The organism is Sediminicola sp. 1XM1-17, from assembly GCF_037203765.1.
GTDB lineage: Bacteria > Bacteroidota > Bacteroidia > Flavobacteriales > Flavobacteriaceae > Sediminicola.
Window position 1 is genome coordinate 1 of sequence record NZ_JBBCAS010000012.1, and the last position, 57,671, is coordinate 57,671.

At 40.0% G+C, this 57,671-nt stretch carries 53 protein-coding genes (1 of these 53 running past the window's edge); 37 read left to right on the plus strand and 16 right to left on the minus strand.

The window, feature by feature from the left end:
- From WAA86_RS14520 to WAA86_RS14575, 12 genes are all read left to right on the plus strand, one after another.
- On the plus strand, positions 1-572 hold a 572-nt coding region (locus tag WAA86_RS14520), incomplete at its 5' end, for an IS3 family transposase (protein ID WP_337301743.1).
- A 52-nt stretch (positions 573-624) separates the two neighbouring features.
- Entirely contained in the window at positions 625-1,266 is a 642-nt protein-coding gene (locus tag WAA86_RS14525) for a DNA alkylation repair protein (RefSeq protein WP_337301744.1), read from the plus strand.
- 245 nt (positions 1,267-1,511) lie between these two features.
- Positions 1,512-2,594, plus strand: coding sequence for a Fic family protein (locus WAA86_RS14530; RefSeq protein ID WP_337301745.1), 1,083 nt, complete (start codon positions 1,512-1,514; stop codon positions 2,592-2,594).
- Positions 2,595-2,703: 109 nt separating this feature from the next.
- Entirely contained in the window at positions 2,704-3,120 is a 417-nt protein-coding gene (locus tag WAA86_RS14535) for a VOC family protein (protein ID WP_337301746.1), read from the plus strand.
- A 95-nt stretch (positions 3,121-3,215) separates the two neighbouring features.
- Entirely contained in the window at positions 3,216-4,643 is a 1,428-nt protein-coding gene (locus WAA86_RS14540; protein WP_337301747.1) for a hypothetical protein, read from the plus strand.
- A gap of 168 nt (positions 4,644-4,811) precedes the next feature.
- Positions 4,812-5,207: a VOC family protein gene (locus WAA86_RS14545; RefSeq protein ID WP_337301748.1), complete on the plus strand. Its 396-nt coding sequence runs from the start codon at positions 4,812-4,814 to the stop codon at positions 5,205-5,207.
- A gap of 286 nt (positions 5,208-5,493) precedes the next feature.
- Positions 5,494-6,444, plus strand: a complete 951-nt coding sequence (locus WAA86_RS14550; protein WP_337301749.1) for an SDR family oxidoreductase — start codon at positions 5,494-5,496, stop codon at positions 6,442-6,444.
- Between the two features lie 124 nt (positions 6,445-6,568).
- Positions 6,569-7,138, plus strand: a complete 570-nt coding sequence (locus WAA86_RS14555) for an epimerase (protein WP_337301750.1) — start codon at positions 6,569-6,571, stop codon at positions 7,136-7,138.
- Positions 7,132-8,244 (plus strand): MBL fold metallo-hydrolase, encoded by a 1,113-nt coding sequence (locus WAA86_RS14560; RefSeq protein ID WP_337301751.1) that lies wholly within the window; start codon positions 7,132-7,134, stop codon positions 8,242-8,244. Before WAA86_RS14555 ends, WAA86_RS14560 begins: the two co-directional genes overlap by 7 nt.
- A 5-nt stretch (positions 8,245-8,249) precedes the next feature.
- Entirely contained in the window at positions 8,250-9,161 is a 912-nt protein-coding gene (locus WAA86_RS14565; protein ID WP_337301752.1) for a helix-turn-helix domain-containing protein, read from the plus strand.
- 13 nt (positions 9,162-9,174) lie between these two features.
- Positions 9,175-9,690 (plus strand): hypothetical protein, encoded by a 516-nt coding sequence (locus WAA86_RS14570; RefSeq protein WP_337301753.1) that lies wholly within the window; start codon positions 9,175-9,177, stop codon positions 9,688-9,690.
- Between the two features lie 225 nt (positions 9,691-9,915).
- The gene (locus tag WAA86_RS14575; RefSeq protein WP_337301754.1) at positions 9,916-10,122 is read left to right on the plus strand and encodes a hypothetical protein; all 207 of its coding nucleotides are present in this window, start codon (positions 9,916-9,918) and stop codon (positions 10,120-10,122) included.
- A gap of 56 nt (positions 10,123-10,178) precedes the next feature.
- Here WAA86_RS14575 and WAA86_RS14580 read toward each other — a convergent pair whose 3' ends face one another.
- Positions 10,179-14,669: an excinuclease ABC subunit A gene (locus WAA86_RS14580; RefSeq protein ID WP_337301755.1), complete on the minus strand. Its 4,491-nt coding sequence runs from the start codon at positions 14,667-14,669 to the stop codon at positions 10,179-10,181.
- Positions 14,670-14,922: 253 nt separating this feature from the next.
- Complete coding sequence (locus WAA86_RS14585; RefSeq protein WP_337301756.1) at positions 14,923-15,402, minus strand: cupin domain-containing protein; 480 nt, start codon at positions 15,400-15,402, stop codon at positions 14,923-14,925.
- A 306-nt stretch (positions 15,403-15,708) separates the two neighbouring features.
- Between WAA86_RS14585 and WAA86_RS14590 the strand changes: the two genes are divergently transcribed.
- Together WAA86_RS14590 and WAA86_RS14595 are read left to right on the plus strand one after the other, a co-directional pair.
- On the plus strand, positions 15,709-16,146 hold the full coding sequence (locus WAA86_RS14590) for a hypothetical protein (protein ID WP_337301757.1): 438 nt from the start codon (positions 15,709-15,711) through the stop codon (positions 16,144-16,146).
- A gap of 213 nt (positions 16,147-16,359) precedes the next feature.
- Positions 16,360-16,512 (plus strand): hypothetical protein, encoded by a 153-nt coding sequence (locus WAA86_RS14595; RefSeq protein ID WP_337301758.1) that lies wholly within the window; start codon positions 16,360-16,362, stop codon positions 16,510-16,512.
- Between the two features lie 143 nt (positions 16,513-16,655).
- Here WAA86_RS14595 and WAA86_RS14600 read toward each other — a convergent pair whose 3' ends face one another.
- Complete coding sequence (locus WAA86_RS14600) at positions 16,656-17,438, minus strand: DUF1206 domain-containing protein (protein WP_337301759.1); 783 nt, start codon at positions 17,436-17,438, stop codon at positions 16,656-16,658.
- Positions 17,439-18,079: 641 nt separating this feature from the next.
- On the opposite strand from WAA86_RS14600, the gene WAA86_RS14605 reads away from it, so the two are divergent.
- Entirely contained in the window at positions 18,080-19,018 is a 939-nt protein-coding gene (locus tag WAA86_RS14605; protein WP_337301760.1) for an endonuclease/exonuclease/phosphatase family protein, read from the plus strand.
- A gap of 145 nt (positions 19,019-19,163) precedes the next feature.
- Here the strand turns inward: WAA86_RS14605 and WAA86_RS14610 are convergent, their stop codons facing one another.
- Complete coding sequence (locus WAA86_RS14610; RefSeq protein WP_337301761.1) at positions 19,164-19,943, minus strand: TIGR03915 family putative DNA repair protein; 780 nt, start codon at positions 19,941-19,943, stop codon at positions 19,164-19,166.
- Positions 19,944-21,206 carry a putative DNA modification/repair radical SAM protein gene (locus WAA86_RS14615; RefSeq protein ID WP_337301800.1) on the minus strand — a complete coding sequence of 421 codons (1,263 nt, stop codon included), beginning with the start codon at positions 21,204-21,206 and terminating at the stop codon, positions 19,944-19,946.
- Positions 21,207-21,634: 428 nt separating this feature from the next.
- On the opposite strand from WAA86_RS14615, the gene WAA86_RS14620 reads away from it, so the two are divergent.
- Both WAA86_RS14620 and WAA86_RS14625 read left to right on the plus strand, forming a co-directional pair.
- Positions 21,635-22,618 carry an NADP-dependent oxidoreductase gene (locus tag WAA86_RS14620; protein WP_337301762.1) on the plus strand — a complete coding sequence of 328 codons (984 nt, stop codon included), beginning with the start codon at positions 21,635-21,637 and terminating at the stop codon, positions 22,616-22,618.
- A 186-nt stretch (positions 22,619-22,804) separates the two neighbouring features.
- Positions 22,805-23,164, plus strand: a complete 360-nt coding sequence (locus WAA86_RS14625; protein ID WP_337301763.1) for a nuclear transport factor 2 family protein — start codon at positions 22,805-22,807, stop codon at positions 23,162-23,164.
- Between the two features lie 444 nt (positions 23,165-23,608).
- Here WAA86_RS14625 and WAA86_RS14630 read toward each other — a convergent pair whose 3' ends face one another.
- From WAA86_RS14630 to WAA86_RS14645, 4 genes are all read right to left on the minus strand, one after another.
- On the minus strand, positions 23,609-24,571 hold the full coding sequence (locus WAA86_RS14630) for a lipid A deacylase LpxR family protein (RefSeq protein WP_337301764.1): 963 nt from the start codon (positions 24,569-24,571) through the stop codon (positions 23,609-23,611).
- Positions 24,572-24,689: 118 nt separating this feature from the next.
- The gene (locus WAA86_RS14635; RefSeq protein WP_337301765.1) at positions 24,690-25,961 is read right to left on the minus strand and encodes a cation:proton antiporter; all 1,272 of its coding nucleotides are present in this window, start codon (positions 25,959-25,961) and stop codon (positions 24,690-24,692) included.
- A gap of 187 nt (positions 25,962-26,148) precedes the next feature.
- Positions 26,149-26,973 (minus strand): universal stress protein, encoded by an 825-nt coding sequence (locus WAA86_RS14640; RefSeq protein ID WP_337301766.1) that lies wholly within the window; start codon positions 26,971-26,973, stop codon positions 26,149-26,151.
- An 80-nt stretch (positions 26,974-27,053) separates the two neighbouring features.
- Positions 27,054-27,893, minus strand: a complete 840-nt coding sequence (locus WAA86_RS14645) for a universal stress protein (RefSeq protein ID WP_337301767.1) — start codon at positions 27,891-27,893, stop codon at positions 27,054-27,056.
- 491 nt (positions 27,894-28,384) lie between these two features.
- Between WAA86_RS14645 and WAA86_RS14650 the strand changes: the two genes are divergently transcribed.
- From WAA86_RS14650 to WAA86_RS14665, 4 genes are all read left to right on the plus strand, one after another.
- Positions 28,385-28,822: a response regulator gene (locus WAA86_RS14650; protein ID WP_337301768.1), complete on the plus strand. Its 438-nt coding sequence runs from the start codon at positions 28,385-28,387 to the stop codon at positions 28,820-28,822.
- Between the two features lie 12 nt (positions 28,823-28,834).
- Positions 28,835-32,041, plus strand: coding sequence for a PAS domain-containing sensor histidine kinase (locus tag WAA86_RS14655; RefSeq protein ID WP_337301769.1), 3,207 nt, complete (start codon positions 28,835-28,837; stop codon positions 32,039-32,041).
- Positions 32,042-32,311: 270 nt separating this feature from the next.
- Complete coding sequence (locus WAA86_RS14660; RefSeq protein ID WP_337301770.1) at positions 32,312-32,947, plus strand: intradiol ring-cleavage dioxygenase; 636 nt, start codon at positions 32,312-32,314, stop codon at positions 32,945-32,947.
- A gap of 20 nt (positions 32,948-32,967) precedes the next feature.
- A complete protein-coding gene (locus tag WAA86_RS14665) occupies positions 32,968-33,336 on the plus strand; it encodes a DUF2200 domain-containing protein (protein WP_337301771.1) in 369 nt (122 codons plus the stop codon).
- A gap of 214 nt (positions 33,337-33,550) precedes the next feature.
- Here the strand turns inward: WAA86_RS14665 and WAA86_RS14670 are convergent, their stop codons facing one another.
- The 4 genes from WAA86_RS14670 to WAA86_RS14685 all read right to left on the minus strand — a co-directional run bounded on the left by WAA86_RS14670 (position 33,551) and on the right by WAA86_RS14685 (position 38,236).
- Positions 33,551-34,408, minus strand: coding sequence for a universal stress protein (locus WAA86_RS14670; RefSeq protein ID WP_337301772.1), 858 nt, complete (start codon positions 34,406-34,408; stop codon positions 33,551-33,553).
- A complete protein-coding gene (locus WAA86_RS14675) occupies positions 34,405-36,042 on the minus strand; it encodes a BCCT family transporter (RefSeq protein WP_337301773.1) in 1,638 nt (545 codons plus the stop codon). Before WAA86_RS14675 ends, WAA86_RS14670 begins: the two co-directional genes overlap by 4 nt.
- Before the next feature lie 66 nt (positions 36,043-36,108).
- Positions 36,109-37,179 (minus strand): hypothetical protein, encoded by a 1,071-nt coding sequence (locus WAA86_RS14680; RefSeq protein ID WP_337301774.1) that lies wholly within the window; start codon positions 37,177-37,179, stop codon positions 36,109-36,111.
- A gap of 361 nt (positions 37,180-37,540) precedes the next feature.
- A complete protein-coding gene (locus WAA86_RS14685) occupies positions 37,541-38,236 on the minus strand; it encodes a class I SAM-dependent methyltransferase (RefSeq protein WP_337301775.1) in 696 nt (231 codons plus the stop codon).
- Positions 38,237-38,560: 324 nt separating this feature from the next.
- Here WAA86_RS14685 and WAA86_RS14690 point away from each other — a divergent pair, with 324 nt between their 5' ends.
- Both WAA86_RS14690 and WAA86_RS14695 read left to right on the plus strand, forming a co-directional pair.
- Positions 38,561-39,796 (plus strand): porin, encoded by a 1,236-nt coding sequence (locus WAA86_RS14690; RefSeq protein ID WP_337301776.1) that lies wholly within the window; start codon positions 38,561-38,563, stop codon positions 39,794-39,796.
- Positions 39,797-39,859: 63 nt separating this feature from the next.
- Positions 39,860-40,303: a hypothetical protein gene (locus WAA86_RS14695; protein WP_337301777.1), complete on the plus strand. Its 444-nt coding sequence runs from the start codon at positions 39,860-39,862 to the stop codon at positions 40,301-40,303.
- A gap of 223 nt (positions 40,304-40,526) precedes the next feature.
- On the opposite strand, the gene WAA86_RS14700 is transcribed toward WAA86_RS14695, so the two are convergent.
- Positions 40,527-41,756 (minus strand): APC family permease, encoded by a 1,230-nt coding sequence (locus tag WAA86_RS14700; protein ID WP_337301778.1) that lies wholly within the window; start codon positions 41,754-41,756, stop codon positions 40,527-40,529.
- Positions 41,757-42,016: 260 nt separating this feature from the next.
- On the opposite strand from WAA86_RS14700, the gene WAA86_RS14705 reads away from it, so the two are divergent.
- The 4 genes from WAA86_RS14705 to WAA86_RS14720 all read left to right on the plus strand — a co-directional run bounded on the left by WAA86_RS14705 (position 42,017) and on the right by WAA86_RS14720 (position 44,989).
- Complete coding sequence (locus tag WAA86_RS14705; RefSeq protein WP_337301779.1) at positions 42,017-43,420, plus strand: hypothetical protein; 1,404 nt, start codon at positions 42,017-42,019, stop codon at positions 43,418-43,420.
- Between the two features lie 98 nt (positions 43,421-43,518).
- A complete protein-coding gene (locus WAA86_RS14710) occupies positions 43,519-44,136 on the plus strand; it encodes a dihydrofolate reductase family protein (RefSeq protein WP_337301780.1) in 618 nt (205 codons plus the stop codon).
- Between the two features lie 109 nt (positions 44,137-44,245).
- Positions 44,246-44,452 (plus strand): DNA alkylation repair protein, encoded by a 207-nt coding sequence (locus WAA86_RS14715; RefSeq protein WP_337301781.1) that lies wholly within the window; start codon positions 44,246-44,248, stop codon positions 44,450-44,452.
- A 21-nt stretch (positions 44,453-44,473) separates the two neighbouring features.
- Positions 44,474-44,989, plus strand: coding sequence for a hypothetical protein (locus WAA86_RS14720; RefSeq protein WP_337301782.1), 516 nt, complete (start codon positions 44,474-44,476; stop codon positions 44,987-44,989).
- 52 nt (positions 44,990-45,041) lie between these two features.
- Here WAA86_RS14720 and WAA86_RS14725 read toward each other — a convergent pair whose 3' ends face one another.
- The gene (locus WAA86_RS14725) at positions 45,042-46,346 is read right to left on the minus strand and encodes a serine hydrolase domain-containing protein (RefSeq protein ID WP_337301783.1); all 1,305 of its coding nucleotides are present in this window, start codon (positions 46,344-46,346) and stop codon (positions 45,042-45,044) included.
- Between the two features lie 220 nt (positions 46,347-46,566).
- On the opposite strand from WAA86_RS14725, the gene WAA86_RS14730 reads away from it, so the two are divergent.
- Both WAA86_RS14730 and WAA86_RS14735 read left to right on the plus strand, forming a co-directional pair.
- Positions 46,567-47,829 (plus strand): aminotransferase class V-fold PLP-dependent enzyme, encoded by a 1,263-nt coding sequence (locus WAA86_RS14730; protein WP_337301784.1) that lies wholly within the window; start codon positions 46,567-46,569, stop codon positions 47,827-47,829.
- 45 nt (positions 47,830-47,874) lie between these two features.
- Complete coding sequence (locus tag WAA86_RS14735) at positions 47,875-48,438, plus strand: DUF4256 domain-containing protein (RefSeq protein WP_337301785.1); 564 nt, start codon at positions 47,875-47,877, stop codon at positions 48,436-48,438.
- Positions 48,439-48,462: 24 nt separating this feature from the next.
- On the opposite strand, the gene WAA86_RS14740 is transcribed toward WAA86_RS14735, so the two are convergent.
- Positions 48,463-48,786, minus strand: coding sequence for a winged helix-turn-helix transcriptional regulator (locus WAA86_RS14740; RefSeq protein WP_337301786.1), 324 nt, complete (start codon positions 48,784-48,786; stop codon positions 48,463-48,465).
- 119 nt (positions 48,787-48,905) lie between these two features.
- Here WAA86_RS14740 and WAA86_RS14745 point away from each other — a divergent pair, with 119 nt between their 5' ends.
- The 8 genes from WAA86_RS14745 to WAA86_RS14780 all read left to right on the plus strand — a co-directional run.
- A complete protein-coding gene (locus WAA86_RS14745; protein WP_337301787.1) occupies positions 48,906-49,418 on the plus strand; it encodes a lactoylglutathione lyase family protein in 513 nt (170 codons plus the stop codon).
- Positions 49,419-49,548: 130 nt separating this feature from the next.
- Positions 49,549-50,127 (plus strand): GNAT family N-acetyltransferase, encoded by a 579-nt coding sequence (locus tag WAA86_RS14750; protein WP_337301788.1) that lies wholly within the window; start codon positions 49,549-49,551, stop codon positions 50,125-50,127.
- A gap of 49 nt (positions 50,128-50,176) precedes the next feature.
- Entirely contained in the window at positions 50,177-51,331 is a 1,155-nt protein-coding gene (locus tag WAA86_RS14755) for a serine hydrolase domain-containing protein (RefSeq protein WP_337301789.1), read from the plus strand.
- 35 nt (positions 51,332-51,366) lie between these two features.
- Complete coding sequence (locus tag WAA86_RS14760) at positions 51,367-51,552, plus strand: hypothetical protein (RefSeq protein ID WP_337301790.1); 186 nt, start codon at positions 51,367-51,369, stop codon at positions 51,550-51,552.
- A 141-nt stretch (positions 51,553-51,693) separates the two neighbouring features.
- Positions 51,694-54,816, plus strand: a complete 3,123-nt coding sequence (locus WAA86_RS14765; RefSeq protein ID WP_337301791.1) for a VPS10 domain-containing protein — start codon at positions 51,694-51,696, stop codon at positions 54,814-54,816.
- Positions 54,817-54,854: 38 nt separating this feature from the next.
- On the plus strand, positions 54,855-55,643 hold the full coding sequence (locus tag WAA86_RS14770) for a PhzF family phenazine biosynthesis protein (RefSeq protein ID WP_337301792.1): 789 nt from the start codon (positions 54,855-54,857) through the stop codon (positions 55,641-55,643).
- Between the two features lie 59 nt (positions 55,644-55,702).
- Positions 55,703-57,436, plus strand: a complete 1,734-nt coding sequence (locus tag WAA86_RS14775; protein ID WP_337301793.1) for a glycoside hydrolase family 13 protein — start codon at positions 55,703-55,705, stop codon at positions 57,434-57,436.
- Between the two features lie 182 nt (positions 57,437-57,618).
- A protein-coding gene (locus tag WAA86_RS14780) for a B12-binding domain-containing radical SAM protein (RefSeq protein WP_337301794.1) crosses the window boundary here: on the plus strand, positions 57,619-57,671 show its start. The gene runs 2,146 nt beyond the window's last position; 53 of the gene's 2,199 nt are visible here — the first part of the coding sequence; it begins with the start codon at positions 57,619-57,621; the stop codon falls past the right edge of the window.

Below are 57,671 nucleotides of genomic sequence, written 5' to 3' on the forward strand. Positions count from 1 at the left end.
TAAAAAGGAAAAAGTATTCCTCCAGAACAACCAATTCATATCACCGGTTCTACAAGTATGACAACATCATAAAAGACCTCAAAATCAATAGACCCGATCAGGTCTGGGCTTCCGACATTACCTATATCAGGACCATTAACGGATTCTGTTACCTTGCATTGATTACCGACATGTATTCCAGAAAAATAGTCGGGTACGATCTGAGCGACAGCCTGGAACTCAATGGATGCATCAGGGCGCTTCAAAAAGCAATTTACCATACCAAGGTAACCAAAGGGTTAATTCACCATTCTGACAGAGGTATACAGTATTGTAGCAATCAATACACCCAGATCCTTAAAAGAAAGAAGATGGAAATCAGTATGACCGAAAAAAACCATTGTTATAAAAATGCCCTCGCCGAAAGGGTAAACGGAATCCTAAAAGACGAATTTTATCTCGATCAGACCTTTGCCAGTGTGGAGCAAGCAAAAAGAGCAACCAAAAATGCAATCAAATTGTACAACTCTAAAAGATTGCATTTATCTTTAGACTATAAAACACCTAATTACGTGCACCAATATGCCGCTTAAAACTAATTATTAATCTGTAGCCGTATTTTAGGACGTGACATTAAAAAGCGAAATGGAACTTTCTTCTAAGGCGAAAAATATTTACTCTCATATCAACCAAGATACCAAGCTTGGGGATCTTCGGAAGATTGCTAAAGAGGTAAATAAGGATCATGAGACGGCTATAGAACTTTGGTCAACTGGTGAATTTCTACCTAGACAATTGGCTATTCTAATTATGGACAAGAAGCAACTGAACCAACAATCAATTGACAAACTCGACCAAGACATTCAGGAGCACGAATTTGAAGAACAGAATCATTTAATGGATTGGTTAATGGCCAATCAACTGACTAAAGACAAAAAAATAATTGGATTAATTGAGTCTTGGGAACAAAGTCCGTCACCACTCCAAAGAAGAGTGTTTTGGTACTATCAAGCAAGATTACGTTGGATGGGAAATACGAATCATTCAAACACTGAGTATTTGCTTTCTGAAATTGAAAAAAATATGATTAATGAACGGCCTGAGGTTCAGTGGGCAATGAATTACACTGCGGGCCAAATCGGAAAATGGCAAGAAGAATATCGTGACAGATGTATTTCCATAGGTGAAACAACAGGTCTTTACAAAGATGAAATTGTTGCCAAGAATTGTACTCCAAGTTACTTGCCTGAATTCATAAGAATTGAAGTTGAAAAATTGAATAAATAAAAACTACGCACAACAAGGGCTATAATTCATTGTGGCATCATGCAAAAAACAATAATAGAAACCACCAAACGGCCTGACTTCATAAGTGGAAAAGTCTACGACGTTTTCCACAACGGATCCTTAGCCTAAACGTTGTGCCTCATGCTGAAAAACGAGTGTAAAGATTACCTTTCAAAATAAAACAAGAGTAATTATTTATTATTTTTACCTTCGAAAAGCATTCAAGTGTATAAGTTACCCTCATTATGAAAAGCTTCAATAAATCTCAACCGTACAATGATCTACCTCTGCTTCCTCCTAAAGCAGACTTAGAAACTAAAGAGATTCTAACAAAAACAATTAAGGCTAGTAGAGCTTTGGCTCAGCTCAATGGTGCGCTAAGGAACCTTCCAAATCCTAGTTTATTCCTTGATACACTTCACCTACAAGAAGCAAAAGCTAGTTCTGAAATAGAGAACATTATCACCACAAATGACGACCTGTATCAAGCTGTTGTAGCAGATAAAAAATTCGCTAATCCTGCTACCAAGGAAGTAATTAGCTATAAAGAAGCTATTTGGTTGGGGTTTAATCGACTTGAGAAAAAACCTTTCATAACAACTAATCTTTGTGTAGAGCTTGTACAGTGCATTAAACAAAACGCTGCGGGAATTAGAACTACACCTGGCACTATTCTATCCAATGTACATGGAGAAGTGATCTACACTCCTCCTTCAGGAGAACAAGTTATTAGAGAAAAAATGGCCAATCTCGAAACTTTTATCAATGAAAATGTTTCAATAGACCCTCTGATAAAAATGGCTATATCACACTACCAGTTTGAAGCTATACATCCATTTTCAGATGGTAATGGAAGAACAGGTCGCATTCTTCTTTTACTTCAATTAAAAATCGAGCAACTACTTGATATTCCTGCTCTTTTTTTAAGTGATTACATTATTGAACATAAGGACAAATATTACGAAGGATTAAGAAAAGTTACAGAAAAGAATGACTGGTCCAAATTCATACTCTTTATGCTCGATATGGTTGAAACAACAGCCATTAAAGGATTAGATAGACTAGAATCAATAATACAGCTCATGGAAACTACTGGACAAGAAATAAAAGAAAAGCTCCCGAAAGTATATTCCAAAGATTTAGTTGAAGTCATTTTCAAACTTCCTTACACCAAAAGACAAAACTTGATTGACATAGACTTAGGAACCCCTAAAACAGTTGGAAACTACCTCATTGCTTTAGAAGAAGAAGGGTTCCTAAAATCCATAAGAGTTGGAAAAGAAAAATTATATCTGAACCAGAAATTAATGGACATACTAGAAAAATAAAAGCACGAAGGCACAACAAGGTGTATAGTATATGGCACCCTTCGGGATGCTACAACGCCATACACGGAACGTTGTATGTAAGTTAAGAACAACAACAAATTGAATTAAAATGAAACAAAACGGATCTGTTATAATTCCAGCAATTCGATACAAAGACGCTCCAAAGGCGATTGAGTGGCTATGTAAGGCTTTTGGGTTTAAAAAACATTTAGTAGTTCCAGGAGAAAATGGAACCATTGCGCATGCCCAGTTGAGTTATGGCAATGCTATGATTATGTTAGGGTCTGAAAATGATAATGAATATGATAAATTGTTAAGGACACCTAAAGATCTTAATGGATTTAATACACAAGCCCTATACATTATTGTTGAAGCAGTAGATGAACATTACCGAGGAGCAATTGCAGCTGGAGCAGAAATAGTATTAGATATAAAGGATGAGGACTATGGTGGACGAGGATATAGTTGTCAAGATCCAGAAGGGTACTTATGGAATTTTGGTTCATACAATCCATGGACACAATGAAATTAAAGCCTACACACAACAATTTGTTTACCGCATTAAAGCGCGGCATATACTAAACCGTAAAGCATTTAAATAAACACTACCAATTTAGGCACATGAGAAAACTGTTGACATTATACCTTCTTTCAATTAACTTAATAGGTTGTAGCTCAAATAGTGACTCTGAGGTAATCAATGATGATAATAATGACAACAATAATTCAGTAACGTTGTCTACATCGATTGTGGGAATTAACCAAATCACCTCCAATCAAGCAACTATTTCTGCAACAGTTTCAGCAGAAGGAACCTCCATTACAGAACGTGGAATTTGCTGGGACACTTCTCAAAATCCTACAATATCGAATAACAGTTCTTCTAGTGGATCAAGTCCAGGGAATTATGTTATTACTCTTAATGATTTGAATGAAAACACGAATTATCATGTTAGATCATATGTAATTACAAGTAATGGAATCAATTACAGTAACAATGAACAATTTACCACTCTTAAGGAACAAACCAGTAATGTTCATGACGGTCATATCGATTTAAACACACAAGCTGAAGTACATAGTTTTGGATCAAATAATTATACAGAAATCACTGGCTCTTTATATATTAGAAACAGTATTGATATTACTGATTTATCACCTCTAAGTTCATTGGAAACTATAGGTAATGAGCTTAGTATAACAGAAAATGATAATTTGGCAAGCCTAGATGGACTCAATAACATTGCTACTGTCGGATCCTCAGCTACCATTCGTGATAATCCACTATTGGTTGACCTCCATGGCTTAAATGGACTTACTTCTATAAATTCTCAACTTACGCTCGGAGACAACAATAAATTGACAAATTTGGATGGTCTAAATAGCTTGCAATCAACAGGGGGATTATTCATTTATGAAAATCCTGTGTTACTAAATATTGCCGGACTATCCAATCTCACTACCGCAAATGGAACAGTTACGATAAAATCAAATCCCAATCTAACTGCACTGAATGGACTTCAACAATTGGAAATAATTGGCTCTTCATTGCAAATTGACAACAATGACTCTTTAGAAAATTTATCAGAATTTATAGCTCTCAAAACCATTGGAGGCCAATTAACCATAGTAGATAATGATCAACTTACCAATATTTTAGGACTGGATAATTTAGTTTCTATAAAAGTGGATCTTAGAATTAATGGTAATATCTTAACAGCAATAGATGGATTTTCAAACCTCGAATCTATTGGTGGAAGACTTTTTATTAGTAATGAAGAGATCACACATATTGATGGTTTTGACTCTATACATCATATTGGTAAAATTGAGTTATCTGCAAATGCCTCATTATTGCATTTAAATGGATTTGAAACATTATTGACTGTTGACTCTGATCTCAGGATAGAGGCGCATGACGCCCTTACTGATTTTTGCGGCTTGATGGCTCTCTTGGAAAACAATGGTTTAGGTGCTTCTTATATTGTTGAAGGCAATAGTTTTAACCCAACTTTTGATGATATTGTGAATGGAAATTGTAGGAAATAGTGATGGAAACATATTACAACAAAGTGTATAATGCATTGATTGGTATGTTGCTACTCGTAAAATCCTACAGACCTCACCAACGTTAGGCATCCTTTTACTAAATTAGTTGCCAACTAATCGCAACCTACCATCCACAAAACGTTGGCAGTACTATAAAAATCAGAAAAAATGAAAGTAACACTTATTAGCATTCCCGTTCGTGACCAAGAAAAAGCTCTAAAATTCTACACAGAAAAGTTGGGCTTTTTAAAGAAGAAGGACTTACCATTGGGAGGTGGCAACAGATGGTTGACCCTAGTTTCACCAGAGTGGAAGGATGGACCAGAATTATTATTGGAACCTGGTCCACTTCACTTCGAGCCTTGTAAAGTCTATCAAGACGCATTGATGGAAGCAGGATATCCATACACTCAATTTGATGTTGACAATGTTGATGCTGAATATGAAAGACTCACAAAACTTGGAGTTAATTTTAGCGTAAAACCAACGGAAATGGGAACTGTAAAATATGCAGTCTTTAATGACACCTGTGGAAACAATATCCAAATTGTAGAGAACTTATAAATTAAAAACTGTGGCTAACCTTGGCTCTAAGGAATTGCTTGGTATCGCCTACTTCTAAATCCCGATCCCGATAGCTCTCTGGATCGGGATCGGGATTCGCAGATTTTTGGTATGCTGCTTACTTGTGAAGTTAAGCGCAATACCTCGCAACTTATCATAACCAAACACATTGTCCGTACTTAAAACCAACCAAAAAGTATACAACATTCGAAATTCCGTATAAGGAAACTAGACGCTCTCTACCCGACCTTTGTCTTATAATTTTTACCATTAAAAAATAGACAAAATGGATACAAATCAATTTGGGAAAAGAGGTTGGACTCCTGATAGAATCGGAAATTTGAACGGCCAAATATATGTCATAACAGGAACTACAAGTGGTACAGGTTTTGAAGCAGCGAAAATATTGCTTTCCAAAGGTGCAAAGGTGATAATGCTTAATAGAAACCAAAAAAAAGCAGAAGACACCGTTAAAACTTTGAAACAGGAACTTGGGAACCACATAGACGTTATAGCAATAAAAATGGATTTGGCAGAACAAGCTTCCGTAAAAAAAGCAGGGGAAGAAGTTTTAAAAACAGTTCCTCATATTGATGCCCTTATCTGCAATGCGGCAATTGCCCAAGTACCTAAACAAACACTAACTGTAGATGGATGGGAGAGTCAAATGGGAACAAATTACTATGGAAATTTCACACTTCAAGCTTTATTGTTCCCTCTCATTGAAAAATCTAAAGGACGAATTGTTACTGTAGGAAGTCTGGGATATGATATGGGAATTAAAACCATCAAATTTGATGATTTGAATTGGGATAAGGATTACTCACCCAATAATGCGTATAGTCAAAGTAAACTGGCACAGATCATGACTATCTATCAACTACAGAATAAATTGAAAGAAGCAGGTAAAACAGATGTAAAAGCATATGCTTGTCATCCAGGTGCTTCCCGAACATCACTTATTAAAACGAGTGGAAGTTTAATGACTCGCTTTGTTTGGCAACTAATGAAATTATCCCCTTTAACACAGTCTGCTGAAAAAGGTGCTTATCCGCAATTGATGTGTGCTACAGAACCAAGTTTAGACCAAAGTGGTTTTTACGGCCCTACGGGAAGAAACAATTGGACAGGTCCAGTTGGAGTACATAAGTTGGAACAACACGCTAAAGACATGAAAGTAGCTAAAAGGCTATGGGAGCTTTCAGAAAAAGAAACAGGTGTAAAATGGAATGTTTAATACCAAAAAATGAAAGTAATAATTACAGGGTCAACCGGAATGGTGGGTAAATGGAGTTTTATTAGAATGTATTGATGATGACAGCATTACTGAGGTTTTGCTTATCAATAGATCTCCTATTGATTTGAAACATCCAAAAATAAAAGAATTAATCCATAAAGATTTTACCAATTTTGATGCTATTCAATATGAAATGATGAATTATAATGCTTGTTTTCATTGTATGGGAGTTTCATCGGCAGGTATGACAGAAGAACAATACGTTAAACTCACTTACACCATTACTGAAAATCTAGTAAATGTACTTTACAATTTTAATCCCAATATGACTTTCATTTATGTTTCTGGCGATGGAACGGATAGTACAGAAACTAGCAAAACTATGTGGGCTAGAGTAAAAGGAAAAACAGAAAACTTGATATTAAAAAAGGGCTTTAAGGATGCTTATGCTTTTAGGCCAGGTATTATTTTGCCCAAACGAGGAGTGAAATCAAAGACCAAATTGTACAATTTACTTTATACTCTACTGCGTCCAATTTTTCCAATCATGAAAAAAATGAAATCGGTTACTACCTCACAAAATATTGGGAAAGCAATGATTGGGTTACTTGAGAATCCGCACCATGTAAAAATTATAACTGGAAGCGGTGTCAATAACTTAGTAGAAAAAAATAATGCATTTCAGAAATGTTAATATTAAAAAAAGCAATGATTGGGTTACTTATAATTTTTACAATAATTGGTTTTGGAATATACGTATTCTTAAACACAGAACGGTTTGGGAAACAACCATCAGGAGTGCGCTTATTGAAAATAGAACAATCATCCAATTATAAGAATGGAAGTTTTCAAAACTTAAACCATACACCAATGCTTACTGAAGGTGTTGGCTATGGAAAAGTGATGTATGAATTTCTTTTTTCCTCAAAACCAAAAGAGCCTTCTATAGAAATACCTTCGGTTAAAACTGACTTGCATACACTTGGTGCAAATGAGAATGTGTTTATTTGGATGGGACATTCATCTTATTTTATTCAATTAGATGGTAAAAAAATACTGGTAGACCCAGTTTTAAGCGGTAACGCATCGCCTTTTTCATTTACGACTAAAGCCTATAAAGGAACTGACATTTATACAACAAACGATATTCCCGAAATTGATTACTTGTTCTTATCACACGACCATTGGGACCATATGGATTATAGAACGCTCAAAAAGTTAAAACCAAAAATTAAGAATGTAATTACTGGCCTTGGTAATGGCGCTCATTTAGAAGCTTGGGGATTTGATTCTAAAGTGATCTTAGAAGGCGATTGGTACGAGACTTTTTCTTTTGAAGATGGGTTTGAAGCACACGTTACACCAACAAGGCACTTTTCTGGAAGAGGATTTACACGTGCAAAAACTCTTTGGGCTTCATTTGTATTAAAAACACCGACCAGTTCTATTTTTCTTGGTGGTGATAGTGGATATGATACACATTTTAAAGACATTGGAAATAAATTCGGATCTTTTGACTTGGCAATTCTTGAAAATGGCCAATATGATGAAAAGTGGAAGTACATTCATATGTTACCTGGAGAACAATTAAAGGCTGCAACTGATTTGAATGCAAAAACTGTTCTGCCTGTACATTCCGGAAAATTCACCTTGGCCAATCACGATTGGGATGAGCCGTTTATATCTATTACAAGAGAAAAGAATAAGAAAGATTTAAGAATAATAACGCCAATGATTGGGGAACAAGTAAATTTAAATGATAGTATACAGCGATTTAAAAATTGGTGGCATCTAAAATAATCGAAATGAAACATTTTAAAACATTATCATCGTATTTAGATTATTTAGGATTACCTCGACCAGAGCACCCTATGTTGAGCGTGTTCAATTCAAAAGGAGATGGCTACTTACCTTGTCCAAGAGAAAATTCACCACCAATTACAAATGACTGCTATTCAATTAGTTTTAAAAAGTATGTGAAGGGAGATTTAAACTACGGAAGGACAAAATATGATTTCACCAATGGAGCTTTGATTTTCATTGCACCAAGGCAAGTTCTACAATGGGATAGTAGCGTGGTTTTTGAGCAAAAAGGATTTTCAATAAACTTTCACGAGGACTTTTTGAAAGGAACAGCATTGGCTCAACAAATAAAAAAATATGGTTTCTTTTCCTATTCAGTAAATGAAGCATTACATCTGTCGCCAAAAGAAGAAAAGCAAATAGAAGCGATAGTAGAAAATATTGAAATTGAATACCAGAACAACCAAGATGTCTTTAGTAAAGAAATTATTATTTCTCAATTGGACACCTTGTTAAAATATGCCAATCGTTTCTATGAGAGGCAGTTTTTAAATCGAAAAGAAATATCGAACGATCTGTTAGAACAGTTTAATAAGCATTTAACTGAATACCTTGAATCTGGGCAATTGCAGGAAAAAGGGATTCCAAGCATAGAACACATCGCAGAAAAAATGTCGGTATCACAACGTTACCTAAGTGATACACTTAAGAAAGAAACAGGAAAAACCTCTACTGAACACATTCAACTTTATTTGATTAAGGAAGCTAAAAATATTCTTTTGCAACCCCATAAAAGTGTTTCAGAAGTGGCTTATGAATTAGGTTTTGAATATCCTCAATATTTTTCGAGATTATTTAAAAAGAGAGAAGGGATAAGTCCTTCAGAATATCAACAAAAATATAGTTTAAACTAGTATTATTAAAACGATGGAACTATTAAAATTGGCAACAGAATGGGCGAAAGCTGAAGTCTTTTCAACACGTTTCTTCATTTTTTTTGCAATTTTATTTTTAATCGCAAGCATTGGATTTTGGCAGTTGGGAAAAACGGATTTGGCAAAGGCTTACATCATCCCAACTTTGGTAGCGGGCTTATTACTTATGACAATAGGACTTGGTCTATTCTACACTAATAAATCAAGAATTACCCAATTTGAAAATGCGTTCAACAGTGATGCACCTGCCTTTTATCAGTCCGAAATTGAACGTTCCGAAAGTACTTTAAAGGAATACACAGTTGTATTTAAGGTAATTCCCATTTTGATTATCATAGCAGCATTATTAATACTATTTATCAATACACCAACTTGGCGTGCAACAAGTAGTACAGCCATTGCAATGCTAATCGTAATTCTATGGGTTGACGGAACGGCACACGCGAGAATTGAAGCCTACCATAAAGAATTGAAGTTGGTGGAATTAAAAAATGAAGTCAAAAAATAAGTACTAACAACTATGTGTATAAGCAATAGCGGTTTGAGTTTGCACTCAAACCGTTTTTCATTAAATTAAAGTATCTTGATAACCGAAATGCAGTAGCCCTAATTGTCACTCTAATCGATTTATGGCCTGATTATCCATTAAAAGAGTAATTTAAATAACCTTTTAATTGCACCGTTACATACTTGCAATAAGTGTCGATTTCAGCCTAATCAAAAACCCAGGATTATGAAAAAAGTGCTTCTAATTGCAACCTTTTCTCTACTCTTTATTGGATGTAATATGAACCCAAGCAAAGAAGCCAGAATTCAGAGTCTGGAAACTGAGATGAAACAAACGACGGATAAAATAAACGAACTTATAATCCGAATCCAATCCCTTGAAGATATAAACGAGCAACTCAAGACAAAGGTTATTGAGCTTGAAAATCCATAACCAGTAAGAAAAGCAATACCAACCCTGATCTATTCAAGGTTACTTTGAACAAAAACTTATGTCATAACCACACCAACCCCTATTTTCCCTAACAGATACGGATTGTGATCTATAATCAGAATATCGTTGGATTTGCTGAGTTTTTGGATTATCGCATATAGTAGATCTATATCGGAATAATGCAATCCGGTGCTGGGCTCATCTAAAATATAAAGTACATTTCTGTCCTGGTCCTGCAGCCAATTCAACAACAATAATCTTTGTTTCTCCCCAGATGAAAGCGTTTGTAACGGCTGGTTGAGGCTTAGATGCGCCAATCCAATTTCCTCCAACTGACATAAGAATTTGAAAGTTTTGGCAGGTACCATAGCTTCCCCCAACCAATGTTTTAATTCTATAATATTAAAGGCGAGAACCTCAGCTATATTCTTCGTCTTTACCTTGTGCGCCAAGATATGTTCCTGAAAACGTTTCCCCTTGCACACGTCACATTTTTCAATTGAATTGGCCACCACATCCAAGGATGTTTCCAAATAACCTACGCCTTTACAATTGGGACACTGGCTTGTTTTTGATTTATAAGAAAAGTCAAGAGGCTTAAGACCTGTTTCCCTTGCAAATACGTTGCTTATATCTTTAAGCAGTTTTAGGTAAGAAATCAATAAGGTCTTTGCATGGGATCGTAATTTTTTGGACTCGAAATAACGTGCACCTCCATATTTTTTAGGAAACGAAATGCTTTCACAATTGACAGGCTTGCCCGCCTCTATACTCGGAATCAAAATATCTTTCACCAGCGTAGTTTTCCCAATACCAGATTTACCGCTTATAGCAGTGATTCCACCAATGGGCACTTCCAATGCCTCCTTCACCAAAGTATACCTGGAGAGATTGCGGATGGCTATGGATTCCTTGGCTTTTTTTAACTGAATCGATTTTATGGGTGCCTTCAAATAAGGATGACACTTGGGTTGTTTCACAAAATCCTGGGGACTGCCCATATACGTAATATGACCTCCCAACTTGCCAGCCTGAGGTCCAAGCTGAACCAACTTGTCCGCTGCCAGAATAACCTCTTTGTTATGCTCTATCACAATTACTGTATTGCCTTTTTCAATCAGTTCTTGAAGTAGCCTGATCAGGTCTGGAATATTGTCATTGGACAATCCTGCAGTTGGTTCATCCAGTAGATAGGTGATGCCTTTTAGCGGACTGTTCAGCTGTTTGATAAGGGCTACCCGCTGATTTTCTCCCCCTGAAAGAGTGGATGATTTTCGATGGAGCTGCAGGTGATCTATATGCAATTGTTTTGCCCTTTTGATGGTATTGGTCAGATGAGGCCGGATCTTTGAAAGCAATTTTTGATCTACCTCCCCTAGCCCATCCCCAAAAGAAAGCCAAGCTTCCAAAGCTTTAAAATCCATTGATTTTATTTCATGAATAGACTTTTCACCAATTCGATAAGACAATCGTTCCGGCTTTAATCCACTACCCTTGCAATGGCTACAAGTGGCAGGAGCGAAAAGGGCCATAAGATTAGCTATATGTTTGTTTTTCCGCGTCTTATAATATTCTTCTTTCAGGTAATGGAAAAGCCCCTCCCATGGCATGCTAATCTCCTGAGAACCTTCCCTCGTTTTGGTCCTGAATACCCATTTGGTCTTCCAGATAGTTTTACCTGTACCATGAAACAGTACCTCCTTTTGTTGTTCGTTCAGCTGATCGAAGGGTGTTTCCAGAGTAAAACCATAGGTGGCTCCCAATGCATTGACAATGGCCATATACTGACTGCCGGCCTGACCATAATAGAATAGCGCTTTATTATGCTCAAAAAGTCCGCCGGCGATGCTCTTCCCTTCATCGAGTACTATTTTATCCAACTCAGGTAGTAATTCCTGTCCAATTCCGTCGCATACTGCGCATTTTCCCAATTCGTGATTGTTAGAAAAATGGCTTGCAGATAATTCCTCCCCTTCGTACTGCGCTTTCCTAGAAAACGCAAAGCGCAAGATCTTATCTATTCCCGTCTGTTTGGCAATATCGGAACGTTCGGTAAAACTTTTTTCTTTTCGCGTAATACAAATGCTGGGACTCAGCCCAACAATAGAATCCACTTCAAACTGAAAATTCACCCCAGCCCTGGATTGTTGATAGGCAGAAAACTGCTTGGTCATTTCTTGGAGTCCATATCCATGGAGGGTATCTATCACCAAGGAAGATTTACCCGAACCCGAAATCCCTGTTATTACAGATAGTTGGTTCTTCGGCAGGTCTAGGTCCAGATCTTTGAGATAATGTGTTCGCGCCCCTAGGATAGAAATTACATTCTTACGCTCATCAGTTACTTCCTGGACATCCAATGTTCGGTTCTGTATGGCATTATCCACCAACGTATCGCATTCCGATTGAAAAAGTGGATGGTTCTCAAAGCAAACAATCCCCGCCGTCTGTTTTTTCAGTTCGTGCAAAGCTTTGAGCAATTGCCTCACATTATGCTGATGTAATCCTATACTTGGCTCTTCCAGCAGTAAGAGCGTCCTTTTGGATTGTTTGGCAAAATGCTTTGTCAGTTTAATACGTTGCGCTTCTCCTCCGGACAAGGTATTGGAGGGTTGTCCCAGTTTAATGTACCCTAGCCCAAGCTGTAGCATAAGGGACAATATTTTTATGATCTGCCTCTCCTCACCAAAGAAATCATATGCCTCAGCAATACTCAGATTATAGATTTCCGAAATATTCTTTGCGTTCCATGTAACATGAAGCACCTCCAGCTTAAAACGTTTCCCGTTACAACTTGGACATACCTGATTGATAGTGCCCATCACATTCATAGATAGGGTGATGACACCCGCACCTTCACAGGTTTCACATCTTCCGATCTTATTATTGAACGAAAAGGCTCCTTTAGCCAGTTTTAAGGATTTTGCATCCGGAGATTTGGCCAATAGATCGCGTATTTTATCAGCTAAGCCGGTATATGTTGCTGGATTGCTTCTAGGAGTTTTGCCTATGGGTTGATCTGATACCGTAAGCAAATTCAAATCCGTCTTTTCACAATATCCGGTAAGCGTTTCCAATATTTGGGGAGTTTTTCTGGATATGACAGTCAGCTCGCCTAATGAAGGGCTATAAGTTTCAGCTTTCTCCCTTTTGGTTTTCTTGTAGGATTGAGGGGTAGTATTCTTTAATTCTGCCAAGGTTGGTGTAGCAGAACTTTTGGCGCTAAGGAATTTTTTTATAGGTCCATTGAAAATAACTTCTCCCCCATGGACACCTGCAGCTGGACCCAATTCTATAATCCAATCTGCAGCGCTTACGAAATCCAAATCGTGCTCAATAACCATGACCGTATTCCCACGGCTTATCAACCTGTTGAAGATATGGCGCAAATGTTTTTGGTATGCCTTTGATAATCCTATGGAAGGTTCATCAAACACATACAGAATACCTTGGAGATTACTGTTTACCTGCTTGATCAATTTTATACGCTGGGCATCTCCCGAAGAAATATCTGTACTTGGGGTACTAAGGCAATGTTCTTCCATTCCTAGGCGGATAAGATCATATAATGGTACGCAGATCTTATCGACCAAAACTTCCTCTCCAATGGTAAGGTCCAACCCTTTGAGAATTTCATATAGCTTGTTCAATGGCAGGTCCATCCATTCCCGAAAGTTGAAGTCCTTCCATTTAAATTTAAGGTGTTCCGCTTTTATCCTAGCTCCCTTGCAGTTCGGACAAATACTTGAACTTGCGAATTTTAGGATGTTAGGATTGCGATCTCGCTTTAGGATATCGTTCATAATAGGAAATATCCCCTTGTAAAAACCCTCTTCACGAGGCTTTGCCTTAAGGCCTTTCCATCGCAATCTGGACGCTATACTGTGTTTCCCATAGAATACCTTAATACGATCACTTCCATTTAGAATCACCTCCTTTTGTTCTTCTGAAAGTTCCTTCCAGGGAATATCCACGTTAAAACCATGTGCCTCGCACACTTTGTTCAGTTCGTCAACGGTGATCTGGGAATAGACGATATAGCCATTGGGCAAGGTTGTGGTGATGGCCCCTTCCCTTAGGGTTTTATTTTCATCGCCCACCAACTTGTCAATATCGATGTATTCCGCCTGACCAATACCATGACAGCGTTCGCAAGCCCCCTTGGGGTGATTAAAAGAAAAGAGTGATTTGCTCATAGCTTCACCACCGGCATAACGCGCAAACAGAACCCTAAAAACTGCGGTTAGCTCAGACAATGTACCGAAGGTGGCATTTATGGACTGGAAGCGTTTAGATTGCTCTACCTTGATCACAGGCGGAAGCTCTTGTATTTCATCCACCTCGGCAGCGGGAATCAATTGTGCATTTTGCTGGTTATATGCAGGGAGGCTCTCCAAAAAATAACGATATCCTTCATTGGCAATAACGCCCATGGCTAGCGATGATTTTCCAGAACCTGATAAACCGGTCACCACAATCAAATGATTTTCAGGAATAGTTACATGAATATTTTTTAGATTGTGTTGGTGGGCATTGATAATCCGCATAAGGACTTATGGTTTCAATTCTTAGAAAAATAAATATATAAAGATTGTATCGACTAGAAATGGGCATTCCATGAAAGAAATCGAAAAACAATACTGCTTACAAGCATACTCAAAAACCTCGGCAAAGGAAATTTAGTGCAAATGAGAAGATTTTGCACATTGAATTCGGACCGAATCCAAGGGTTAAATTGATTATCAACAAATCGCAACAAAGGATGCTTGGCCCTATTTTACGGCAAACAACCGGAATTCTTCAATCCTTATTTGCCTGGAGTGTTTTGGCTACACTATCGTAGTATTCTTGAGTTAACTTCTCGGTCCAAATTGTTGGCTCATTCCCATAGATGGCGATATATGAAACCGAACTGTCCGCAGATGAAGTATGCCAATGCTCCGTGTCTTTCGCACACTTAATAACATCACCCTTTTTTATAACAATTGGTTCTTTACTTCTTTCCTGATAATAACCCTCCCCCTCAACAACAATGATTATCTGCACCGTTGCATGTTTATGCCAATCCAAGGTTGCGTTGTGACCAAAAGTGGCATGCGTGATATTCTGGTCAAAATCCCCCTCTGCTGCCACCAACGAGTTTAACCAAGCATCCCCAATATGATGTGTATTGGGCGCTTTTATTCCTTCACCCAAATAGGAACTTAAGTCATATCCTGAGTTTTGGGCATTGATAAATAAGGGTAGTAGAACGAATAAAATTAAACCTAGATTTTTCATCGTTAATATTTTGAAGTATTAGTTACGGTGATCATCGCAAGATAAAAAATTCTAGGGCAGATTTGGAGATAAGCTGCATAATTTGAAGGCTATAGCAATACAAAATCTTCATAAGATGCTGACCGAAGTACTAGCTGGCCGGTAAAACTGCCATACCACGACAGCTAAAATGCATTATTTAGCATATTTACTACAAATCAAAAGATTTCGTACATTTAAGACGGCCCGAATTCCATGCTCGTAATGATAGCCATCAGATCGCCATCGTAAATGCTTGGCCCAACCTTAGGGAATAAAATGTAAGCTATGAAAGTGAATGTATTTTTGATCCTCATCCTGTGTATCCCTATTGGTGTTCTTGGACAAGAAGCCCAAATACCCGGTGAGTATGGTAAATTTGTTGAAACCAAGGATGGATCTATTGTCAAATGGACGGTAAGCCTAAGCCCTGATGGTACATTTCTTTATAACTTCTACCGTAAACTCAACTGCCAAACATGTGAAGAAGAAAACTTTTGGGGAAAAGGAAATTGGACTGCTGAAGGAAAAGTAATTACTATTCGATCAGATGAGGAAAGAGACTTGGATAGTAAGTTCACAATGGACTTTAGTCATACAAAGGCTCGATTACAAAGCAAACCTGCCCGTTCTTTATCCAACGAGGATATTCCCGTTGAATTGATATTCTATGACTCTCCTTTGTCCGTGATTGAGGGGCTAAAATTGCAAAAGAAGACACCTTAATATAGGACTACATCAACGAAAATCCATTGTTTCACATATTTACTACAAACCAACTACCGTGTCAGCATTGGTTTTGAGCTCCATGAAAGATTTCAGTGGTAGGTGGATCAACGAGGCCCATGAGAGAAAGATGATTGCCAAATGCGAAATATCATATCAGAACAAAAATTACATTGTCCAAATGTGGGGCACTTGCACGCCAGTAGATTGTGATTGGAAAAAAATATAGCCAACCACGTAAAAAAAGGAGCAGATAAATTTGACCTTCTCTGGGATAATGCACCATTTACAGAAAGCAGTATAACCTATGAAATCATTGGAGAGATACTCAAAATGACGCATAAAAGACGTTATAAGGATGACTAGAGCAGCCAAGACCTTACCATGATAGAATACTTCCAAAAGAAATAAGCGCTAAAGGCTAAGAATGGCAATGACCCTTTATGACAACGTGATAGAATTAGTAGGATTGCTACAAGATATGTTTTGGCCATGCTATTTTTGAAACATCAAACTTGTCCACCAAACCTTCTATATTTTGCCATAATAATCATGTAGGCACCATAGCATATGAGGCCCAAGGCCAGCATTCCAACAAGCCAAGGGCCTTCGGAATTTTGACGTAAAAATGAAAATGCTTCCGCCGTGCCTTTGATATCTTTTTGGTTGGAAGTGCCCGCTGCACTAAAAAAGAAATATGCGACAATACCTACTACAATTCCGCGGGAAACCAAGCCTGCATAACCCAGCCATTTTATGGTTTTAATAGTGGAGACATTGGACATTTGTCCCAAATGGAATTTGGAAAGAAAACCTCCCTTATAGACCTTCATCAAATGATATATGGACTTGATAGCCATCCCCGCACCAATAACATAAAATAGTGCAGGTAGATATTCCGTAGGGATCATTCCACTTTTGCTATTGCCACTGATCGGAGATTGCTTGAAAATTTCATATATGGAATAGATTCCCAATATCAAATAGACCAAACCGCTGATGAAAAATCCCAAGCGTGTACCCAAACCTTTGTGATCATCACCTATATTTTCGGGATCTTTGATACTCTGATAAAACCGCCAAAATGCGTAACTACATAAACCAAGACCCATCAACCCCAAAAGCATCTTACCAAATGGCTGTTCCTCCAAAAATTTTAGCACCCCCAATTTCCCTTCAGAAGAGGTACTCAATCCAATAGCGGCACCAAAAGCCAAGATTCCGGATAATGCATACACTATTCCCTTTGCGGCATAGCCCGTTTGCGCAATTTTTTTGATTTTATTGTCCATGATTATAATTTGAACAAAATTACTGTGCTCCCTCCGGTTATATTGCCCGAATTCCTCTAATTAGTACACGAAATGCAAATTTTATTGAATCCCCAAAATACCTTAAGAGCAATATCCATGATAGCGGTACTATTTACGAGTAAAAAGGAATGCTTGGAAAAGACCCAGCATCTACCCTTAGGAAATCATCCGGGCCTTGAACTTGGTAGTCCAAGCAATAACACAATGCTCCCAATATTATCCTTGCGAACGCGGCAGAGATTTTATTAAGCCCTTTAGAAAATGGATTTGCCCTATATTTCGGTACTGCTCACCACTCGACCATAGAAATGTCAACACGCCATATTATCCCTATGGACGATTCCTATTTTTTGGTTTATTTCTCACAAGCATATGGTATTCACGGTTAACCGAGTGGTAAAAGTATTACCTTTATTATCCACAAGCTCGGCATACTATTTCAACGGCTTGACACCAACATTTATCTACGAACCATGCTATTAGCTTATTACATATGTTCTGCTGTGTTTATCCTAGCCAGCATCTTGCCATTTATAACGCACCAGCACTGGATGTTTCGGGTTTGGGATTTTGGAAGGATACAGTTGACAATCTTTCAGCTCATTACATTGGTTTTTGGAATGGTCTTCGTAGTAGACAAAAACCTCCTTTTTTGGGGTACGGTGCTTTTGCATGCAGGACTAATTGCCTACCATGTTGCCATATTAATACCGTATACCACCTTATACAAGAAAAATACTTCCATAAATATTCCAAAAGAATCCGAGCTGATTTCTATTATTTCCGTAAATGTTTATCAGTTCAATGAACGCTACGAAGAATTAATAAAATTGGTCAGGGAGGTTAAACCCGATATTCTACTTACGATGGAATCCAACCAGGCATGGGAAGATGCATTGGCAGAAATTGAGGAGGAATATCCCAATTTTAAAAAAGTGGCCTTAGAAAACACATATGGCATTCATTTCTACACCAAATTATCTGTAAAATCTTTGAAGGTCAATTATTTTGTTGCAGATGATCTTCCCAGTATAGAAGCTTCCCTCCTTACCGAAAATGGTATGTCATTCACTTTTTTTGGGGTTCATCCACCACCACCCAGTCCTACAGAGGAGGATACGTCCAGAGAGCGGGACGGAGAATTACTTTCTTTGGGCAAGAAAGTTTTAGAAACGAAAGGACCCGTAATCGTTGTTGGTGATTTCAATAATGTTGCTTGGGCAAAATCCTCCATTTTATTTAGGAAAACTTCAGAATTGATAGACCCACGAATCGGGAGAGGTTTCGTATCTACATTTCATGCCAAATATAGATTGCTTAGATTTCCTATTGATCTTTTTTTTCACTCCACAGATATTTTCATTGAAGAATTTAAAACGTTACGCAATATTGGAAGTGATCATCTGCCCCTTTTCTGTAATTTTTATATAAACAAAAAAGAAGATCTGCAGGAAGAGGAGGTAGAAACATTGGATGAGGAAGAAAAAGAAGAAGTAGAAGAAATGATAGAAGATGGGATTGAAGAGGAAAGCGACCGACCTGAAGTGGCCACAGAATAGGCCTGTATTGGTCGTTCACGGTAGATCTGCCAATGGTCTCCCTCCGTAGTGGTACCCAATTAGTGTATTTGTTTTGGTTTTGAGCTTTTTAATAAATGAGGCTGTAATACTTTAGAAAGCCGATTAATTATGGGCTTAAAAGAATTCATCGTTGTTTCTCACTCAAATATTTCCAGTACCGTTTTGGCACGTGCCGAATATGAAGCTTCATGTTTTTCCTAGATGGTATATTGGTACTTTCAAAGTAATCTTGCCATAAGGTCTGGAATTCCATCTCTTCCACTGCAAAAAACTCTTCGGACGTTTTGGTGGCATCAAAATCTTCCGGTAACGATAGGTTGATGATATCTACCTTTTCTAGATCGTAATAAAGTCCGTAGTTGCGCCTTAGGTCATAGATGACCCATTTTTGGTCGGCATATCGACTTTTGAAATGTTTGGAGATCAATGGCAAGACGTCAAAATCGGGTTCTATACTAGCAAAGTACAAGTCATCTTTCGTCAATCTAAACCTCACGAAAGCCTCCATTCGATGCTTTTCCCTGCCCACGCTTTTCGCAATTTGATTCACTTTTAGAACATCCTGGTTACCAAAGTCAGCATCGATCGGCAAGCTGCTTTTAAAAGCATATTGAATATATCGCAGTAGGAGATCCTCCATTTGATCCTGTTCGCTTAAAAATGCATAATACAAACGTGACCTTCCCGTTGCAGAGGTTTTTTTTAGAATGCCTTTCCACACCCGATCAGCTTTCTCCAGATCTGTGAACACCTCATCGCTCATACCAAACAATGAATTTTGTGCTTGAGATTTTCGTTGTATCCTGACCTCTTTCAATTTTAAGTCATAGACCTGAAATACACAGGTCAGAAACCCATCAAAGGTACCGTCATAAACCAATATTGATTCTTGGGGCAGTAACATCTAATCGAATAAATTCAGTTGTGGACTCAATATATTTTGGTATTTACTGCTAGAGTTTTGAAGTATAAGCGACTTTAATTGAGGACCCGTTAGATCACGACGCTCAAAATCCCGTGATTCGCAGATAAGAAAGTATTTGGCCCTGTTCAACGCTACCCCCATGCGCTGTATATGTTCCCAATTGAGATTGCGAAAGCGCCTTGCCTCAATAATCTTATGCACAGATTTCATTCCCAATCCCGGAACACGAGCCAACATTCTTTTCTCAGCCTTGTTCACATCAACCGGAAATTGATCCAAATTCCGTAATGCCCAACCCAATTTTGGGTCCACCTCCAAATCGAGATTTTGATGTTCCTTGTTTAAAATCTCATGCACTTCAAAACCATAAAAACGCATAAGCCAATCGGTTTGATACAACCTATTTTCGCGCAACATGGGAACAGCGGTTCCTATTTGCGGCAAGCGTGCATCATAACTGATCGGAATATACCCAGAGTAGTATACCCGCTTCAGGTCAAATTTTTTGTAGAAATAATTGGACGTCCACATGATCTGTTGGTCACTCTCGCCGCTGGCACCAATGATCATTTGGGTACTTTGGCCTCCCGGAGCAAACTTTGGGGTGCTCTTGATAATCTTTTTTTCAGATTTATATTGGATGATTTCGTTCTTGACCTTTACCATTGGTTTGATGAAATCTTCACGGTTTTTTTCGGGTGCCAAAAGTTTTAATCCTTCCCTAGTGGGAATCTCAATATTGACACTCAACCTATCCGCATAGAGACCTGCTTCCCTCATTAATTCGTCAGAGGCTCCAGGAATGGATTTTAGGTGGATATAACCATTGAAATTTTCTTCCAAACGCAATTTCTTCGCTACGGCCACCAAACGCTCCATGGTATAATCTGCACTTTTGAAAATTCCCGAACTCAAAAACAACCCCTCTATATAATTGCGACGATAAAAGTTGATGGTCAAATCCACCACCTCCTGTACCTGAAATGCGGCACGTTTTATATCGTTACTTTTTCTTGTGACACAATAGGCACAATCGAAAATACAGTAATTGGTCAATAAAATTTTCAATAAGGACACACAACGCCCATCCTCGGTAAAGGAATGACAGATGCCCATCCCCGTAGCATCACCAAGTCCTTTGCTTGCATTACTGCGCTTACTTCCACTGGAGGCACAGGACACATCATATTTAGCGGCATCTGCCAGTATTTTTAATTTTTCTTGCGTACGTTCAAAGGACATGTGCAGCTTTCTTTTTTTAGATGACTTTTTTTGAATTGACCCAGTGATAACAGGAGGGTACATGGAAGCAATAATTGTGCCAATTTGTACGATTTTTCTCATCCTGGAAAAGTGTTCTACTTTGGATTTTGACTACTAAAACAGTATAAGGTTATGTCACAATAAACCGTACCTTATAAACGCTTTCCGCACCAGAAAGCTAAGCACTATTACATGCTATGAACCTCAAATCCCATCCTCGGATTTTTAGCCTACATGCGGTGCAAAAATAAAATTTTTCAGAGTAGCCATTGATCGTTGCCTAAAAAAGGATTGGATCTTAAGCATACATAGCCCTTAATAGATGGTTTGGATATCTGCATCAATAACTTGTTCAAAAAAGTCAAAATGATACGGCAGATTGATTAATTTGAAGAAAATTAATGAACATGAAAGCATTGCAAATAGTAAAATACGGTGAGCTTAAAGAAGGCTTATCCATCAATGAGGTAGACAAACCAACCATAAAACCAAACGATATTTTGGTAGCGGTAAAAGCCGCATCCTTAAATCCTATAGATTACAAACTTGTAGAAGGTCACCTGAAAGAAATGGTTCCGTTGGAACTGCCCACATCTATAGGTTTTGACGTGAGCGGGGTGGTTATTGAAAAGGGTGCCGTTGTAAGTAAGTTTGAAGTTGGAGATGAGGTATATGCCAGGGTTCCCCAGGAACAAATGGGGACCGTTGCTGAATTTGTAGCGGTCAATAGTGATTTGGCGGCCCGAAAACCAGAAAACATCTCCTTTGAGGAAGCTTCCGGCCTTCCCTTGACCGGCCTTACGGCAATGCAGGCTCTAGAGCGGGTAGGCATAAAAGAAAACGATAGGATTCTTATTCATGCCGGCTCTGGAGGGGTAGGAAGTTTTGCCATACAGTTTGCCAAAGAAAAAGGCGCCATTGTCTATACCACTACGAGTACCAAAAATGTTGCTTGGGTAAAGGCTTTGGGTGCAGATCGTGTTATAGATTACACAAAGGAGGACTATAAAGAAGTTGCCAATAATTTGGATATCGTATTTGATACCTTGGGGGATGAGTACACCTTTGAAGCGTTTGAAATAATCAAGGACGGTGGAAAAGTGACAACAATTGTTGGGCCACCTGACGAAGAAACGGCAAAGCAAATGGGAATGGCCGACTATCAGATGCCCGAAAAATTATCGAAACTGATCAATGACAAATCGGCCATATATGTGCTAACTTGGATGCAACCAAATGCGGAGCAACTCAATACCATCACCACCATGGTTGAAAATGGCAGCATTAAGCCGATAGTTGATTTGATCTATCCACTTGAAGATGGCATAGATGCCTATGAATATCTGGCCACGGGAAAAGCAAAAGGAAAAGTTATTATTAGCCTGGACTAAATTTTCCCACAAAGACACTAAAACAACGGCATTTAAAATAAAAGGATATGATGGTCCACATGGCCCTAGGATAAATAGGGCCTTGTGGACCATTTTTAAAACGAGCCTATTTCCAAAAAACAAAAAGTTCCATACATTTAATCCAGCCCTAATCCGGGGCATGGCAAACATAATATTTCCCTGTACATGAGTCCAAAAGAAGTAATTAAAAGGTGGGTTGTTCTATTCAATAATGGAAATGCCGATGAGATCGCCGAACTCTATCATTCAGATGCAGTTAACCATCAAGTGGCAAATGAACCTGTCATAGGTAAAAAAGCGATCAAAGAAATGTTCTCGCAAGAATTTAGTACGGCCAATATGATCTGTATTCCCGAACATATTTTTGAAGATGGGGATTGGGCCATTTTGGAATGGAAAGATCCCTTGGGACTAAGGGGATGTGGCTTTTTTAGGGTTATGGACGGAAAAATAAAATTTCAGCGTGGGTATTGGGACAAATTGTCATTCTTAAAGATGCACAATCTACCGATCCCCATGGTTTAAAAAAATAATATCCATATAAGAGCTATAATCCCTTGAAACTTCACATCGATATAAAAACACCGTGTCCTTGTACCCTTATACATTGAATATTATAATGTTCTGGTTGGTGCCAAACCGTAAAGATTATCACAACAGCACATCAGACCGCCCCCGGTCATCGCGGGAGAATCACAATGGAATTTCGGACTTGCCACGCACCAAAGGAGAACGGACCTATGAATCTGTTACATACATTAAAGCCTTGTGCAATATGCCTTGTAGCAAATGGCCAAAATTTGACACCGGATGTATTTACATGGATGGAACAGGGAAAGGCGTGACCAAACAGAACAGTTTTCCAAAAGGTGGGTGATAACCACAAAAATGCCTATATAGAGCTAAAATTTGTCGCTACTGTGCCCTAAGGCATTCTTGCTAGATTTCATTAAAGAATAACATTTTGTTCTACATGGTAAACCCTATTTTTATCCCACCCCATCGATATGATTCCCCCGTTTCAATTTCTTTGGTATTTGCCGACCTTGAATATTCAAAATAAAGGGTTTTGGTCTTTAAGACTATCCCGTAATTGAATTGCCCCGTAATTCTTTCAACATCAGTGGAAGGAATCGTGTAAGGGCTCTCTCTATTGAAGACTCCCCCTTGTAGGGTGGCATCATAACCTATAACATTTAATATGGGTTGGGCGTATGCATACAGAACAAAACCCTTGCTTTCCTGAACCGATGAAAAGGGAGCATCTATAATCCCGAAGGTGGTATTGACCCCAACAGATCCGCTCGTAAAAAGTGTCCCTAATTTAGCATTTACATTGGCTTGAAGCGAAAATAGATCCAGATATCCAACCAATTGTTTTTCATACCCTATTTCATAATTTAGTACCAGATCGTTCTTGATCTGATTACGCCACCCCAAAGGAATTTTATTTCCGGTAGCCCTATGGATACCTACTTGCATTTCCTTACCAAAGGCACCGGGACCGATAATCCCTAAATTGAATGAAGAGGTAAATCTGGTTTTATTTGCTTGATTGGTGCTTAACATAAAACTTTTTAGCATTATGGCAGCCGCAAACGGCCTATCCCCAAATTGAATTTCGGGAAGCTCATAACGGCTGGGCGTAAACCCTATGTGCTCCACCGCAAAGCCATAGCGAACCTCAACATCCTGTGGTTTTAAAAACAAGTGGTTCACGGGGTTTTTTTCAAAAAAAGGAGTAACCAATTCAATACTATAACCTTGGGTATAGTTCTTGTCACTGGACGCAAAAAAATCGTTATCGTAATTAAACCTAAAATAGCTGGTACTTTTAATATCTCGAAAAGATACCAGGTTGTCTATTTTTTGGGCAAGGGTAGGCTGTAACAATACAACGGAAAGGACACAGATTGCGATAGCGTTTCTCATACCAAACCTACGAGAAAAAGCCTGGTGCAGTTTTATCTTACACAGGGAGCAATGAGATGAACCTACAATCAAACCTCCTAAAATGCGTTGTTCGGCATATTCCACTTATACACAAACCCTACCCACTAGGAACCTTTTGGTACTTGCCAATACTCAACCGACGCACTTGAAACCCGATCAAAGGGCCGGCGATGATGGAAGACAGAAGGGCCGAAAAAACGATTGCCACAAAGATTGCCTGTCCTATAAGTTCCAGTTCAATGGCAAGGGTGGCAACCACAATCTCCATGGCACCCCCGGGAATAAAGATAAGGCCCATTAGAACAGAGGTCTGCTGCGACTGCCTGCCCATCCTTGCCCCTAGCCAAGCACCTGCAAATTTGCCCAGAATGGCTACTGCACAAAAAATAACCGTAGGCCAAAGTTCCAATCCGACCAAGAAATCTATTTTGAGTCCAAGCGTGGCAAAAAATAGGGGAACAAAAATGGCGTGCAGGGTATCCGAAACGCTGTTTCTAAGGTCCTCCGTTACCCTTCTGGCACTCCCCGCCATGGTTCCGGCAAGGAAGAACCCTAAAATAGCATGTATTCCCAACCACTGGGTAATGGCTCCACACAGTAGACCAACACTGACAATTAGGGTCTGGGCCGCTGAGGGCTGGGGCAATGAAGTAGCTTCCACCCGCTTTAAAGCAAAATTCAAAATTTTGGCCCCAACGGCAATACTCAAAACAATGAATACAATGACAAGTAATGCCTTCCCTCCCAGATCTATCACATTCATGGATTGTGCCGTTACCAAGGACATCACCACCGTGAACAACAACCATCCAAAAATATCATTGATGGCACAGGCAGAGAGGGCAAGGGAAGCTTCTGGCGTTTTGTTGATTCCAAGATCACCCAAAGCGCGTGCCACAACAGTAATGGCCGTAATGGAACCCGCTACGGACAAGAATAGTGGAAATGAGATTCCGGTCGCCGCTTCTCCCCAATAGATGGGATCCAATGTACGGAACACGGGATAACCAACGGCTATGGGGAACAGTACCCCAACAATACCAATCAGGACAGATGCGCGACCGCTGCGCAGGGCTTGTTCCACATTGACATGGAACCCCGAGGAGAGCAACAGAAAAAATACCCCCAGCCATGAAACGGTTTCGAGCATGATATATTGGGGCTCACTATGGGGAAAAAGCATGTTTTGTAGATCTGGAGCTATCCGTCCAAGAAGTGTTGGGCCCAGAAGAACGCCAGCTAGAATTTCGCCGGCTATGGCAGGAATCTTTATGGACTCACAAAGTACACCTAGGGTTCGTGCAAATCCAAGTAGAACGAGGACTTGCACAAGAAAAAGTAGGATATGGCTTTCGTCTAAGTAATGCACGTCTTCATTTTATCCTGTTCAACTTTAATCTTGATATTGTGAGGGATACAGACTTAAGAATATCGCAGATCGTCACCACCATGCCCTGCAATCAAATTCATGGGTCCCACTTTGATTTTTACCTTTATTTATCGAAAAAAGTGCCCTTAAAAAAATGGGCACTCTCACCTGTTCCATGTCGCTATTACTACTTTTCCTTTTGAAAGGTCAGTAACGGTATGCTGGTTTGGAATGCTGTATTTTGAGTAACACTCTTTTTAAATACCTTTTCCAAAAAGTTAGTATGGTGGGTAAACATAATGACCATATCCACATCAACGACAGAGACAAATTTGTTGATGCCCTCTATCACAGAGCCGCTCTTCAGTTCATTGAACTTTATTTTCTCATAAGCAAAATCCTTTCTCAAGCTCTTTTCCTTCTCATGTAGGTCTCCGTCAAAACCCTCTTTGTCCTTATCTATATGGAGGATTCTTATCCAAGAGTCTGTTAGTTTTGCATATGGAAGAATCAATTTCAACTCTCTATCCAGATGGTACAGATCACTGGAATAAGCAATATTGCCAATACCTTTATATTCGGCCAATTCGGGAATGGTGAGCACCGGGATACTACTATGTTCTATAATTGCGGCGGCATTACTTCCAAAAACGATCTTTTTTAAGCCAGTGGCACCTTTGGTTCCTATACAAATCAAATCGATATTGTTCTCCAAAGCTGTAGTCTCAATGGTTTTCGCTATGGAAGTGCCATAAACAATTTTATGGCTTATATTGATTTGATGGCTATTTTCCTTTTTGATGGTCGCTACCAATTCTTTCATGGCTGCTTCGGTACTGGTCTTTATGGCCTCCCCAAGTTTTTTGGAACTGACCCTGGCCATGCCAGGTGCATTGACGTCCGATATGTGCAGTAAAATAAGGGATACATCTACATCCTTACTAAAATCTACGGCATACTTGACCGCCACTTTTGATAATTCAGAGAAATCTGTTGGTATTAAAATTCTCATTGCCTTGTATTTATGGTTTGCGTCTTAAAAATATTCTTCTGTAGAATTTTATCCTATGATATTAATCACATTTCTAGTGGTCATCTTCTATAGTCATGCAGTGCCAAAATTGGAATTGTGCTGCGATAACCTAGGTTTTTCACCATGGGTCGGGACAAAATCATTCCAAAGAAACTGTGCTTTTTATTGAAGAAGGCAACCATGTTGCTGCCACGACCTTCTATGAACAAATTGATCCCTTTGTGTACATCCTTGTCTTTTACGGTGTGGAATTCGAAATCCAAGTCTTCAAAATAATCCTTCAAGAGGTTTTGATTATATATTTGATCTGCGTCCAAATTGTCATTTTTATGGAGGACATGCACCACTGCAATGGACGAATTGGAGATTTTTGCTATGTCTACCAAGTACTGAAATTCCCGTCTTTTATAGGTTGTTTTGTAGTTGGTGGGAAAAACAATTTCCTTTATCTCCGTAAAGACCGCCTGTGAAGGGATGGCCAGAACCGGGCAGTTTCTGATTTCTTCCATGGCCAATACGGTCTGGCTCCCATAGATTTCCAATCTCGAATCCGTAGAACCTTTAGTACCCATGACCACCAAATCTATATCCTGTTTTTCAATCATGGTTTTCATAGTGTCCATTAAATCACCGCACTCCGACACCATGTGGAACTTATGGTTTTCGGGACCTTTGTCTACAGAGAGCCACTCAAGTGTTACTTTCAGTCCGCCAATTGAATTTTTCCTGGATTCCTCCAGATCCCTATTGATAGAAAGCTCCATGGCAAAAGCCTCAATTTTATAAGTATGCAGAATATAAAATTCACAGGTTTCCTTCTTGAATAGTTCAATGGCATATTCAATGGCGTTTTGTGCATTTTTCGAAAAATCTGTTGGACAAAGTATTCTACGTTTCATGATCAAAATAATTGAGATTTGAAATATATTTTTTTAATAAGAAGACAACTATGATATTTATCAGTCTAGGTGAAGCAGTCTGCGAAAGACCCATGTCATTAAGGGTTTTCAACAGATTTGTTTACGTACGAACGCAAAACTTTTGCTCCGAGCCCATGACCATGCAAAGCCAGATATTGGAATTGGACCTATTTTTTAAATTCGGCCTCATCTTAAAAAACAAGGAATAGACTATAAAAACATTTGAAATCACTTACAACGTGTAAGTAGATTGCCCATAAATTAAGTTTAATCCATTCCGTTCCTTTATTTATCTTAGGGAACTGTACAATTATCTACAAATTGCCACATAGTAAACCTATTTAGTGAATCGTATGCCAAGTCTTCAATTTCGTTTGTGCATGTATCATGCATACCCTTACATCTTTAAGATTTTAATAGGTTACCGATGGTATAAATTATTTAAATTCTAACTTTACCCAATGAATAATATGAAACACAATATCCTACTTGCTGACGACGATGAAGACGATCGTCTTTTATTTCAAGAGGTGTTGGAAGAGCTTTCAATAGAGGTGTCCCTATCTACGGTAAATGACGGAGTTCAACTGATGCAATTTTTATCATCAACCTCCAATAATTTGCCCAACGCACTTTTTCTGGATCTCAACATGCCGCGTAAATCAGGGATTGAATGCTTATCTGAAATAAAAATGATCGATGGATTGAAACATATTCCCATTGTAATTTACTCAACTTCACTCAATATGGAAGTAGTGGATCTGCTTTATGAAAAAGGAGCCAACTATTATATCCGGAAGCCGGGAGAGTTCTCGTCTTTGAAGAATGTAATCTCGAAAGCCATTTCCCTAACATCCTCGGATAATTTCCAACAACCAAAAAGAGTTGAATTCATCCTTCAACCCTAAAAAGTCAGTTTCATGAAAAGCAATAACACAGAACATTATTTCTTGAAAGGCGGAGGAGAAATGGGAAAGCTCATTCGCAATAAAGATTGGGGCAATACACCATTGGGTGATCCAAAGGACTGGCCCCATAGCCTACAGACCATGGTTTCTGTGATGTTGGACAACCCATTCGGCATGTATATTGCCTGGGGCAAGGAATACACCCAAATATACAATGATGGCTACCGCCCTATTTTGGGCCAAACAAAACACCCAAATGCTTTGGGAATCAGTACTAGAAAGACTTTTTCGGAAATTTGGCATATCATTGGATCCATGTTCGATGGCGTAATGGAGGGCATACCCGTTGGTTTCCCTGATTTCATGTTGCCGCTCGATAGAAATGGTTTTGTGGAGAATTGTTATTTTGATTTTGCCTACAGCCCCATCAGGCTAGACAATGGAGAGGTAGGTGGCGTATTGGTAACGGTCATTGAAACGACCAATAAAAAGAAAGCTGAAGTCGAACTTAAAGAAAGTGAAAATGAGTTGCATTTTGCCGTTGAAGCGGCACAACTGGGTACCTTTGATTTTAATCCCCTCACCAATAACTTCTCTGCCAATAACAGGTTGAAAAAATGGTTTGGGTTGCCACCAGAAGAGCAAATTGAACTTTCCCATGCCACAGATGCCATAGTGGAATCGGATAAGGAACGCGTTTCAAATGCCATTGAAAAAGCCCTGGATTACTCCTTGGGAGGCAACTACGATATAGAATACACTATTATAAATCCGATTTCCAAAAAAGAAATAATCCTAAATGCCAAAGGGAGGGCTTGGTTCAATGAAAATAAAATTGCCTATCGCTTAAACGGAACTGTGGAGGATGTTACCGAAGAGGTGATTGCCCGCCAAAAAGTTGAAGAGAAAGAGCGTAGTATCCTTACTTTGGTAGAAAGTGCACCTTTTCCCATTGCTGTGTATACAGGTACTGAATTGCGTATCACCTTGGCCAACCAATCCATAATGGATGTATGGGGGAAGGGGAACGATGTCATAGGTAAATTATACACCGATATCCTACCCGAACTGGAGGGCCAACAAATTTTTGAACAAGTAAGAGAGGTGTTGGCGACAGGAATTCCCTTTCATGCCAAAAATCAGAAAGTGAACCTCACTATACAAGGAAAATTAAAATCCCACTATTTCAATTACAGTTTTACCCCATTATTTGATGCTTCCGGAACCGTCTATGGCGTGATGAACACAGCTGCAGAGGTTACCGAATTGAACGAAGCAAAACAAAAAGTAGAGGCTGCCTTGGAAGAGATCAAACTTTTCAAGTTTATGGCAGATACTGCGGGTGACCCCTTCATCTTGATGGATGAGGACGGACATTTTGTATATCTCAATGAAATGGCACTTCAAAAATGGGGATATACCGAACAGGAAATCAAGCAGTTGAAGGTTCCTGATGTGGACGTTATTTATGATGATGAAAAATTTCATGAATTATTTAAACAGTCACAAGTAAAAAGCATTCCCCCTTTTGAAACCCTTCACAAAAACAAAGAGGGCCTTATTTATCCCGTAGAAATAAGTATGGGTAGTGTCCGTAAGGATGGTACCCTCCTAATGTTCGCCATTGCACGCGACATAACCGAACGTAAAAAAGCCGAAGAGGACATTATTAGTGCTTTTCGAAAAATTGAAGAGAACGAGGAAAGGCTTAATATAATTATCAACGCCAGTGAACTTGGCGTCTGGGAATATCATGTAAAGACCGACAAGATCAACACTTCCAAACGCTGCCAAGAAATTTTTGGAGTTTTTGAAAATGAGCATGCAGCACATTTGGATACTTCAGCCTTTTTTCACCCCGATGACCTGATCGTACGAAAAAATGCGATAGAAAAATCTTTCAAAACAGGTGTATTACAGTACCAAGGAAGAATAATATGGAGTGATCATTCTATCCATTGGGTAGAATCGAGAGGAAAAGTGTTTTTTGACAAGCATAACGGGCCAGAACGTGTCATAGGCACCATGCGCGATATTACGGAAGAGAAAAACTTTCATAATCAGTTACTTGAAAGGGAACAAAAGTTTCGACTTCTGGCAGATTCCATGGCACAACACATCTGGACCTCAGAACCTAACGGTAACCTCAATTATTTCAATAAATCGATTTTTGAATATTCTGGACTCTCGTCAGATGAACTAATGGGAGACGGCTGGTTGCAGATTGTACATCCTGATGACCAAGATATGTTCAGAAAAGAATGGTTGAGTTCCATTAAAACTGGAAAAGATTTTTTGTTGGAACATAGATACCGCAAATCTGATGGCCAATATAGATGGCATATAAGTAGGGCATTACCACAACAAGACAAGAACGGTGAAATTACTATGTGGGTTGGCACTAGCACCGATATTCAAGAGCAGAAAATGTTCACCAATGAACTGGAAAAGCAAGTTTATGAAAGGACAAAAGAGCTAAACCAAAAAAACATAGATCTTGAAAAAATGAACAAGGAGCTGCAAGCCTTTGCCTACATCTCCAGCCACGATTTACAGGAACCGTTGCGAAAGATCCAGATCTTTGCAACCCAAATCGTCGAGAGAGAGTCTCAAAACCTGACCGAAAATGGTAAAGACAAATTTCATAGAATGCAAAAGGCCGCCAATAGAATGCAACACCTTATTCAGGATTTACTGGCCTATTCACGAACCAATCCAGAGGATAGAAGTTATGAGATCATAAACCTAAAACAAGTCATCGAACTGGTCAAGGAGGACCTCAAAGAAGAGCTTCAGCAAAACAATGCCACCATTGAACTGGATGAGATTTGTGAGGTCAAGATAATTCCGTTTCAGTTCAGACAACTGATTTTCAACCTGCTGAGCAACACCCTAAAGTTTAAACATCCAAAGAAATCACCGATCATTACCATTCAGTGTAAATTAGGAAAAGGATCAGAATTCAATTTGGAAAAGCTATCCGAAGAAATGGAATATTGTCATATCCAGATCAAAGATAACGGTATTGGTTTTGAACAGGAATACAGCGAAAAAATATTTGAGGTATTCCAACGATTGCACGGAAAAGATCAATATAACGGAACAGGTATTGGACTTGCCATAGTAAAGAAAATTGTGGAAAACCACAATGGTTATATCACTGCCAAGGGGGAACTGAACGAAGGCGCCACCTTTAACATCTATATTCCATCCTATTAAACATAAAAAATCCTTGTAATTCAGCTGTAACGGTCCAGTAAAACCACTGGACTTCTGACTATTCATTGTAGCTGATCCTCTGCTGGCCTATGCGTATTTCACTATGGAGAAGCTAGGTCATGAAGGCCCGACCACGGCCCTAGATCCGTTTACCACAAACCAAAAGTTTTTGTAACTTGAAAAACGGTTAAACACAAAATCTTTCGGAATTACATCATTTAACATCGAAGGAATCTTGGTTTATATGTTATGATATTTTAAAATACCTAAATGATGAAGACTTGTATCGGACTATTATTTGTGCTGTTGAGTATGGGTTCTTGCAAGGGACAATCTGATGAGACTACTAAAAATCAAAAAGTTGGAGGACCATGTGAGGATTGTGAGGCAGCCTTGGACTATCAGGTATTGAAAATAGATCCTACACCCATTGATACCTTGGAAGGTTTTAAAAACACTGATCCCAAAATAAAAATCACAGGTACGGTTTTAAAACCAGATGGTAAAACACCGGCCGACAATGTAATATTATATGTCTACCAGACTAGTCGAGCTGGCATTTATGAACCTAGCATTAATCCAGTTGGATGGGAGAAAAGGCACGGGAAATTCCGCGGATGGATGAAAACAGGTACTGATGGTAGATACACATTCTACACCTTTAGACCTGCACCCTATCCCGATGGTCGGGAACCTGCACATATTCATCTCTACATTAAGGAAGCAGATAAAAATCCGTATTATGTGGATAATTATTTGTTCAGTGATGACCCCATATTGAGGGAAAAAGAAAAGGAAGATCTTGACAATAGAGGAGGGCCTGGCATTGTAACTTTTGAAGAAAAGGACGGGATATTAACAGCCCATCGCGATATTTTTTTGGGTCTTAACATCCCTGATTATTAACATACAAACCTTGGAATAGTATGAAAACCACACCAGAACATGATGAGCGTATGGCAAAAATGACCTTTGCTTCGGTCTATCCACACTATATCAACAAAGTGGAGCGTAAAGACCGAACCGTTGAAGAATTACATGAGGTAATTGAATGGCTAACGGGCTTTGATGACAAAAAACTACAAGAACTGATCGAAGAAAAAGTGACCTTTGAGACCTTTTTTGCAAAGGCTCAAATGAACCCTAACGCCAACCTGATCAAGGGGGTGATATGTGGCTATCGGATAGAGGACATTGAAAACCCCGTAACAAGACAAGTGAGGTATCTGGACAAGTTGGTGGACGAACTTGCCAAGGGCAGGAAAATGGAAAAGATTTTACGTAGCGCACAGTAACAGACGTGCACACCAAAGCCATTAAAATGGAATGGGTAACCACGGCTTCCAAACAATGTTCAGTGCTATTTGCACCATCATCGAGATCCAAAAACATCTTCAATTAAAGTAACGCCAACCTATGATAACCATGGTACTTACCACAAAATTTCTACCATGCTGGAGTAATGGAACCACTATAGTTCATCGAGGCATTGTATCTCGTTCAAAACCACTACTTCACAATCCATAAAGGGACGTCCGATTCCTGATTAAAAAGCTCCTCTGTAACACTTCCCACCAATAAGGATGAAAAGGTGTTTCTTCCTTTGTCTGCCACAATAAGGAGATCTATTTTTGATGTTTTGGCTTTGATACGCAGTTTTTCCGCTACGCCACTATCTCTTCCAGGAATTATTTCTGAAGTCAATTGCCCCTTGAACCCTATCTTCTTAATGTACTTCTCATATTTTTCCTTTAAATGATTTTCTATTTTCAAATCCAAATGTTCCTTAGGTATGTAGGGGGAAAATTGAACTGGCACATTATAAACATGTACCGCTTTTACAGTGGCCATTGTTGCCCTTTGTAGATTTTCAGCCACTTCGAAAACCTTATGGGAGGCACTTGAAAAATCTGTTCCCGCCCAAATATTGGTAATGGCCGGTTGGGCACCTTCCGGAATGGATAGTATATTGCATTTTAGCAGACGTAATAATTTTCCACTGACGATACCAGTTCCTTTATCCTTGTTCTTTTTTCCGATCAAAGCCAGCTGTACTTCATACTTATTGACAATATAATTGATCAGGGATTCAGAATATGGGTCTTCTGATATCAGTACTTCCCAAGGTACCGTAGCGGTAAATTTTTCAGTTACCTTTTCATTCAGCTCATCACCTATCAATTCGTCGAGATTAAGGTCTCGCAACTGTTCCTCAAATAATTCTGAGATCTCGTATTTTTTAATATTATGTACAAAGTATACTTTTTCGGCCTTAAGGGTTTCCGCAATAAAAGATGCGTACGCTATCAAAGTACCATCGATATCCGAAAGATCCAAGGCGACCAATATGTTCTTTATGCTATTCATTCTTGGTGCTTTTTAATGTTGTTTTCCGATTTGATATTTCGCTTTTTAACGATTTCAGATACTATTTCCTCATAATTTTCCAATTCCTTTTGGGACTCCCGCTTCTTGAGTTTGCCTAGATCTTCCCTTAAGCCTTTGTAAAGGGAGAAGCACATAACTATCAAAATCATTGCAAAAGGCAATCCTGTGACTATGGTCGCCGTTTGCAGTGCCTGTAGTCCCCCGCCTATAAGAAGTACCGCCGCAACAGCACCTTCCGAAAGCGCCCAGAAAATTCTTTGGCCTACAGGTGCATCAATTTTTCCGCCCGATGTTAGATTATCGATCACCAAGGATCCAGAATCAGAAGAAGTTATAAAGAATCCTGATATTAGAATAATAGCGATAATATTAAGAACGAATGCAAAAGGATAGTCTTCCAAAAACACAAAGAGTGCCGTAGCTACATTATCATTTACCGCATTTATTATGGACTCATTTCCAAGAAGTGCCTGTTGTAAGGATGAACTTCCAAAAGCGGAGATCCAAAAAAATGTCACAATGGAGGGCACTAACAAAACCCCCAGAATAAATTCCCTCAAGGTTCGGCCTTTTGATATACGGGCAATGAACATTCCAACAAAAGGAGACCAGGCGATCCACCATCCCCAGTAAAAAACAGTCCATGCATTTTGCCAATCGGTACCCGTATAACTTTCTGTCCAGGTGGCAATTTCAAGAAAACCTGATAGATAATTTCCCGTATTTTGAACAAACGATTTAAAGACGAATATGGTTGGCCCCAAGATCAATACCACAATAAGGAACAATACTGCTATCCTCATATTCCATTCACTCAGTACCCTAACGCCCTTATCCACACCCAAAACAACGGATACGGTAGCTATAGCACTTATTCCGGCTATCAGCATAACTTGCGTTTGTACACCGCTATCAATTCCGAAGAGGTGGTTTAATCCCGCGGCAATTTGCTGAACGCCCATACCCAAGGAAGTAGCTAGACCGAACAGCGTTGCAAGCACTGCGAAGATGTCAATGGCATCCCCTATTTTTCCATAAATCTTATCTCCTAAAAACGGGTAAAAAATAGACCTGATGGTCAATGGTAGACCTCGGGAATATGTAAAATATGCCAGGGACAATCCTACCAAGGCGTAGACGGCCCAGGCATGGAACCCCCAGTGCAGGAAGGTAAATTTCATGGCTTCCTTTGCTGCCTCGGCAGTTCCGCCTTCTGCCATGGGCGGACTCAGGAAGTGATAAATAGGTTCTGAAATACTCCAGAACAACAGTCCGATTCCCATTCCTGCACTAAAAAGCATGGCAAACCACGATAAGGTTTTAAATTCGGGTTTGGCATTTTGTCCCCCGATCCGCAACTGCCCAAATTTACTCAGGGCCAGATAGACCATAAATATGAGAAAAACATTAACGCTCAATATATAGAACCAACCCGCCTTGTCTGCCACAAAATCTTGGGTGGCAGTAAAGTACTGCTCTGCGTGGTCTTTGAACATCAGCGTTAACGCAATAATGATGATAATGATGATAGCCGATGTAAAAAATACAGGTCCATTCACATCCAATCCAAAAATGGATTTCCGCTCATCACTTCTTATAATTTTCTTAGCCATAAAATATATTGTTTTTAATGTAATTCATTTCTATGTGCATCCAAAACGCTCTGTATGGTATCTACTCTAAAAATAGTAGCCTATATTTATATTGAACCTCGCCTCCCATTTGGCATCTGGGTTCCCTACAGAAAAATCATCCACAAAATTTCCGCCCAACCAAGAATGATTGTACCCGGCAGCATAGTCAATATAGGTATATACATTTCCCGCAGTAACCAAAACACCCGTTACATTCATAAGGGAATCATTAAATCCGGACGCTTTTTTCTGCATAAAGGCAAAATCATTGTAAAACTGTAGATTGGAAATAGGTCCCCAGGAAACGGGCACATCTCTAGAGACTGCCAAAGAATACATATTAAAATCTGCAGCCACTTCATAAGGTACGCCATAAGCGGCCATCATCACAATATCTTTAGATTCCCCTTCGGCATTTTCGGGGTTATGTGTGCCAGTAAGAAGCTGTGCCTTTCCATTCCATTTCCCTTGATATATTTCATAATGGGCCGCAAATGCACTGTGATTCCCCATTTCTTGGGTATCCAGGTTATACAGTCCGCCATATTGCAGGGAAACCCCTAATCTATTTGAAGCTTCCTTTCCGAATTTGTACAATAACTTGCCGTTGAATTGGTTAACTTCTTTGTTCCTGCCAGTAATATCATAAGAATACCTATTGGGGGAAGTTTCTGTATTGTTTCCAAATCTCAATTCTTCTGCATTCTTGAAGAAGGCCAGTTGATATTCAAATTTCTCACCGGAGTGCATGTATTTTATTCCCATATCATGGTCATCTTCCAATCCTACGTAATATGTCAGATTGAAAAACCAGTTGTGGGAATTGTACTGTTGAATTCCGAAAGGGACCTGTGTTAACCCCAGGTGTATCTGATCCATTTCATTGAATTTGTACCCTACCCAACCCTGCTTTAAAAAACCACCTCCAAAAGCTTCAGAATACAATCTGTATTCTACATTCAGAAATACTTCTTTGTAAGCAGCTTCGGCATTGACCCTGAACATATCATATCCAAAATCACCCCCTCGTTTTTTCTGCCCTTCTTTCCAAGAGGATAAATTATAGTTAAAGCGCAGCGCTCCCCCAAGTTTAAGTTCCGGCTTTTCCTGCGCCATAATAGGACATATAAGCAACAGGGCAAGGAACGCCGGCCAGATTTTTTTTGGGTAATGAAAATGAGTAATTTTCTCTAACATAGAGTGGTTTTTTTTAGGATGCGTAAACAAGTGAATTTATTTTATTGCACCGAAAATATCGGACAATTGTAGGCTAAGGCAACGGTACGGATACATCTAAGAGATCAGTTCTGCAAGCTATGTTAAAATAAAGTTTTGGGTTGACTCATATGATTTAAAAATTTCACTTATGGTAACCAAACTTGAATATGTATGGTCCAACAAAAACCCCATCTACGGTTGCTTGGCCCAACAGATGAAAACATACATTTATTGGCACAGATATCAATATAGTTAAAGCCTAAAAAATGTGATACAGCGTGGTCACAACCACCCCTATTCCGTCGTTTAACTTCAGGAGCAACAATTCTTTCACATCTTGTACCTCAAAATTAAACGGTGGGGCCAAAAGGTCCACGCCACTTTGCTTTTTAATTCTAATACCCTGTCCCGAAATAATATCCTTATTGGGCACAAAAATCCCTTCAGGCACATGTTCCGTGACAATGGCATATTTAAAATTGGTCAACTTCAGCAGAATACTCTGTATTTCGGCATTGGATAGATGTTGGAGCACTTGTCTTACTATAGCAACATCCCCTGCAGGCAGTTCGTCTTTTGCAATATCCAAACAATGGAATTCCAAGTTATCGTCTTTAAAGGTTTCTTTGTTGCGTACAATAAGCTCCGGTACAATATCCACCGCTACATACTGCTTGGAATACTTTACCAATTCTTTGCCCACATTAAAATCGCCACAACCTAAATCACATACTGTGAGTGGACTATCAAAAGACCTTAGAAACGATGTTAAAACATCAATATATGGATTTACCAGATCGGGAAGATGCGAACCTTCCCCTGAATAAAAATTTGCCGAATTGCCTCCCCAAAGTTTCATTTGATAGATCTGCTCCATAACCTTTTTGGTTGGCCATGGCTCTTTTTTTCTTTTGGACCCCGCAACTTTTTTCATCTTAATACTTCCATGGTTCATTCCGCATTATTAAATCATCATAAAAGGCAAAAACATTTCCTATAAAGTTACAAAGCCTAGGTTAGAATATATGTACCGGCAGCAGCTAAATTCTGCAGTGCTATAGGAATACAAATCTTAAGGTATTTATAGGTATTCCTGATATATTCCAAGATCTTTTTCGGTTCAAAATCCCATCTCAACACCCTATGACCGACCTAATAATCGCATGTAAAACCACCCCCAAACACCTGTCTAATAGGGCGATAAAACATAACATTAACTTAATATTGGAAATTCAAATTGCGAACTATATTCGCCCAATTTTAAAAAGATAAAATAATCATGAAATTCAAATATCGTATTACTGCATTACTGATCATCTTATTGGCATTGAATTCAAATGGCCAAACAGATACATTAAAAACTACCATTGAAAATAAAATTTTGCCGGCCAAAATCGATAAGAAATGGTATGAAAGCATCTCGTTGAGAGGCTACACCCAAGTGAGGTACAACAGACTCCTTGAAACAAACGAGAACTTAGGTTGTGAACAGTGCGATAGATCCTGGGGCAAGGATGGCGGATTTTTTCTTAGACGTATGCGTGTCATCCTATATGGGCAAATTAGCAATCGGGTTTACTTTTATGTACAACCAGACCTTGCCAGTAGTGCAAGTTCGGACAGGTTACATTTTGCACAACTTAGGGATGCTTATTTTGATATAGGTTTGGACAAGGACAATGAATATAGATTTAGAATTGGACAGAGTAAAATTCCATACGGATTTGAAAATATGCAATCGAGTCAGAATAGGATCGCTTTAGATCGTAATGATGCATTAAACAGTGCCTTTGCCAACGAAAGGGATTTGGGTATTTTCTTTTATTGGGCACCTAAAAAATATAGAGAACTGTTTTCTGATCTTGTACGATCAGGTCTAAAAGGAAGTGGGGATTATGGGGTATTTGGCTTCGGTGCGTTCAATGGACAAGCTGCCAACAATCCTGAAGCAAACAACAAACCCCATGTTGTGGCCAGAGTTACCTATCCTTTTAAGGTAAAAAATCAAATCCTTGAAGCCGGATTACAAGGGTATACAGGTCAATATGTACTTTCAAAAGCCAATTTAAGTACCGGTGTCCTAAATGCCAATGAAGATTTAAATTATTTAGATCAAAGAATAGCCGCATCTTTTATTATTTACCCAAAACCATTTGGATTTCAAACGGAATACAATATTGGAAAGGGGCCAGAATTCAATACTGCGACTTCTACCATAGAAAACTCCAATTTGGAAGGTGGTTACGCCCAGTTCATGTATAAATTGGATTTCAATGAACAGACCTTGATTCCCTTTGCAAAATACCAGTATTATGATGGTGGCAAGAAGCACGAAAGGGATGCTAGAAGTTATAATGTCAACGATTTTGAAATTGGTTTTGAATGGCAGCCTTTAAAAAACTTTGAATTAGTTGCAAATTATACCATTTCAAAAAGAAGGTACGAGGATTTTACAAAACCTGACAACTTACAGGAAGGGAACTTATTGAGGTTACAAGCGCAATTGAATTTTTAATACCACAAAATTGACAATAATTCCATACTCCAATCGTTTGGGTAGTAATCAAAATATCGTATTATGAAAAATTTTAAGATTATAAAGTCGCTTGCCCTTACAGTGATGGTAGTATTGTTTACAAGTTGCAGCAAGGACGATGATTCCTTTGTAAACGTTACTGTTAACGGGACCGTTCTTGAGGGAGATCGATCAGATTTCAATGGAGATATTGATGCGAGTTTTACAGGAAACGGAGGCTCAGCCAAGCGTTCTTTTATTTGGAACAACAACCTTAGAACAGCTGATTACAGTGCCGATATCACTGCTACCTCAGCAGGTGTATTTAGAATGATCGTAGCGGATTCTGAAGGATCCGTAGTACTTGATCGGACCATAAATGGTGCTACAGAACCAGATTCTATTGATGGGGTAACCTCATCCGGAACATCAGGAATTTGGACCGTGACCATTGAATTGACCAATTTTAAGGGCGATGGGAGTTTTTCTTTGAGTGAAGGCAATTAAACCACACCAATAAAACATGTAAGAACCCTGCCTTTTGGTGGGGTTCTTTTTTTTTGATATTTATTAGGACAGCCCGGAGCCCAATAGAATTTTGCGCTAATGGCCTAAGGCTATCCACAGCTAAATAAAAAATGGAAGTCGACACGGACGGGTGAACTTCACAGTGGTAAGTTCAATTCAATCTAGGATCGCCCACAGCATCTATATGTTCATGACCCCGCATTCAAAGTACCGCCAGTACTTTGTACAAAATAAAAACCACGCAAAGTACAGCAGCGGACAACGGCAGCAGAAACCTTCGATTCCGCCAACTCTGCTTCAAGCCCATATCCTTAATGGCCATCTTGGTTTGCGAGAGGTTTACAAGTGCAAATACGCTGATGATCACATAGCTGGTAGCATTGGCCAGTTGGACGATGGGAAAAAAAATGGCCAAAACAACAATCCCCAGAGCAATCACCAAGGTTGCCAGTACGGGAGTTCGATACTTCTTGTGTACCCGATGGAATACTTGGGGTGCGCTGTGCTGGCCTGCCATTCCATAGAGCACCCGGGAACCCATGATCACCTGGGCCAAAACTCCATTCAAAACTGCCACCAAGCTTATAAGGCTTATGATATAGGTATAATTTTCCCCTTTATTGGCTATGATGTCCGCCAGTGGGGCATTGGTAGTTGAAAGTTCGTTTAGGGGCAGTGCCAAGACGGCTACTACGGCCACAGCCACATACAGGAACAATGCTATGAACAAACTGCCCATTATAGCTACTGGCATGCTCTTTTTTGGGCTCTTGGCCTCCTCGGCCACGTTCGCCAAATCCTCAAAGCCCACAAATGCATAGAACGCCAGGAATGCACCCTGGAATACGGCAAATACATCATAACCACGGGCCTCAACGAACATTTGGGAAAACTGTGCAGCGAACTGCTCCAGATCTATCCCCGCCACAAAAATGACAAAAAGGAGTCCCCCTATTTCTACCAAGGTGATCAACCCGATCACATTCAACGATTCCCCAATACCCCAAATGGCCAGCAAACACAAGAGGGTCATACTGACCATAATGACCAATGCGTCGGGTATTTCTATAAACACGTCCAAATACCCCACAAACCCTTTGATAATGGCCGCAGCTGAAATAAACCCCGTAAAAATAACGCCCCAACCCACCAAAGTGGCCAAACGCTTTGATTTGAAGGCCTTATCCACATAGACTATTTCTCCTCCACTTTTGGGAAATCGCGGGGTAAGCAAGGAGTATGAGTACGCTGTCAATCCTGCCAAAACGCCGGCAATAAGAAAAGAAAGCGGAGCCAGTGTGCCTGCATAGCCGGCTACTTTACCCACCAAAACATAGATGCCCGCCCCAAGCATAGTTCCCACCCCATACAATAGAATTTGAATGGTTCCGAGTTGCTTCTTTAGCCCTACGACTTCCTTTTCATGTTGCATACCTTCCGAATTCCTATTAAGTTATGGCATGAACAAGGTAGAATTTTTATTCCCTATTTTTTCTGACGTAGCTCATAGGTAATATGCCAATAACCTAAGGGCCCGCGAATTTTAGGTTGACCAAAAGGTGTACTTTCTTTGTCAACCTATTTTTACAATCCTAAAGTTTTTGTAATTTATAGATATTCCGAACCCGATGTAACTGCAGGACTCTCTTTAAATAATTGAAAGCCCAACTGGTCGCAATTAAAAACAATGGAATGAGCCTAAGACAGCTTCTTTATCTAATTCTAATAGGTCTCGCCCCATCATGTGCCAACGAAACCAAGGAACAAAAATCAAATCCCGATCCATCCTTTGAAAAAATCTCCTACTATAAATACCCTGTGTCATCAAATGATTTGCCGTTCAAATTTAAGCTGACCTACTATTTTAATAATGGAGAGCCACATCGATGGATGGAATTGGACTCCCTTGGGCAAGTGACTACTGATTATATTTACGAATACGACAGTAGCTATATTCAAACAGGTGCCCGATACCGTGAAGATGGTGCTGTTAATTTCTCCATAGAAAAAGTAACCTTTAAAAATGATAGTACCAAGGTAACGGAATGGATCGATTCTGTTGGGCAGGTCTTTTATACGATGATAGACAACCTGAATAAGAATAAAAAAACATTCCGCGCCGAGTTTATCGGTGACAGGACCCATGGTTTTGATTCCACTTTTTATACGGACGAAGGATTTGAAAAAAGAATTTTTTTCACCAATACCAAAGGAAAAATATTTAATGACAGAAAATTTCAGTACGATTCAATAGACGAATACGGGGAGTGGGTCATTAGAAAAAAGGTGATTCACGATACCATTTCAGAGGTACAAGTTAGAGAGATCCATTATGACAAAAATTTTGTTTCACAAAATGGCAAATACTATGAAGGGCTCATATCCACTGGGGAATGGTCCGAGAATGTCATTAGTTTTTCTGGGGACGGATCTTTGTTGATTTTTACCAGAACATCTGATTGGGCCAACCAAAGCGGATATTTTGCCCATGCTAAAAATGGATTATTTACAGAAACTATTCCTATACGGGCATTGGACAGCATCTATAATGCATCTATCTCCCCCAATGGTGACAAGATTTTATACAGCACCAGAAAGAACAGCCAAGAAGAAATTTGGTTGTTAAAAAAAGCAAACGATTCATGGTCCAGCAAAATTAATTTAACTGAATCTTCCGGTATTGAGGGAGGATACTTCTATTGGCTAACCGAAATGGAGATATATTTTCAGACTTTGAAAAATAGCGGTGATCTTGCCCAAGCAAGATTGAAAGATGATATACTGACCATTGAGGACAATTTAACTGAATTGAATACAACACTGGGAACAGAGTTCAGTCCCTATGTAGATAAAGAAAAGCGCTTTATTATTTTTACGAGATACATGGAAGGAGATCAATCACAACAGGGTTTTTTTATAAGCTATAACTCAACCGGTCGAGACCATCCCACTTGGGGAAAACCAAAAAAAATAGGGATTTTACCCTACGGATGGAGCGCCTTTATCATCAATGATGGCAAACAATTTATTTATACGGATGGGGATGATATTTATGGTCTTCCAACAGAGAATATATTACATCATGAAATACCATAAACAATCATACTCTAAAACAAAGCCCTATATCTGGGTTAATTACAAAAGATCCATGGATGTTGTATTTTTAAAACCGGACGATAACAATACGCGATGCGATGGCACATTTAATTCTGAAAATGATAGGATATAAAAGCCTCAGCATCCAATTAAAGGCACGAAAGCTTACAATGAATAAAAAGAACAGCATTTACATAGCAACAAGTTTGGACGGTTTTATAGCGGACAAAAATGGAGGAATCGCATGGCTTGATAGCATTGCTATCCCTGAAAATGAGGACATGGGCTATTTGGCGTTTATGGAAGACATTGATGCCCTCGTCATGGGCCGGGTTACTTTTGAAACGGTATTGGGCTTCGATGTGGTTTGGCCCTATACAAAGCCTGTGTTCGTGCTTAGCAATACTTTAAAAGAAATCCCAGAAAGTCATCAAGGAAAAGCATACCTGGTCAAAGGTACATTGCCTGTAATTTTAGAACAGATCCATCAAAAAGGATATAAACGCCTTTATATAGATGGTGGCACAACTATTCAGAGCTTTTTAAAAAAAGATCTCATTGACGAGATGATCATTACCACCTTCCCAATTCTTTTGGGAGGCGGCACATCTTTGTTTGCTGATCTGCCCAAAGCAATGGATTTTGAATTGGTTGAATCCAAGGTGTATTTTGATCACCTGCTTCAACACCATTTTAGACGGAAGAGGGAAAATTAAAACATATAATACCATCAATAAAATCCTTACCTCAACCATTTCAATACACTCCAAAAGATTTTGTATTTTACGTACGATATCGAACTATAACCAAGTTCAAAAAATTTAAATGCTTAACCGAAATAGACGCAGAACTGCCAATACCATGACATCAAAAGAAATATTACAGGAGCTTGAAGCCTTCGGAGACGAACAGACCAAAAATACCTTGATGAATCACGGTGCAAAGGAGCCCTTTTTTGGTGTCAAGGTCCAAGATTTGAAGAAAATTCTAAAAAAGACAAAGAAAAACCACGAGCTTTCCTTGGAACTTTAAGCCACAGGAAATTCAGATGCCATGTATCTGGCAGGTCTAATGGCCGACGAAACGAAAATTACGAAGGCGCAATTGGAAGATTGGGTAGACAAAGCATATTGGTCCTACCTATCTGAATATGCGGTACCATGGGTTACCGCTGAAACCCCCTTCGGATTTGAACTAGGTCTCAATTGGATCAAATCGGATGAGGAAACTACCGCTTCTGCGGGTTGGGCGACCCTCGCCTATTTTGCGGCCGTTCGGGAGGATGAAAATTTGGATCTCATCGCCTATGGAAATTTACTTGATACTGTAAAAAAGGAGATTCACAGTGCCCAAAACCGGGTTAAATATACCATGAATGGCTTTGTGATCGCTGTAGCCACCTATATTGAAGCATTGACCCATAAGTCACAGCAGGTGGCCAAGGAAATAGGGAAGGTAACGGTTGATGTTGGCGGAACCGCCTGTAAAGTGCCGCTTGCCACCACATATATAGATAAAGTTATAGACAAAGGCAGCGTTGGCAAAAAACGAAAGACTGCCAGGTGCTAACCAGGTCAATCAAAAATTGACAACACTATAATTAATCAAGTTTTATATTCCCCTAAGAATTCGGTTTGGTCTTCGAACTGGTATTATGTGCCAATTTGGTGTCTTTCTTCTCATAGACCTTCTTTACGATCCTATGCAGGTCAGGGATCACTACTCTGGCGAGTTTGGAATTACTGTTCAGAAGCACACAGATACCAAGATCTGCCTCGGGAAATACCGCAATTTCATTTCTATAATTGTTCACACTGCCACCGTGGTGCCACATGGTTCTTTCCTGACGGGTTTCGTCTTCCATAAATTTATGGATCCTCCAACCAAAGCCATAGTAAGAAGTCAAATGTCCGGGCCAACGTTGGTAATACTTGCTGTTGCCCTTTATTTCCACAAAAGGATTAAAGGCTTCTGCCAAGGCCGACTTGTCCATCAATTCAGGGTTGTGACCCAATAAAAATCGCATCCATTTTCCCATATCAAGGGCACTGGCACTGATACCACCAGCGGCAATGGCATTGTAATAATTGTCATTCAACTGTAGCGTTCTCCAACTGTTCCTTCCTTGTGAGTGGGGAAGGGCAACATTATCAGCCTGTTCCAAGGATTCATAATCCATGGAGGTTGTGCACATGCCCAAAGGGTTAAAAAACTTGTTGCTCAAGGCTTCATCTATTTCTTGTCCTGTTACCTTGCGCATCATTTCGCCACAAAGGGCAAACATGGCATTCTGATAGCTGTAGGTCAATCCTGGTTTTGATATGGGCACCACATCTTTAAAACGTTTTGCGATGGAAGCCAATGGCAACCCTGCCTCAACTAGATTGGTATAACTGTGGTAAGGGGTGCCCGAAGTGTGTGACAATATATTGGCAAGTGTAATTTTTTCCGTGTTGTTCCTATCTCCCAACCGAAATTCCGGTATGAAGTCACTGACCTTATCTTCCCAATGCAATTTGCCCTCCTGCTTTAAATTAGCCGCCAAGACCCCTGCAAATCCTTTGGATAGTGAACCCAACCTAAAAATGGTTTCCCCATCAACCCCATCATTCAAGTTGATGTTCCTTTTACCAAAACCATCGGAAATGACAATGGAATCCTCCATTACGATGCTTACTCCGGCACCGACGATATCCCCTGAAGCAATAGCCTTATCAAAATAGGCCTTTACGGCATCCTTCAATTCCTGTTGGTGCAATTTATAAAGTTCCACCTCTTTCTGACTGATCAAGGTTTTTATCGGTTGAGATGTGGCAACGACCTTTTCATTGTCTTGAGAGGAAAAATTTTTAATACAAAAAAAGACCAATACAAATAGTGATATAATTAAAAGCGTAGGTCCTACTAAGATTTTGAATCTCCGCATGGGATAAAAATTTATTCGTTTGGGTTAAAAAATCGTGAATATAGGATTATCTACAATAATAAACGACGAATTACTTAGTTTTAGTACATAATTTATTAAGGTTCACATAGTTCATTATAAAAACACAGGTATATTCACATTGTTTGATGGCATATATCTGGACAAATCTTTAGGAATACCGATACTATTATTTCAGTATATTTATAGAAAAGCGGTGGATATGAAAAAACGTGATTTTCTAAAAAATATATCGTTGGCAGCATTGGGCGCACCATTCTTGGGTAGTGCTTTTGCTTCCTCCCTCAATGAAATATCACAGGTACCTGCAGAAAAATTGGCTTTAAGCGATGATTTTTGGTCAGAGGTCCGAAAAGATTACAAGCTCAAACCAGATTATATCAATCTAGAAAGCGGTTATTACAACATCATCCCTACCCCAACGCTCAATGCCCTTCACAAGAACATAGACATGGTGAATTATGAAGGCTCGTACTATATGCGTACTGTTCAATGGGAAAATAAAAAAAGGATGTCAGAAAAATTGGGCAACCTTATCGGAACCTCTGCAAAAAATGTCATCATAACCCGCAATACCACCGAATCTTTGAACATGGTCATAACCGGCATGTCTTGGGAAGCCGGAGATGAAGCGGTATATGCACTTCAAGATTACGGGGCCATGAAATTGATGTTCGAACAGGTTGCAGAACGCTACGGGACCATCAATAAGGTAATCTCCGTACCCAATCACCCTAATTCCGATGAAGAAATAGTTGCCCGATACGAAGAGGCTATTACCCCTAGGACAAAATTGCTCATGGTCTGCCATATGATCAATATTACCGGACAAATCTTACCGATTAAAAAGATTTGTCAGATGGCCCATTCCAAAGGGGTCAAAGTGATGGTCGATGGGGCCCATTGTGTGGGCCATTTTGAATTTAACATCAAGGATCTCGAATGCGATTTCTATGGGTCCAGCCTACACAAATGGTTGGCAGTTCCGCTTGGGACAGGTTTATTGTATGTAGCCGATGAGCATATTGATAGTATTTGGCCACTTTTTGCAGAGGATAAAAGAGAGGCAGGGGATATCTCAAGATTGAACCATACTGGGACTATACCCTTGTACCACGATTTGACCATCGAAAGCGCTATAGATTATTACAATATGCTGGGCGGCGCCAGAAAAGAGGCCCGTTTGAGATACCTACAGGAATATTGGACCAATAAAGTAAGAGATTACAAAGGAATCATAGTGAATACACCAATGGAATCTCAAAGGGCCTGTGGGATTGCCAATGTAGGTATTGACGGGATGGAACCGGACGTTTTGGCTAAAAAGCTTTTGGACCACTATAAGATATTTACCGTAGCCATTAAATATGCCAACGTACATGGCTGTAGGATTACTCCAAATGTATTTACAACAACCGCAGAACTGGATATTTTCGTCAATGCCCTAAAGGAAATGGCTGCATAAAATCATTGAAATAGACAAACAGGAATTCATTATTGGATAATTACCATGGAAAACAAGAGGGAATTGTCACTGGAACAGCGCGAAACACTTTTTAATATCTTAAAAGTGCGCTTCGAGAAAAACATGAACCGCCACCAAGGTCTTGAATGGAATAAAATTAAAAACAAGTTGGAAGAAAATCCAACCACACTGTGGTCCCTTCACCAAATGGAAAATACCGGAGGAGAACCAGATGTGGTTGGTTATGAGGAAAAGAAAGATAAATTCATATTTTATGATTGTTCCCCCGAAAGTCCCATTGGAAGAAGAAGCCTGTGCTATGACCTAGAGGCATTGGCCTCGAGAAAAGAAAATAAACCAAAGAACAATGCAATGGAAATAGCCTCCGCTATGGGAATAGAGCTATTAACGGAAGGTCAATATAGAGTCCTGCAACAATATGGAAATTTCGATACCAAAACCTCCAGCTGGTTAAAAACACCCCCTGAAATTCGGAAACTAGGTGGAGCTATTTTTGGAGATTTCAGGTATGGCCACGTATTTATCTATCACAATGGCGCTTCCTCCTACTATGCATCAAGAGGGTTTCGAGGCTGTCTTGGAATTTAAATGTGGAATAAGACCAAAGGAATATTAGGACGTTTCTTGTACATACCTTTTGCCCCACTCATCCAAATCCCTCAGAATAGTTTCCAGGGATTTCCCCAAGACCGTCAATTCATATTCTACCTTGGGAGGCACCACAGGATATACCTTTCTGATCAAAAGGCCATCAACCTCCAGTTCCCTAACCGTTTGGGTGAACATTTTGTTGGAAATTCCTTGAATTGTTTTTTGCAAGACCCCTGACCGCAACGGTCCATCCAATAAATGGAACAGGAGCAAAGGCTTCCACTTGTTCCCAATTAGTTCCATGGTTACATGCAAGGGACAGGTATTATCTTTTTTTATATTCATGTATTTATATCATAATTTACTGCAATTCACTCTTTTTGGTAACTATATCACTTTTAGGTAAGTTATTGCTATCTGGACAAATATAACCTAAATTTGCCTAATCATTAAAATAGAACATTATGAAATTGAACAATAATTATCCAAAATCCTTTTCCCATATCGGGATTACAGTGCCAAATATTAAAGAGGCGGTAAAATTCTATTCCGAAGTTATGGGATGGTACCTTATCATGCAGCCTTCCACAGTTAAAAAGGAGAGAGAAACTGCCATAGGGCAAATGTGTATTGACGTTTTTGGGGAAGATTGGACCGAATTTGAGATTGCCCACTTATCAACTTCCGATGGGATTGGAATAGAACTTTTTTCTTTTCCCCACGGGATCAAGGAAGCTCCGGAATTCAATCCGTTCAACACCGGTCTTTTTCATTTCTGTATCCAAGATCCGGATATAGAAAATTTAGTAAACAAGATTGTTGATGCCGGAGGAAAACAAAGAATGCCCATCAGGGAATATTACCCCAATGAAAAACCCTATAAAATGTGCTATGTTGAGGACCCGTTCGGAATCGTATTCGAGGTCTACACACATAGTTATGAACTTACCTATTCCTCAGGAGCGTATGCCGATTAGAAAATAAAACATACAGTAAAAAGGCCCAAACGTTAGCGTTTGGGCCTATTGCTTTTATCCGTTGGAGTTCTTGACAAATACTATATTTACAAATATTTATCCCAAACCCATGGTATAAACCCTATTGGAAATGAACATCAGAAAGGCTACTATCAAAGATGCCGAAACCATTACCGATTGCCTACTAATGGTTTTGGATAATATGGTCTATAAATTCATTGGCGAAAAGGACAGTGGTAAAGCGAGAGAATTTTTAAATCACTTCACAAAACGGGAAAACAATCAATACTCTTACCAAAATTGTTATATAGCCGAAAACGACCATGAAATCATAGGAGCCATCAACATATATAAGGGGTCAGATTTATGGATCCTTAGGAAGCCTATCCTGGAGTATAGCCAACAACACTATAACACCAACGTATTTGTGGAAGATGAAACACAGGCCGGTGAATATTACATTGATACCCTAGCGGTCCTTAATAAAGCGCAGGGAAAAGGCATAGGCACCCAATTGTTGCAACATGCCATAGACACCTATGTGAACCACAAAAAAGAAACGTTGGGTCTATTGGTAGATGAAAACAATCCAAAAGCCAAAAAATTATATCAAAATCTGGGATTTGAAAGTGTCGGAAAGAAGGTTTTGATGGGACATCATATGGAACATCTTCAAATCAATAAGGATCATCTCCAGACCAATTTCTAAGTAATATCCCCACTTTTCATTATCTTAATACACAGTGATATGGGCGGGCATGAAAACAGGAACAAAAATAATCCTTTTGGTCATTGGCATGTGTATCCTTTTATACACGCAATGCAGCACTGATACTTATATAGGGCGTTGGATCAAATGGCGCGCCTCGGATATTTTGGATCATCAAAAATTTCCAAAACATCATTTTAGCGCTTCCAAAGAACCTTTCTATTTTATAGCCTCCCCACAGTCAGATTTTGGCCTTAAAGAAGTTACTTTTAGGGGTCAAAAGAAAAAACGATTACAGGATATTGTCCCCATGAGCGGAACTACAGCCTTCCTCTTTATCAAGAATGATAGCCTCCTTTATGAACAGTATGCCAACGGATATGACCGTGCTTCCATAAATACCTCGTTCTCTACCGCAAAATCCATTACCTCACTTCTAGTGGGCAAAGCTATAGATGACGGATATATTGAATCAGAAGAAGACCGGATTATCCGATATCTACCTGAACTTAAAAAAGTTGACCCCCAATACGATCAGCTCCAAATTTCCCACATTTTGGATATGCGTAGTGGAATTCAGTTCAAAGACCACGACCTCCCCTGGGGCGATAAACCAAAAGCCTACTACAAGCCAAAGCTTCGGGACCGGATAATGGAATTGCCCATGACCGCCCCTCCCAACAGCAGCTTCCATTACAATTCGTACAATCCCATCCTCTTGGGTATGTTATTGGAAAATACGACCGGACAAACCCCGGCTGCCTATTTTGAGCACCATATTTGGAACAAACTGGGAATGGAATACGCCGGATCTTGGAGTATGGACAGCGAGGGTTCGGGAATGACCAAAATGGAAAGTGGGCTAAATTTAATGGCCATCGATTTTGCGAAATTTGGTCGACTTGTATTACAAAAAGGACAATGGAACGACCAACAATTAATATCAGAGAAATGGATCAATGAAAGTACTGCCATAGACCCAGATCATAAATTGAATGAGTTTGGAGATGACCTTTATTATGAAAATTTTTGGTGGCTCCACAGCAAAGATGGCAACACTCCATATATCATCTCGGCCACTGGGCATTTGGGCCAATACCTTTACATATTCCCTCAAAAGAACATCATTATAGTACGCATGGGGAAAAAACAAGGAGATGTGGATTCATGGACCACCATTTTCAAAGAATTAAGTGGGTATTGACAAAAGGACTATCTTTAGGGAACAATCATTTCATCATGAACACCATGACAAACAAAAAAGACAATAAAAGCAGTTGGGCCATTGGAGGCGGCTTACTTATCGGAATGGGAATAGGGTTATTTTATTTGGAGCGCTCGCCATTGCTATTTGCTGGCTGTATGTTCATTGGTCTAGGCGTTGGCCTGGTTGTAACCGGTATCCTTTCCAAAAAGAGTCTTTAAACCTTTGACACCGCTACTTCTTATAACTCAGTTTTTCCTATAACTTAGTTTTCCCTATAAATCCATTCCATATTTTTTTGGTTTTTGTTATCTTCAGCACCTTGAACTTTTAATGCACATCACCAAACAAAACCACCAACTATGAAGCAGTTTTACCAAGCCGCATTTTTAGCCATTTTCTTATGTTCCGTTCTTTCCCTTTCTGCACAGCGCAAAGCACAAAGTACGCTTGAAACAGGCACTTCCATCCCAAAGGATTTTTATGAAGGATTGGAATGGCGCAATATTGGCCCATTACGTGGTGGGCGGTCCTTGGGCGCTGCGGGAAGTCCTGGAAGACCCTATGAGTATTATTTTGGGGCTACCGGTGGCGGATTATGGAAAACTGTGGACGGTGGAAACGAATGGTTCCCGGTGACCGACGGTCAAGTGACCAGCTCTTCGGTAGGAGCCGTAGCCGTGGCGGAAACCAATCCAGATATTGTTTACATTGGTATGGGCGAAGTGCAGTTAAGAGGGAGTATCACCCAGGGAGACGGCGTCTATAAATCTACCGATGGTGGAAAAACATGGCGACATATGGGATTGAAGGATACCCAGGCGGTCGCCCGTATCCGGATTCACCCAACAGATCCCAATATAGTATATGTAGCAGCTTTGGGCCACCCTTATGGCGACAACGAAGAACGTGGCGTATTCAAAAGTACGGATGGCGGGATTACTTGGAAAAAAGTGTTGTATGCAGGGCCAAAAGCAGGAGCAGTGGACCTCATCTTGGATAGGAACAATCCCAAAACCATATATGCCAGCACCTGGGAAGTACAGCGAAAAGCTTGGAAAATGTGGGGCGGCGGTCCCGATTGCAAGCTTTGGAAGTCCGTAGATGGCGGTGAAACGTGGAGCGATCTTTCAAAAAATCCGGGGATGCCAGAAGGTCCCTTGGGAAAAATTGGGGTGACCGTATCCCCTGCCGATTCCAATAGAGTTTGGGCCATCGTGGAGGCCAATGAGGGAGGCGTTTTTCGCTCCGATGATGGTGGCAAGACCTGGGAACGCACCAATGATGAACGCAAATTACGCCAACGTGCTTTTTATTATTCCAGAATTTATGCCGATCCGTGGGACAGAGAAACGGTTTATGGCTTAAATACCGGACTCTACAAATCCACGGACGGTGGCAAAACATTTGACAAGACAATTGAGGTTCCCCATGGGGACAACCATGACTTGTGGATAGACCCCAATAATCCTGACCGTATGATCAATGCCAATGACGGAGGTGGCAATGTAACCATCAATGGAGGCAAAACATGGACCGAACAAGATTACAGTACTACCCAATTATATCATGTAATGGCTACCAGCGATGTGCCCTATCATGTGGCAGGTGCCCAACAGGACAATAGTACTGTTGCCGTTCCCAGCGATGGATGGGAACATATGATGGCCAGGGGACCTAACCACGGATGGTATTATGCCGTTGGAGGTGGCGAAAGTGGATGGATCACCCAACACCCAAGCAAACCGGATATTTTCTATGCCGGAAGCCAGGGAGCATTGCTGACCCGTTATGACCGTAGCAATGGCCAATCGAGAGACATTCAGGTTTACCCCAGATTCTTCTCGGGCGAGCCTGCCAGTGCCCTTCCAGAAAGGTGGCAATGGACGTTCCCGATCATGTTTGCCCCACAGGACGATTCTGTCATGTATACCTGCTCCCAACATGTTTGGAAAACCACCAATGACGGTCAAACTTGGGAAAAAATTAGTCCAGACCTCACCTATGCCGATCCTTCCACACTGGGAAAAACAGGAGGTGTGATCACTATGGACATGAACGGGCCGGAAATATATGCCACCGTTTTTGCCCTTGCACCATCCAACCACGATATCAACACTATTTGGGCCGGCTCGGATGATGGAAAAATACATATCACCAGGGATGGTGGAAAAAATTGGAGCGATATCACTCCCAAAGACCTACCAAAATTCTCTAGGGTGAGTATCATAGAAGAGTCCACACACCGACCTGGAACCTTATATGTAGCTGCCAATCGCTATCAAGTGGATGACCGGCAGCCCTATGTCTTCAAGACGCATGACTATGGCAAGACATGGACCAAAATAATCAAAGGTATAGCCGATGGGCATTTTGCCAGGGCGGTTAGGGAAGACCCAAAAAGAGATGGACTATTGTTTCTGGCCACAGAGCACGGGGTATACTTTTCCATGAACGATGGTGCCCAATGGCAAAGCCTACAATTAAAACTTCCGGACACCCCGATCCGAGACTTGGTCATCAAGGATAACGATGTGGTCCTCGGATCACATGGCCGTGGGTTCTGGATCTTGGACAATATTCAGCCCTTACGCCAGTACAAGGATAAAATGAAAAACGAAACTGCCGTACTTTTTCAGCCTGCCGATGCTATTCGCGGTATCTACGATGCCCAAATTCAGTATTACCTAAAGTCCGAAATAGATACCATTACCATTGATATTATGGATGCCAAAGGTCAGCTTATATCATCCTTTACGGGCAGCAAGCCCAAGTATGAGGTAGACCCCAATATTCCATGGTGGGAAAGAGGAGGATCATCAAAACCTACCACTGCCAAAGGCCTCAATACCTTTACATGGGACCTTCGCTATCCAGGGGCAACCACCTTTGATGGGATGATCATATGGAGTGCCCGCCCCCAAAGTGGACCAAAGGCGCCCTTGGGCAATTATAAGGTGCGATTAAAAGTAGGAGATGTGGAACAGACCTATGATTTTGCCATAAAAATGGACCCGAACCTCAAAGGAATTACCCCTGAGGATCTTCAGGAACAGTTTGAGCTCGCCACGAAAATCAAGAATAGGACCAGCGAAGCCAATGAAGCCGTTATCCAAATACGAAGTATAAGAAAACAGCTCAAGGAGCATAAGGAAGCATTGAATTCTTCAGAATTCACAAAAGCCACCGAATCCTTATTACCAAAAATGGCCCAAATAGAGGAGGAACTCTATCAGGTGAAGAACCAATCCGGACAAGACCCCCTAAACTTCCCGATCAAACTGAACAATAGACTTGCCTCCTTGCGAAGAAGTCTGGAGGATGGGGATGCCAAACCAACAGATGGGGCATATCTTGTTTTTAAAGAATTATCTGCCGAATTGGACGGTTTATTAAGCGATCTTAATAACACCCTACAATCCAACCTTCCAAAAGTGAACGATATGCTCAAGGAAAAAGGCAGAATAACGATTGGTTTTAAATAACATGATCAAATAAATAAAGTTTTAGACGACACCCTTTAATGACACAAAAAATATATCAAATAGACGCCTTTACGGATAAGGTGTTTTCTGGCAATCCTGCTGCCGTATGTCCTTTGGAACATTGGCTGGAAGACGAATTGCTACAGAAAATAGCCCAAGAGAACAATCTAGCAGAAACGGCATTTTACGTCAAGGATAAAAACTCCTATGAACTGAGATGGTTCACACCCAAGGTAGAAGTTGACCTTTGCGGGCATGCAACCTTGGCCGCTGCCTTTGTCCTGTTCAACCATGAAGGACATAAAGGCGATGTTATTCACTTTCATTCTCCCAGAAGTGGCAGGTTGACCGTAGTAAAGCAATCACAATTATTGACTTTAAACTTTCCTACGGATGTATACCAGGAAATTGAACTTACCAAAGAAATTTCCAAAAGCTTTAATCTTCCACCAATTGCATCTTTCAAAGGGAAAACGGATTATATGTTGGTCTATAACTCCGAAAGTGATGTGTTGTCCCTGAAACCCAATTTGGAGGCTATAGCAGCATTACCAGGCCGAGGGGTAATTGTTACCGCAAAGGGCGAACATGTAGATTTTGTGTCCCGATTTTTTGCTCCACAATCGGGGATAGACGAAGATCCGGTAACCGGTTCTGCGCATACCACTTTAACACCCTACTGGTCCAATATATTGGACAAAAAAGATATGACAGCAATTCAACTCTCAGCGCGCAAAGGCTACCTTAAATGCACCTATTTAAAAGATAGGGTGGAGATCAGCGGCCAATGTACCCTTTATCTAACCGGACATATTAATTTGAATTAGCAATTGAAATTCAATTGATTAAAGTGTTACATTTATAAATCACCACAACCAAAACGAAAATGAACAAATTGGTCACACCCCTCCTCGCATTATTTTTCCTAATTGGTTGTGGCAAAAAAAAGGAAGAACAGAAAGACCTTTCCCAATCTGAGGAAAAATGGTGGAAAGAATCCATTATCTATCAGATCTACCCAAGAAGTTTCAAGGACTCCGATGGGGATGGCGTGGGAGACCTAAAGGGAATCATCCAACAGCTGGATTATATCAAAGACTTGGGAGTTACGGCAGTTTGGTTAAATCCTATCTACAGCTCTCCAAACGATGACAATGGTTATGACGTAAGCGACTACCGCAATATCATGGCCGATTTCGGTACCATGGAAGATTTTGATATGCTTTTGAAAGGCATGCATGACAGAGGTATCAAACTGATCATGGACGTGGTGGTAAACCACAGCAGTGATGAACACGAATGGTTCAAACAATCCAGAAGCTCCAGGGACAATCCCTTTAGGGACTATTACCATTGGTGGCCTGCAGAAAAAGGTAAGCCCAATTATAGGTACAGTCTTTTCGATGAAAAAGGAGATGCCTGGAAATATGATTCCATTTCAGACGCTTTTTACCTGCATTATTTCTCCCAAAAGCAGCCCGATTTAAATTGGGAAAATCCAAAGGTGCGACAAGAAGTGTACGATATCATGAAGTTTTGGGCCGAAAAGGGTGTTGATGGATTCCGTTTGGACGCCTTTCAGTTTGCAGCCAAGGACACCACATTCCCTGCTTTCCCTGATGATTTACAGACCAATTTCATTCAGTACTACGCTGTGCAGGGCAATCTACACGAATATCTCAAGGAAATGCATGAGCAGGTTTTCAGTAAGTACGATGTGATGAGTGTTGCCGAAGGGGCAGGTAGAAATTTTGAAGATGCCCATAATCTGGTAGATGCGGATCGCAACGAATTGAACATGGCCTACGCCTTTGAAGGCGTAGATATTGCCAAACCGGAAGGATATAGCCTTTCCCATTTCAAAGAAGTGTTTACCCGTTGGGACCAAGAGTTCGCCAAGGAAGGCTGGCTATCCATCTATTTGGCCAATCATGACCAAGCAAGAATGGTCAGTAGGTTTGGAAACGACAGTCCCAAATTCAGGGCTCCTTCCGCCAAAATGCTCAATACATTTATCCTGAGCATGCGTGGTACCCCCTATTGTTATTTTGGGGATGAACTGGGGATGACCAACAGCAGTTTTGAAACCATAGAAGAATACCAGGATATTGCCGCCATCAACGGCTATAAAAAGGTAGTGAACGAAGGTGGGGATATTGAAGCCTATATGGAAAACCTAAAGTTCGGTTCTAGGGATTATGGGAGGACCCCTATGCAATGGGACGGTTCCCCAAATGCCAATTTCACCTCGGGAACGCCATGGCTACCTGTCAATGACAATTATAAAACCATTAATGTTGAGTCAGAAAAGAACGATCCAAATTCTGTGCTCAATCATTTTAGGCGTATGGTAGAAGTACGTAAAAGCAATCCGGTCTTGGTATATGGAGCCTACACCTTATTACAACCGGAACATGAACAAATATATGCCTATACCAGAATGTGGAAGGGTGAAAAAATGTTGGTAGTCCTTAATTTTTCCGAGAAGAACGCCAGTATTTCCCTAAAGGAGGCCAAATCTATCAAAGAGGAAGTAATCAACAACCTTCAGTCCATCGATATCAAGGACGAAACTATTAACCTACTCCCCTATCAGGGGGTCATATTTTCATTGCAATAACAACATTCAATTAAAAACGGGGTCTCAAGACCCCGTTTTATACTTTAAAGTACTTCATTCACCATACAGAAGGAATCAAACCACAACTGTTTGAACAAACCTTTCTCTACCCTCCTAAATTTCCACTATTTTTGCAGGGAAATTTTTATTGCTTTTGCTTCCAATCAATTAATCCAACACCATTGAAAGACCTGTTACTCATAACTCCACCATTTACACAGCTGAATACGCCCTA

Excerpts from the sequence above, each read along its gene's own strand:
- WAA86_RS14525 (WP_337301744.1), top strand. The coding sequence starts at position 625 with ATGGAACTTTCTTCTAAGGCGAAAAATATTTACTCTCATATCAACCAA.
- WAA86_RS14530 (WP_337301745.1), top strand. The coding sequence starts at position 1,512 with ATGAAAAGCTTCAATAAATCTCAACCGTACAATGATCTACCTCTGCTT.
- WAA86_RS14535 (WP_337301746.1), top strand. The coding sequence starts at position 2,704 with ATGAAACAAAACGGATCTGTTATAATTCCAGCAATTCGATACAAAGAC.
- WAA86_RS14540 (WP_337301747.1), top strand. The coding sequence starts at position 3,216 with ATGAGAAAACTGTTGACATTATACCTTCTTTCAATTAACTTAATAGGT.
- WAA86_RS14545 (WP_337301748.1), top strand. The coding sequence starts at position 4,812 with ATGAAAGTAACACTTATTAGCATTCCCGTTCGTGACCAAGAAAAAGCT.
- WAA86_RS14550 (WP_337301749.1), top strand. The coding sequence starts at position 5,494 with ATGGATACAAATCAATTTGGGAAAAGAGGTTGGACTCCTGATAGAATC.
- WAA86_RS14560 (WP_337301751.1), top strand. The coding sequence starts at position 7,132 with ATGTTAATATTAAAAAAAGCAATGATTGGGTTACTTATAATTTTTACA.
- WAA86_RS14565 (WP_337301752.1), top strand. The coding sequence starts at position 8,250 with ATGAAACATTTTAAAACATTATCATCGTATTTAGATTATTTAGGATTA.
- WAA86_RS14570 (WP_337301753.1), top strand. The coding sequence starts at position 9,175 with ATGGAACTATTAAAATTGGCAACAGAATGGGCGAAAGCTGAAGTCTTT.
- WAA86_RS14575 (WP_337301754.1), top strand. The coding sequence starts at position 9,916 with ATGAAAAAAGTGCTTCTAATTGCAACCTTTTCTCTACTCTTTATTGGA.
- WAA86_RS14580 (WP_337301755.1), bottom strand. The coding sequence starts at position 14,669 with ATGCGGATTATCAATGCCCACCAACACAATCTAAAAAATATTCATGTA.
- WAA86_RS14585 (WP_337301756.1), bottom strand. The coding sequence starts at position 15,402 with ATGAAAAATCTAGGTTTAATTTTATTCGTTCTACTACCCTTATTTATC.
- WAA86_RS14590 (WP_337301757.1), top strand. The coding sequence starts at position 15,709 with ATGAAAGTGAATGTATTTTTGATCCTCATCCTGTGTATCCCTATTGGT.
- WAA86_RS14600 (WP_337301759.1), bottom strand. The coding sequence starts at position 17,438 with ATGGACAATAAAATCAAAAAAATTGCGCAAACGGGCTATGCCGCAAAG.
- WAA86_RS14605 (WP_337301760.1), top strand. The coding sequence starts at position 18,080 with ATGGTCTTCGTAGTAGACAAAAACCTCCTTTTTTGGGGTACGGTGCTT.
- WAA86_RS14610 (WP_337301761.1), bottom strand. The coding sequence starts at position 19,943 with ATGTTACTGCCCCAAGAATCAATATTGGTTTATGACGGTACCTTTGAT.
- WAA86_RS14615 (WP_337301800.1), bottom strand. The coding sequence starts at position 21,206 with ATGTCCTTTGAACGTACGCAAGAAAAATTAAAAATACTGGCAGATGCC.
- WAA86_RS14620 (WP_337301762.1), top strand. The coding sequence starts at position 21,635 with ATGAAAGCATTGCAAATAGTAAAATACGGTGAGCTTAAAGAAGGCTTA.
- WAA86_RS14625 (WP_337301763.1), top strand. The coding sequence starts at position 22,805 with ATGAGTCCAAAAGAAGTAATTAAAAGGTGGGTTGTTCTATTCAATAAT.
- WAA86_RS14630 (WP_337301764.1), bottom strand. The coding sequence starts at position 24,571 with ATGAGAAACGCTATCGCAATCTGTGTCCTTTCCGTTGTATTGTTACAG.
- WAA86_RS14640 (WP_337301766.1), bottom strand. The coding sequence starts at position 26,973 with ATGAGAATTTTAATACCAACAGATTTCTCTGAATTATCAAAAGTGGCG.
- WAA86_RS14645 (WP_337301767.1), bottom strand. The coding sequence starts at position 27,893 with ATGAAACGTAGAATACTTTGTCCAACAGATTTTTCGAAAAATGCACAA.
- WAA86_RS14650 (WP_337301768.1), top strand. The coding sequence starts at position 28,385 with ATGAAACACAATATCCTACTTGCTGACGACGATGAAGACGATCGTCTT.
- WAA86_RS14655 (WP_337301769.1), top strand. The coding sequence starts at position 28,835 with ATGAAAAGCAATAACACAGAACATTATTTCTTGAAAGGCGGAGGAGAA.
- WAA86_RS14660 (WP_337301770.1), top strand. The coding sequence starts at position 32,312 with ATGATGAAGACTTGTATCGGACTATTATTTGTGCTGTTGAGTATGGGT.
- WAA86_RS14665 (WP_337301771.1), top strand. The coding sequence starts at position 32,968 with ATGAAAACCACACCAGAACATGATGAGCGTATGGCAAAAATGACCTTT.
- WAA86_RS14670 (WP_337301772.1), bottom strand. The coding sequence starts at position 34,408 with ATGAATAGCATAAAGAACATATTGGTCGCCTTGGATCTTTCGGATATC.
- WAA86_RS14675 (WP_337301773.1), bottom strand. The coding sequence starts at position 36,042 with ATGGCTAAGAAAATTATAAGAAGTGATGAGCGGAAATCCATTTTTGGA.
- WAA86_RS14680 (WP_337301774.1), bottom strand. The coding sequence starts at position 37,179 with ATGGCGCAGGAAAAGCCGGAACTTAAACTTGGGGGAGCGCTGCGCTTT.
- WAA86_RS14685 (WP_337301775.1), bottom strand. The coding sequence starts at position 38,236 with ATGAACCATGGAAGTATTAAGATGAAAAAAGTTGCGGGGTCCAAAAGA.
- WAA86_RS14690 (WP_337301776.1), top strand. The coding sequence starts at position 38,561 with ATGAAATTCAAATATCGTATTACTGCATTACTGATCATCTTATTGGCA.
- WAA86_RS14695 (WP_337301777.1), top strand. The coding sequence starts at position 39,860 with ATGAAAAATTTTAAGATTATAAAGTCGCTTGCCCTTACAGTGATGGTA.
- WAA86_RS14700 (WP_337301778.1), bottom strand. The coding sequence starts at position 41,756 with ATGCAACATGAAAAGGAAGTCGTAGGGCTAAAGAAGCAACTCGGAACC.
- WAA86_RS14705 (WP_337301779.1), top strand. The coding sequence starts at position 42,017 with ATGAGCCTAAGACAGCTTCTTTATCTAATTCTAATAGGTCTCGCCCCA.
- WAA86_RS14710 (WP_337301780.1), top strand. The coding sequence starts at position 43,519 with ATGGCACATTTAATTCTGAAAATGATAGGATATAAAAGCCTCAGCATC.
- WAA86_RS14715 (WP_337301781.1), top strand. The coding sequence starts at position 44,246 with ATGCTTAACCGAAATAGACGCAGAACTGCCAATACCATGACATCAAAA.
- WAA86_RS14720 (WP_337301782.1), top strand. The coding sequence starts at position 44,474 with ATGTATCTGGCAGGTCTAATGGCCGACGAAACGAAAATTACGAAGGCG.
- WAA86_RS14725 (WP_337301783.1), bottom strand. The coding sequence starts at position 46,346 with ATGCGGAGATTCAAAATCTTAGTAGGACCTACGCTTTTAATTATATCA.
- WAA86_RS14730 (WP_337301784.1), top strand. The coding sequence starts at position 46,567 with ATGAAAAAACGTGATTTTCTAAAAAATATATCGTTGGCAGCATTGGGC.
- WAA86_RS14735 (WP_337301785.1), top strand. The coding sequence starts at position 47,875 with ATGGAAAACAAGAGGGAATTGTCACTGGAACAGCGCGAAACACTTTTT.
- WAA86_RS14740 (WP_337301786.1), bottom strand. The coding sequence starts at position 48,786 with ATGAATATAAAAAAAGATAATACCTGTCCCTTGCATGTAACCATGGAA.
- WAA86_RS14745 (WP_337301787.1), top strand. The coding sequence starts at position 48,906 with ATGAAATTGAACAATAATTATCCAAAATCCTTTTCCCATATCGGGATT.
- WAA86_RS14750 (WP_337301788.1), top strand. The coding sequence starts at position 49,549 with ATGAACATCAGAAAGGCTACTATCAAAGATGCCGAAACCATTACCGAT.
- WAA86_RS14755 (WP_337301789.1), top strand. The coding sequence starts at position 50,177 with ATGAAAACAGGAACAAAAATAATCCTTTTGGTCATTGGCATGTGTATC.
- WAA86_RS14760 (WP_337301790.1), top strand. The coding sequence starts at position 51,367 with ATGAACACCATGACAAACAAAAAAGACAATAAAAGCAGTTGGGCCATT.
- WAA86_RS14765 (WP_337301791.1), top strand. The coding sequence starts at position 51,694 with ATGAAGCAGTTTTACCAAGCCGCATTTTTAGCCATTTTCTTATGTTCC.
- WAA86_RS14770 (WP_337301792.1), top strand. The coding sequence starts at position 54,855 with ATGACACAAAAAATATATCAAATAGACGCCTTTACGGATAAGGTGTTT.
- WAA86_RS14775 (WP_337301793.1), top strand. The coding sequence starts at position 55,703 with ATGAACAAATTGGTCACACCCCTCCTCGCATTATTTTTCCTAATTGGT.